At 67.0% G+C, this 57,671-nt stretch carries 52 protein-coding genes (2 of these 52 running past the window's edge); 34 read left to right on the forward strand and 18 right to left on the reverse strand.

All coding sequences use genetic code 11. From position 1 onward, the window contains the following. A protein-coding gene (locus tag JL101_RS11365) for a hypothetical protein (protein WP_203095165.1) crosses the window boundary here: on the reverse strand, positions 1-15 show its 5' portion. 198 nt of this gene lie to the left of the window's left edge; the window shows 15 of its 213 coding nt (coding positions 1-15); the start codon lies at positions 13-15; its stop codon lies off the left edge, out of view. A 204-nt stretch (positions 16-219) separates the two neighbouring features. Here JL101_RS11365 and JL101_RS11370 point away from each other — a divergent pair, with 204 nt between their 5' ends. The 6 genes from JL101_RS11370 (at position 220) to JL101_RS11395 (ending at position 6,785) form a co-directional block, all read left to right on the forward strand. Continuing rightward, complete coding sequence (locus JL101_RS11370) at positions 220-489, forward strand: hypothetical protein (RefSeq protein ID WP_203095166.1); 270 nt, start codon at positions 220-222, stop codon at positions 487-489. A gap of 10 nt (positions 490-499) precedes the next feature. Further along, positions 500-3,751: a PAS domain S-box protein gene (locus JL101_RS11375; RefSeq protein WP_203095167.1), complete on the forward strand. Its 3,252-nt coding sequence runs from the start codon at positions 500-502 to the stop codon at positions 3,749-3,751. 82 nt (positions 3,752-3,833) lie between these two features. Next, entirely contained in the window at positions 3,834-4,280 is a 447-nt protein-coding gene (locus tag JL101_RS11380) for a YybH family protein (RefSeq protein WP_203095168.1), read from the forward strand. A gap of 17 nt (positions 4,281-4,297) precedes the next feature. Further along, positions 4,298-4,708, forward strand: a complete 411-nt coding sequence (locus JL101_RS11385; RefSeq protein WP_203095169.1) for a VOC family protein — start codon at positions 4,298-4,300, stop codon at positions 4,706-4,708. A 183-nt stretch (positions 4,709-4,891) separates the two neighbouring features. Next, the gene (locus tag JL101_RS11390; protein ID WP_228435407.1) at positions 4,892-5,869 is read left to right on the forward strand and encodes a YeiH family protein; all 978 of its coding nucleotides are present in this window, start codon (positions 4,892-4,894) and stop codon (positions 5,867-5,869) included. 10 nt (positions 5,870-5,879) lie between these two features. Continuing rightward, positions 5,880-6,785, forward strand: coding sequence for a LysR family transcriptional regulator (locus JL101_RS11395; protein ID WP_203095171.1), 906 nt, complete (start codon positions 5,880-5,882; stop codon positions 6,783-6,785). An 826-nt stretch (positions 6,786-7,611) separates the two neighbouring features. On the opposite strand, the gene JL101_RS11400 is transcribed toward JL101_RS11395, so the two are convergent. Continuing rightward, positions 7,612-8,292 carry a hypothetical protein gene (locus JL101_RS11400; RefSeq protein WP_228435408.1) on the reverse strand — a complete coding sequence of 227 codons (681 nt, stop codon included), beginning with the start codon at positions 8,290-8,292 and terminating at the stop codon, positions 7,612-7,614. Between the two features lie 1,014 nt (positions 8,293-9,306). Here JL101_RS11400 and JL101_RS11405 point away from each other — a divergent pair. Then, complete coding sequence (locus JL101_RS11405; protein ID WP_203095173.1) at positions 9,307-10,857, forward strand: DegQ family serine endoprotease; 1,551 nt, start codon at positions 9,307-9,309, stop codon at positions 10,855-10,857. Between the two features lie 48 nt (positions 10,858-10,905). On the opposite strand, the gene JL101_RS11410 is transcribed toward JL101_RS11405, so the two are convergent. After that, positions 10,906-11,385 (reverse strand): CsbD family protein, encoded by a 480-nt coding sequence (locus tag JL101_RS11410; RefSeq protein ID WP_203095174.1) that lies wholly within the window; start codon positions 11,383-11,385, stop codon positions 10,906-10,908. Between the two features lie 101 nt (positions 11,386-11,486). Here JL101_RS11410 and JL101_RS11415 point away from each other — a divergent pair, with 101 nt between their 5' ends. Next, positions 11,487-12,539 carry a zinc dependent phospholipase C family protein gene (locus tag JL101_RS11415; RefSeq protein ID WP_203095175.1) on the forward strand — a complete coding sequence of 351 codons (1,053 nt, stop codon included), beginning with the start codon at positions 11,487-11,489 and terminating at the stop codon, positions 12,537-12,539. On the opposite strand, the gene JL101_RS11420 is transcribed toward JL101_RS11415, so the two are convergent. Together JL101_RS11420 and JL101_RS11425 are read right to left on the reverse strand one after the other, a co-directional pair. Further along, a complete protein-coding gene (locus JL101_RS11420) occupies positions 12,523-12,870 on the reverse strand; it encodes a RidA family protein (protein ID WP_201080140.1) in 348 nt (115 codons plus the stop codon). The two genes, JL101_RS11415 and JL101_RS11420, sit on opposite strands and share 17 nt — an antisense overlap. Positions 12,871-13,105: 235 nt before the next feature. After that, the gene (locus JL101_RS11425) at positions 13,106-14,023 is read right to left on the reverse strand and encodes an ROK family protein (RefSeq protein WP_203095176.1); all 918 of its coding nucleotides are present in this window, start codon (positions 14,021-14,023) and stop codon (positions 13,106-13,108) included. 192 nt (positions 14,024-14,215) lie between these two features. On the opposite strand from JL101_RS11425, the gene JL101_RS11430 reads away from it, so the two are divergent. The 9 genes from JL101_RS11430 (at position 14,216) to JL101_RS11470 (ending at position 22,201) form a co-directional block, all read left to right on the forward strand. Next, on the forward strand, positions 14,216-14,932 hold the full coding sequence (locus JL101_RS11430; protein WP_203095177.1) for a hypothetical protein: 717 nt from the start codon (positions 14,216-14,218) through the stop codon (positions 14,930-14,932). Between the two features lie 78 nt (positions 14,933-15,010). Further along, positions 15,011-15,748 carry an AzlC family ABC transporter permease gene (locus JL101_RS11435; RefSeq protein WP_228435409.1) on the forward strand — a complete coding sequence of 246 codons (738 nt, stop codon included), beginning with the start codon at positions 15,011-15,013 and terminating at the stop codon, positions 15,746-15,748. Beyond that, on the forward strand, positions 15,741-16,079 hold the full coding sequence (locus JL101_RS11440; protein ID WP_203095178.1) for an AzlD domain-containing protein: 339 nt from the start codon (positions 15,741-15,743) through the stop codon (positions 16,077-16,079). The genes JL101_RS11435 and JL101_RS11440 overlap by 8 nt, the downstream gene beginning before the upstream one ends. 449 nt (positions 16,080-16,528) lie before the next feature. After that, on the forward strand, positions 16,529-17,446 hold the full coding sequence (locus tag JL101_RS11445; protein ID WP_158045399.1) for an ABC transporter permease subunit: 918 nt from the start codon (positions 16,529-16,531) through the stop codon (positions 17,444-17,446). Between the two features lie 4 nt (positions 17,447-17,450). Continuing rightward, on the forward strand, positions 17,451-18,938 hold the full coding sequence (gene livM, locus JL101_RS11450) for a high-affinity branched-chain amino acid ABC transporter permease LivM (RefSeq protein ID WP_203095179.1): 1,488 nt from the start codon (positions 17,451-17,453) through the stop codon (positions 18,936-18,938). Further along, on the forward strand, positions 18,935-19,822 hold the full coding sequence (locus JL101_RS11455) for an ABC transporter ATP-binding protein (RefSeq protein ID WP_203095180.1): 888 nt from the start codon (positions 18,935-18,937) through the stop codon (positions 19,820-19,822). The genes livM and JL101_RS11455 overlap by 4 nt, the downstream gene beginning before the upstream one ends. An 8-nt stretch (positions 19,823-19,830) precedes the next feature. Then, the gene (locus JL101_RS11460) at positions 19,831-20,541 is read left to right on the forward strand and encodes an ABC transporter ATP-binding protein (protein WP_201081265.1); all 711 of its coding nucleotides are present in this window, start codon (positions 19,831-19,833) and stop codon (positions 20,539-20,541) included. Positions 20,542-20,547: 6 nt separating this feature from the next. After that, complete coding sequence (locus tag JL101_RS11465) at positions 20,548-20,919, forward strand: DUF6867 family protein (RefSeq protein WP_323374724.1); 372 nt, start codon at positions 20,548-20,550, stop codon at positions 20,917-20,919. 163 nt (positions 20,920-21,082) lie between these two features. Beyond that, positions 21,083-22,201 carry a branched-chain amino acid ABC transporter substrate-binding protein gene (locus JL101_RS11470; protein WP_203095181.1) on the forward strand — a complete coding sequence of 373 codons (1,119 nt, stop codon included), beginning with the start codon at positions 21,083-21,085 and terminating at the stop codon, positions 22,199-22,201. A gap of 84 nt (positions 22,202-22,285) precedes the next feature. On the opposite strand, the gene JL101_RS11475 is transcribed toward JL101_RS11470, so the two are convergent. Further along, positions 22,286-22,552: a hypothetical protein gene (locus tag JL101_RS11475; protein ID WP_203095182.1), complete on the reverse strand. Its 267-nt coding sequence runs from the start codon at positions 22,550-22,552 to the stop codon at positions 22,286-22,288. Positions 22,553-22,743: 191 nt separating this feature from the next. Between JL101_RS11475 and JL101_RS11480 the strand changes: the two genes are divergently transcribed. The 4 genes from JL101_RS11480 (at position 22,744) to JL101_RS11495 (ending at position 27,564) form a co-directional block, all read left to right on the forward strand. Further along, positions 22,744-22,959 (forward strand): hypothetical protein, encoded by a 216-nt coding sequence (locus tag JL101_RS11480; protein WP_203095183.1) that lies wholly within the window; start codon positions 22,744-22,746, stop codon positions 22,957-22,959. Positions 22,960-23,416: 457 nt separating this feature from the next. Continuing rightward, positions 23,417-24,796, forward strand: a complete 1,380-nt coding sequence (gene gor / locus JL101_RS11485) for a glutathione-disulfide reductase (protein ID WP_203095184.1) — start codon at positions 23,417-23,419, stop codon at positions 24,794-24,796. A gap of 163 nt (positions 24,797-24,959) precedes the next feature. Next, positions 24,960-26,348, forward strand: coding sequence for a class II 3-deoxy-7-phosphoheptulonate synthase (locus JL101_RS11490; RefSeq protein ID WP_203095185.1), 1,389 nt, complete (start codon positions 24,960-24,962; stop codon positions 26,346-26,348). 61 nt (positions 26,349-26,409) lie between these two features. Continuing rightward, positions 26,410-27,564, forward strand: a complete 1,155-nt coding sequence (locus tag JL101_RS11495) for a nicotinate phosphoribosyltransferase (protein WP_228435410.1) — start codon at positions 26,410-26,412, stop codon at positions 27,562-27,564. Positions 27,565-27,576: 12 nt separating this feature from the next. On the opposite strand, the gene JL101_RS11500 is transcribed toward JL101_RS11495, so the two are convergent. Next, a complete protein-coding gene (locus tag JL101_RS11500) occupies positions 27,577-29,535 on the reverse strand; it encodes a methyl-accepting chemotaxis protein (protein ID WP_203095186.1) in 1,959 nt (652 codons plus the stop codon). Between the two features lie 530 nt (positions 29,536-30,065). Between JL101_RS11500 and JL101_RS11505 the strand changes: the two genes are divergently transcribed. The 13 genes from JL101_RS11505 (at position 30,066) to rpsD (ending at position 46,723) form a co-directional block, all read left to right on the forward strand. Beyond that, a complete protein-coding gene (locus JL101_RS11505; protein ID WP_203095187.1) occupies positions 30,066-31,691 on the forward strand; it encodes a protoglobin domain-containing protein in 1,626 nt (541 codons plus the stop codon). A gap of 83 nt (positions 31,692-31,774) precedes the next feature. Further along, positions 31,775-33,439, forward strand: coding sequence for an NAD+ synthase (locus tag JL101_RS11510; RefSeq protein ID WP_203095188.1), 1,665 nt, complete (start codon positions 31,775-31,777; stop codon positions 33,437-33,439). Between the two features lie 106 nt (positions 33,440-33,545). Then, the gene (locus JL101_RS11515; protein WP_203095189.1) at positions 33,546-34,862 is read left to right on the forward strand and encodes a cytochrome c peroxidase; all 1,317 of its coding nucleotides are present in this window, start codon (positions 33,546-33,548) and stop codon (positions 34,860-34,862) included. A 90-nt stretch (positions 34,863-34,952) separates the two neighbouring features. After that, entirely contained in the window at positions 34,953-36,296 is a 1,344-nt protein-coding gene (gltX, locus tag JL101_RS11520; protein ID WP_203095190.1) for a glutamate--tRNA ligase, read from the forward strand. 25 nt (positions 36,297-36,321) lie between these two features. Then, positions 36,322-37,695, forward strand: a complete 1,374-nt coding sequence (gene cysS / locus JL101_RS11525; protein WP_203095191.1) for a cysteine--tRNA ligase — start codon at positions 36,322-36,324, stop codon at positions 37,693-37,695. After that, the gene (gene cimA, locus JL101_RS11530; RefSeq protein ID WP_203095192.1) at positions 37,692-39,302 is read left to right on the forward strand and encodes a citramalate synthase; all 1,611 of its coding nucleotides are present in this window, start codon (positions 37,692-37,694) and stop codon (positions 39,300-39,302) included. Before cysS ends, cimA begins: the two co-directional genes overlap by 4 nt. 27 nt (positions 39,303-39,329) lie before the next feature. Continuing rightward, positions 39,330-40,103, forward strand: coding sequence for an RNA methyltransferase (locus JL101_RS11535; protein ID WP_203095193.1), 774 nt, complete (start codon positions 39,330-39,332; stop codon positions 40,101-40,103). Positions 40,104-40,184: 81 nt separating this feature from the next. After that, a complete protein-coding gene (locus JL101_RS11540) occupies positions 40,185-40,445 on the forward strand; it encodes a hypothetical protein (RefSeq protein WP_203095194.1) in 261 nt (86 codons plus the stop codon). Positions 40,446-40,579: 134 nt separating this feature from the next. After that, positions 40,580-41,299, forward strand: a complete 720-nt coding sequence (locus tag JL101_RS11545; protein WP_203095195.1) for a response regulator transcription factor — start codon at positions 40,580-40,582, stop codon at positions 41,297-41,299. 224 nt (positions 41,300-41,523) lie between these two features. Beyond that, the gene (locus tag JL101_RS11550) at positions 41,524-42,048 is read left to right on the forward strand and encodes a YfiR/HmsC family protein (protein ID WP_203095196.1); all 525 of its coding nucleotides are present in this window, start codon (positions 41,524-41,526) and stop codon (positions 42,046-42,048) included. Positions 42,049-42,086: 38 nt separating this feature from the next. Then, complete coding sequence (locus tag JL101_RS11555) at positions 42,087-44,159, forward strand: TonB-dependent receptor plug domain-containing protein (protein WP_203095197.1); 2,073 nt, start codon at positions 42,087-42,089, stop codon at positions 44,157-44,159. A 36-nt stretch (positions 44,160-44,195) separates the two neighbouring features. Continuing rightward, on the forward strand, positions 44,196-45,920 hold the full coding sequence (locus JL101_RS11560) for a methyl-accepting chemotaxis protein (RefSeq protein ID WP_203095198.1): 1,725 nt from the start codon (positions 44,196-44,198) through the stop codon (positions 45,918-45,920). Positions 45,921-46,108: 188 nt separating this feature from the next. Then, a complete protein-coding gene (gene rpsD, locus JL101_RS11565; RefSeq protein ID WP_158045417.1) occupies positions 46,109-46,723 on the forward strand; it encodes a 30S ribosomal protein S4 in 615 nt (204 codons plus the stop codon). An 84-nt stretch (positions 46,724-46,807) separates the two neighbouring features. Here the strand turns inward: rpsD and rarD are convergent, their stop codons facing one another. The 11 genes from rarD to JL101_RS11620 all read right to left on the reverse strand — a co-directional run. Next, a complete protein-coding gene (gene rarD / locus JL101_RS11570; RefSeq protein ID WP_203095199.1) occupies positions 46,808-47,752 on the reverse strand; it encodes an EamA family transporter RarD in 945 nt (314 codons plus the stop codon). An 88-nt stretch (positions 47,753-47,840) separates the two neighbouring features. Continuing rightward, complete coding sequence (locus JL101_RS11575) at positions 47,841-49,208, reverse strand: methyl-accepting chemotaxis protein (RefSeq protein ID WP_203095200.1); 1,368 nt, start codon at positions 49,206-49,208, stop codon at positions 47,841-47,843. Between the two features lie 186 nt (positions 49,209-49,394). Continuing rightward, complete coding sequence (gene grxD, locus JL101_RS11580; RefSeq protein WP_201080193.1) at positions 49,395-49,733, reverse strand: Grx4 family monothiol glutaredoxin; 339 nt, start codon at positions 49,731-49,733, stop codon at positions 49,395-49,397. 67 nt (positions 49,734-49,800) lie between these two features. Then, entirely contained in the window at positions 49,801-50,040 is a 240-nt protein-coding gene (locus tag JL101_RS11585; protein WP_201080195.1) for a BolA family protein, read from the reverse strand. Between the two features lie 28 nt (positions 50,041-50,068). Further along, positions 50,069-52,282, reverse strand: a complete 2,214-nt coding sequence (purL, locus tag JL101_RS11590; RefSeq protein ID WP_203095201.1) for a phosphoribosylformylglycinamidine synthase subunit PurL — start codon at positions 52,280-52,282, stop codon at positions 50,069-50,071. Further along, positions 52,279-52,968 carry a phosphoribosylformylglycinamidine synthase subunit PurQ gene (gene purQ, locus JL101_RS11595; protein WP_203095202.1) on the reverse strand — a complete coding sequence of 230 codons (690 nt, stop codon included), beginning with the start codon at positions 52,966-52,968 and terminating at the stop codon, positions 52,279-52,281. Before purQ ends, purL begins: the two co-directional genes overlap by 4 nt. 141 nt (positions 52,969-53,109) lie before the next feature. Continuing rightward, the gene (locus tag JL101_RS11600; protein WP_203095203.1) at positions 53,110-53,289 is read right to left on the reverse strand and encodes a hypothetical protein; all 180 of its coding nucleotides are present in this window, start codon (positions 53,287-53,289) and stop codon (positions 53,110-53,112) included. Between the two features lie 10 nt (positions 53,290-53,299). Beyond that, a complete protein-coding gene (locus tag JL101_RS11605) occupies positions 53,300-54,649 on the reverse strand; it encodes an amidase (RefSeq protein ID WP_203095204.1) in 1,350 nt (449 codons plus the stop codon). Positions 54,650-54,653: 4 nt separating this feature from the next. Continuing rightward, positions 54,654-56,009: a TRAP transporter large permease gene (locus JL101_RS11610; protein WP_203095205.1), complete on the reverse strand. Its 1,356-nt coding sequence runs from the start codon at positions 56,007-56,009 to the stop codon at positions 54,654-54,656. Between the two features lie 3 nt (positions 56,010-56,012). Next, positions 56,013-56,654, reverse strand: a complete 642-nt coding sequence (locus JL101_RS11615) for a TRAP transporter small permease subunit (RefSeq protein WP_203095206.1) — start codon at positions 56,652-56,654, stop codon at positions 56,013-56,015. Between the two features lie 81 nt (positions 56,655-56,735). Further along, positions 56,736-57,671: the 3' portion of a TRAP transporter substrate-binding protein gene (locus tag JL101_RS11620; protein WP_203095207.1), read on the reverse strand. It continues 198 nt past the right edge of the window; the window shows 936 of its 1,134 coding nt (coding positions 199-1,134); the start codon falls outside the window, past its right edge; the stop codon is at positions 56,736-56,738.

The raw sequence follows: 57,671 nt of genomic DNA on the forward strand, positions 1-57,671 counted from the left end.
ATCGTACCGCGCCATCTCCCCACCTGCGTTGCCCAACTTGGTCACAGCTTCAACAATCGGAAACGCATTTTCGCCCTTCCGATCGCGACATTCTGTGATCCATCTCTCACTTCGTCGGCAAGTGCCCGGGAAAAAGGGATTAGCGGGCACCCCGAAAGCGCAGTGGCAAGGAGGCCGGCGGCCGCTGTATTGACCTTCGGAACCATAGAAACCATCGTCATGAAGACATTCTTCCCGATCCGGCACATCGACGTCGCTGCAACCGGAAACGTCAATGGATCGGACGCATACTATCGCGTCGCCTTCGGGATGGAACACCGGGGCGATGGTCACGCCTATGTCTACAAGGTGCTGGTCTGCAACGGCGGAAAGGTCTCCGGCCGACTGAACCCGGCCTTCCTCCATGGCAGCGACGACTTCGCCAGGGTCGCCCGGGCCATGGCCGACCTGTCCGACCAGATCCGCGCGAGCGGCCTGGCCTCCTCCTGAGCAGGCGCCCGTGACACAACCCGCTCCGAGCGAGAACGCACTCGCTTACCGTCTGCGCCAGCAACGCCTGCTCGCCGATTTCGGTTTCCACGCGCTGCGCTGCCGTGACCTCGACGCCCTGCTCCAGCGCGCCACCGAGATGTGTGCCGAGGGCATGGCCACGCGCTTATGCAAGATCCTGGAGTGGCAGCCGGCGGAGGATCGGCTGCTGGTCCGGGCCGGGGTCGGATGGGCCGCGGGGCTGGTCGGCCACGCCATCGTCGGCGCGGACCTGGAGTCCCCCGCCGGTTTCGCGCTGAAAACCGGGACGCCCGTCATCTCCAACCATCTCGCGGGAGAGACCCGGTTCCGGACACCGCGGCTGCTGGCGGAACACGGCGTCCGGCGCGCGATCAACGTCGTCATCCGCGACGGCGTCGCCGAATGCCCGTTCGGCGTGCTGGAGGTGGACAGCCCGGACCCCGGCCATTTCGAGGAGGACGACATAGCCTTCATGCAGGGGTTCGCCAACCTGCTGGGCGTCGCGATCGAACGGCAGAAGGCGGAGGACGGGCGGAACAGATCGCACGAGCACACGTTGGAGATCCTGGAAAGCATCAGCGATGCCTTCTACGCGGTCGACGGCGCGTGGCGGTTCACCTACGTCAACAGCAAGGCGGAAGAGTGGTGGGGGCGCCGGCGCGAGGACCTGATCGGCCGGGTGTACTGGGAGGAGTTCCCCCAGGCGGTCGGCAGCGAAGCCTACGACGCTCATCAGGAGGCCATGCGCCTGCGGCGGAAAGTCCGGTGCGAGACGATCTCGCCGATCCTTCGCCACTGGGTCGACATGGACATCCATCCGACCGCCACCGGTGGCCTGTCGGTGTATTTCCGCGACGTGACGGAGCGCCGCCGGACCCAGGAGGCCCTGCGGGAAAGCGAGGATCGCCTGCGTTTCGAGCGGGAGTTCCTGGATACCCTGATCCGGCGCGCTCCGGTCGGGATCTCCATCGCGAACGCTCCGGCCGGGGAGGTCGTCACGTTGAACGACAAGGCCAAGGAACTGATCGGCCACGACGTGCTCGGCAGCGGCCTGGAACGCTATTCGACTTACGGCGCCCTGCATCCCGACGGCAGGAACTATGAGGTCGAGGATTATCCCACCGTCCGGGCCCTGACGCGGGGCGAGTTCGTCGACCGCGAACCGATGATCTATCTGCTCGGCGGGCGGTCGGGGCACAAGCGCCGGCGTCTGCAGGTGAGCAGCACGCCGGTGCGCGGTGCCGACGGCGCCGTCGCCGCGGCCATCACCGTCCTGGTGGACGTGGAAGACCAGCACCGGCGGGCCGAGCAGCTCCAGGCGCTTGCCGACGCGTGGCTGGCCGTGACCGCGGCTCCCACGCTTGCCGCGACCCTGGCGGAGATCGCGGCGGCGGCCCGGGAGATCGCCGGCGTCGGCCAGGCCACGGTGAGCCTGACCGGGGAGGAGGGCCGGGACGAGGCTGCCGGCGCGCCGGCGCGGGATTCCAGGAGGCCGCTCCGGCTGGCCGGATCGAAGCTGGCCATGCCGCTGGTATCCGGCCGAGGCCGCCGTCTCGGCATGGTCCAGGTGTCCGGCAGGCTGGACGGCGGGGCCTTCGGCGCGGACGACGAGGCGATGCTGGTCCAGCTCGCCCATCTCGCCTCCGCCGCCATCGAGCAGGCCCAGTCCGAGGAGGAACTGCGGCGCTTGAACGAGACGCTGGAGGAGCGCGTCGCCGAGCGGACGCGGGAGCGTGACCGGCTTTGGGAAGTGAGCGAGGATCTGCTCGTCGTGGCCGATTACGGCAGGCGGCTGCTTCGGGTCAGCCCGTCCTGGTCGCGGCTCCTAGGCCATGACGAGGCCGCGCTGTTGGCACGGCCCTACCCGGACATCATCCATCCCGATGACGTCGACGCCGTATCGGCGCACCTGGAGGCCTTGCGCTCCGGTCGCCAGCCCGTGCGGTTCGAGAACAGGATCAAGGCGGCCGACGGGTCCTGGAAATGGATCGCCTGGGTCCTCTCGGCCGATCCCAACGGCGAGTATCTGCACGGCGTCGGCCGCGACGTGACCGCCGAGAAGGCCGCCACGGACGCCCTGCGGGTTGCCGAGGAACAGCTTCGCCAGGCGCAGAAGATGGAGGCGCTGGGTCAGCTCACCGGAGGGGTGGCCCACGACTTCAACAATCTCCTGCAGGGGATCGGCGGCAGCCTGGAGGCGGTGGAGCGGCGGCTGGAGGCCGGGCGGACGGACATCGGGCATTTCTGCCGCGCCGCCCGCCTGTCGGTCGACCGGGCGACGACGCTGACCCGGCGCCTGCTGGCGTTCTCCCGGCGGCAGCCGCTCAACCCCGAGGTCGTGGACCTGAATGCGCTGGTGACCGGCATGCGGGATCTGGTCCGGCGGTCGGTCGGCGAATCCGTGCGGGTCGAGACCGCCCTCGAGGAGCAGATCTGGTACGCCTGGGCCGACGCGAACCAGATCGAGAACGTCCTTCTCAACCTGGCGATCAATGCGCGCGACGCCATGCCGGACGGCGGGCTGCTGACGATCCGGACGGCGAACGCCTTCCTGGACGATGAGTCCTCGCCGGACGGAGCCGGGGTCCAGGCCGGGGACTATGTGATGCTGGCGGTCACGGACACCGGCAAGGGCATGCCGCCGGAAGTCCTGGCGCGCGCCTTCGAGCCATTCTTCACCACGAAACCGGTCGGCCAGGGTACCGGCCTCGGTCTCAGCCAGCTCTACGGCTTCGCCAGGCAATCGGGAGGGCATACCCGGATCGACAGCAGCGAGGGGCGGGGAACGAGCGTGAAGCTCTACCTGCCGCGCCATGGGGGCGTACCGGAGACGGAGGCGGAGCCCGTCGCGGAGCCCGCCTCGAGCCTGGAGACCCAGGGAACCATCCTCGTCGTGGAGGACGAGATGATCGTGTCCATGGTCCTGGTCGAAACCCTGGAGGAGCAGGGCTACACGGTGCTCGAAGCCGCCGAGGGGCAGTCCGCGCTTCGGATCCTGGAAGGTCCCGCTGCGATCGACCTGCTGGTCACCGACGTCGGGCTGCCGGGCATCAACGGACGGCAGCTCGCCGAGATGGCGAGGGTGCTGAGGCCGGCGCTGAAGGTGCTGTTCCTGACGGGCTATGCGCGCCCGGCAACCGATGGCGACGCCTTCTCGGGACCGGACACGGGGCTGATCAGCAAGCCGGTCGCGATGGACTCCTTCCTGGCCAAGGTCCGGTCCATGACGAAACGGGGCTGAGGGAAAATCGTCGCCGGGCATGTCGGCGCCACGCTCTCTCCCGCGTCCTTGGGGCGGTGAACACGGGCAGGGGAGAGCGGAGATGACGGACCAAGGCAAAGATGATGATGATGCGATTCGCGGGGTGTTGCGCGATCGGGCGGGCGCGATCCGCGCCAAGGACGCCGGCGGGGCCCTCGCGGTTTTCGCGGCCGATGCCGTGACATTCGACTTGGCGCCTCCCCTGGCGAAGGCCGGTCCGGATGCGCTGGACTGGTCGGGCCTGGAGGACTGGTTCGCGACCTGGCGCGGTCCGATCGGCTACGACCTCGCGGATTTCTCCGTGGCGGTGGACGGCGACCATGCCTGTTGTCACGGCTTCGTCCGGATCAGCGGTACCAAGGCGGATGGCGAGGAGGTTTCGGTCTGGGCAAGGCAGACCTTGTTCCTGCGGCGATTCACCTCTTCGTGGCTGATCGTCCACGAGCATACATCGGTTCCGTTCCACATGGACGGCAGCTACAGGGCTGCCGTCGACCTGAAGCCCTGATCCGGGAGATTTCGACGATGAGCGAAGCTGTTGCGAACGCACCTGTCCTGGGAGGCGTGGTGCCGTATCTCATGGTCGACGGCGCGATCCGGGCGGCTGGGTTCTACGAACGGGCTTTCGGCGCGGTGGAGATCGCGCGCCAGCCGGCCGACGACCAGGGCCGGACGATGCATGTCCACCTGCATGTGAACGGCGGGTCCGTGATGCTGCACGATCCTTATCCGGAGTACGGCCAACCCCTGAAGGCACCCCAGGCCTTCACGCTGCACATGAAGGTCGACGATGTCGAGGCATGGTGGCGGCGGGCCGTCGATGCCGGGGCGGAAGTGGTGATGCCGCTGCAGGACATGTTCTGGGGGGATCGGTACGGGCAGCTCCGTGACCCGTTCGGCGTGATCTGGTCGCTCGGAGCGCCGATCCCGACCTGAGGGCCGCAAACCGTTCGATTTGATCGAACGGAACAACTCATGCAATGAGTTGGATCGATCGATGCATGCCTGCGATCATGGGGCCGGACCAGAAGGAGCCGTCCCATGAGCGCAGCGACACCGGCAACCTCTGTTCCGACCCTCGGGGGCGGAGCCCGGAGCGGACAAGGGCGGAATCCCGGCGTGTGGCCGGGCCTTTTACTGGCTGCGGCGGTCGCGCTGGCCGCCTTCGCCCTGGGCCGGGTCCCCGGCCTGACCGGGTTGAGCCCCCTGATACTCGCCATCGTGATCGGCATCGTGTTCCGCGCCGTGGCCGGGATGCCGGCCACGGCGCGGCCGGGCGTCGTCCTGTCGATGCGGGGCCTGCTCCGGCTCGCCATCGTCCTGCTCGGCCTTCAGCTGACGGCGGGGCAGGTGGCCGAGGTGGGGGTGGCCGGCATCGCGGTGATCGTGGCGACGGTCGCCTGCACCTTCGGGTTCACGGTCCTGCTGGGAAGACTCCTGGGCGTGGAGCGTGGACTGACCGAGCTGATCGCGGCCGGCACCTCGATCTGCGGGGCTTCCGCGGTGGCCGCCGCCAATACGGTGACGCGCGCGCGGGACGAGGACGTCGCCTACGCGGTCGCCTGCGTGACCCTGTTCGGCTCGGTCGCGATGGTCGTCTATCCCGTGCTGGCCGGACCGGCCGGCCTCGACCCGCATGCCTATGGGATCTGGGCGGGAGCGTCGATCCACGAGGTGGCGCAGGTGGTCGCGGCCGCTTTCCAGGGCGGGAGCGAGGCCGGGGAGATCGGCAGCGTCGCGAAGCTGTCCCGCGTCATGATGCTGGCGCCGGTCGTGGTCGCCTTGAGCCTGCTGGCATCGAGCAGGGTGCGCCGTGGCGGCTATGCCCGTGGCCAGGGCCGCGCGCCGGTGCCGTGGTTCGTGCTGGGGTTCATCGGGATGGTCTGCGTCAACAGCGTCGTCGCGATCCCGGCGGAGGCGAAGGCGGCCGTCGCGGCGGCCACCACTTTCCTGCTGGCGCTGGCGCTGGCCGGCATGGGGCTGGAAACCGATCTGGCCAGGCTGCGTGCCAGGGGCCTCCGGCCACTGGTCCTGGGAGGTGCCGCCTCCCTTTTCATCGCCGGCTTCAGCCTGGGACTGATCAAGGCTTTCCTGTAAAGAAGCCGGCATGACGCTGGAGCAGCTTCGCATCTTCGTCGCGGTCGCCGAACGGGAGCACGTCACCCTGGGCGCGCGCGATCTCAACCTGACGCAGTCGGCGACCAGCGCCGCCATCGCGGCGCTGGAGGCGCGCTACGCGATCAAGCTTTTCGATCGGGTCGGGCGGCGGATCGCGCTGACGGAGACGGGGCGGATCTTCCTTGCCGAAGCGAAGGCGGTGCTGGCCCGTGCCTCGGCCGCGGAGACGGTTCTCGACGACCTTGCAGGGTTGAGGCGGGGTTCGCTCGGGCTCGCCGCGAGCCAGACCGTCGCGAATTACTGGCTGCCGCGCATCATCCACCAGTATCGCCGCCGCTATCCCGGCATAGCCCTGACATTGACGATCGGGAACACCGAGTTCGTGTCGGGCCTGGTCCACGGGGGAGCGGCGGACCTCGGCTTCACCGAGGGTGAGATAGACGACCCCGCCCTGACGATCCGTCCCGTCGCCGAAGACGAACTGGTGCTCGTCGTGGCGCCCGGTCATCCCTGGGCCGACCGGCGTCCGGAGCCGAGGGAGGATTTCCCGAGGGAGCCCTGGGTCTTCCGGGAACGCGGATCGGGAACCAGGTCGATCTTCGAGGCCACCCTGCCGGTCATGGGGGTCGACCCGCGGACGCTTGAGATCCGCCTCGAGCTTCCGTCCAACGAAGCGGTACGCGCAGCGGTGGAGGCGGGCGCCGGTGCGACCGTGATTTCAAGGCTGGTTGCGGAAAGTTCCCTGAAGGCGGGAACGCTGGTCGGAGTCGACCTTGCCCTGCCGAAACGGCGCTTCTTCGCGATGAGGCATCGGGAACGTTATCTCACGCGGGCGGCACAGGAGTTCTGGCGGCTGGTCGCGGAAGAACCCGGACGGGAAGAATCGACCGGGTGATCTTTGTTGCGATCGTTGCGGCGGAACCGGTAGTCCGAACCGAATTACTTGGGAAGCCTGGAAAGCTCGGAATTAACCGCAAACAGACGCCCGGTCGGAACCGAGTTGGACAGATTCGCCGGTCGACCCGCCCGGGTCACGGACGGTAGCTTCCGTGACCCGGGCGGATCGTGCGCTCCGAAGCGTGGGTCGCGTCGACGTTCGTTCAGGCGAGGCCGACCAGCGAAAGAACCGCGATCACGACGACAATCACGCCGATGATGTAGAAGATGTTCCGCCCCACTTTATTCTCCAACATTGGTTTGTCGATGCACCTGAGAACGTCGCCGGGTCGCTGAAAGTTCCAACCTCCTCGCCGCACGATCGGGGAAGTTCCTCCCGGAAAGGGGGCTGAACAGCGCCCGATAGGAACATAGAGCGAACATCAGGCTTGATGTTCCGGAAGTGTTCTCATATCATTCCCTTGTCGCTCAGCCAGCACCTGATGGATCACCTGCAAGGGAGGATACGATGTCGGTTCACAAATTTTTCGCCGAGTTCCTGGGCTTCGCCGGTCTGGTCACTTCATTGTACGGCTGGACGGTGGTCGGGCACGTGTTCGGGTTTTGAATATTTCGGGGCGGACCGGACCGGTTTGCGGCGCGTTTTTCGCGGATCGCGGTGAGGGCGGGTTTAACGCGGGGATTGCGATGGCGAACAACAAAAAGGCCGTTGTCAGGTAATCTCCTGACAACGGCCGATAAAAACGCCCTTCACCTTGTGCGGCAACCTGCCGAGATCTTCGACTCGACATGAGAGGGAAAGTAACCCCCCTCCTTTTCAAACATCAGCGCGGGCGGCGTGCCGCCCGATGCGCCGGGATCGGAATAGGACGGTTCACCTGCTCGTCGCGACGGCTCGCCGACATGTCGATCTCGATGCGTGCCAAGGCCTTGCGCAGTTCATGGACCGCATCGTGAAGGGTCTGGATGCTGCCCTCGCTGGGCGCCTGCTTCCATCCGCGGTAGGCCACCAGGCACGACCGGGCCGTGTCGCGGAGCCGCCCTTCGACGGCATCGACGGGAGGGGCCGGTTCCGGCCTGCCGGACGGGGAAGCGGTACGCGCCGTTTCACCGCCGGCGGCGGGCTGGGGCTGCGGAACGGCCGCCACGGGAGCGGGGCGGGGCTCGGCCGGAGCAGCAGCCGGCGCGGATTCCGCCGGACGGGCAGCCGATTGCGCGGAATTGCGGCCGATATCGGACGCGCGCAGCTGGGTCCGGCCTTCCGGAGTGGCGCTGCGGCGCGGAGCCGGGCGGGGCTCCGCCGGGGGAGCCGGCGGTTCGACCGCGGGCTGCTCTTCCGTCGCGCCGGTTGCCGGGGCGGGTGCCGAATCGTCCACTTGTTGCGCTTCTTCCGGAGCGACATGCTGCTGGGGCTGAGCAGCCGCTTCGGGTTCCTGCGCCGGGGTGGCCTGATCCGTTTCCGCAGGGCTCGCCGTCTCGCTGGCACGGGGGGCCGCAGGTTCCATTCCGGACGCTTCGGCTTTGCGTACAATATAGGAGATGGCGCTTGGAGTGCAGTCGAACTCGCGAGCAATCGCGGACAAAGTCGCGCCCGCCCGGTGCCGCTCCAAGATATGCGGCCATGCCGATTGTGGAATTCGGCCGCGCCGCTTGGGCGCCTCCGGCTCATTGCCGGCTTCAGCGCTCATGATATCGCTCGGTTGCCAGAGTGAAGATTGCGTCATTGGTTCGGTGACTTTGCTCGGAGAAAATTGCGCAAACAGCGCGGCTTCCTCTCAGAGGGCAGCTACGTTTACGCATGACAGCGGTGGTGATGTGGTCTGTTGAGAACAATATTGGGTATTCGCGATCAAATTACCAGCACCGTTTTCACTCGTACAGGAGATTTGTCGGCGGAGGAGCGAATTTTTGCGCTGCCGCATCGCGGAGTTGGAGAAGTACCCGCCATTGAAGGAAGTCAAGATCGCGGTTTGTTAGCCTTTTCAAGCGCGAATCGGGCATTTCGGGGCAGGTGAAGGACCAGCGGAGGGCGTGCCGTACCGGGACGGCGGATGCCCGTCACGGAGCGTCGGGCTGACGATCGACGGCCGGCCGCCGCGCGAATCGGGTTGGCGTCGCGCCGACTACGAAAATTGTCTCTGCTTGTATCCGAAGAAGAGCTTATTCATTTATTGAAAAAGCCTTTTCATTGCAGCCTAAAGTAATAAAATATGGTTAACCGCTCGCGAAACTCTTGTTTCCGCAGATTTCCCGGAGCATGGCCCGGAGCATGGAAGGAGCCGGACCATGGAGACTGCGCAAAAATGTCCCGGTTCCGATACGGTCATGTCGTGGCGTTTATGCTTCCTTCGATACAATGACGCAACGAGCATCGGTGTTGCAGTGTTGAGTGACCGCATGGCACCGCGATGCTGCGCCCGGTTCCGGTGATGGTCGATGACTCCGTCGTTCCGGGCATTTCGCAGGCCGAGTTTCCGTCGCCGGGCTTCTATCGCCAAGTATCTTTCGGAGGACCGTTCATGATCCCGTCTCACCATCGCCCGCATCGCGCCGGAGCCGGTCGGCGACTGCTGGCTTTGCCGCTTGCCGCGTTCATCGGCGCAGCCGGGTTTGGCCTGCCCGTACCGGCTTCGGCACAGAGCGGGCCGCCCGGTTTCGCGGATCTCGCGGAAGAACAGATCAAGACCGTCGTGAACATCTCGACGACCCAGACCCGGGGGGCGGGCGGTCCGGGGCTCCCCGGGCGGCCTCCGGGGCAGGGTCCGGGCGGTCCCGGCGGTCCAGGGGGGCCCGGCGGTCCCGATATTCCGGAGTTTCCCCCGGGGTCGCCGTTCGAGGAGTTCTTCCGCCAGTTCCGCGAGCAGCAGCCGACGCCGAGGCCGGTCACGGCGCTGGGGTCCGGCTTCATCATCGATCCCGGCGGGCTGGTGGTGACGAACAACCACGTGGTCGCCGACGCCGACGAGATCCAGGTCACGCTCTACGACGACACCGTGCTCGACGCGGAGCTGGTGGGCAACGATCCCCTGACCGATCTGGCGCTGCTGCGGATCAAGAGCGACAAGCCTCTTCCCTCGGCGCGCTGGGGCGACTCCAGCCGCCTGAGGATCGGCGACTGGCTGATGGCGATCGGCAATCCGTTCGGCCTGGGCGGAACCGTCACCACGGGTATCCTGTCGGCGCGGGCGCGCGACATCAACCAGGGTCCCTACGACGAATTCCTGCAGACCGACGCGTCGATCAACCGCGGGAACTCGGGCGGGCCGCTTTTCAACATGGCCGGCGAGGTGATCGGCATCAACACCGCCATCTTCTCCCCGACCGGCGGCAGCATCGGCATCGGTTTCGCCGTGCCGTCGTCGCTGGCAAGGCCGGTGCTGGAGCAGATCCGCGACCATGGCAAGCCGCGCCGGGGCTGGCTCGGCGTGCAGATCCAGGCCGTCACCCCGGAGATCGCGGAAAGCCTGCAGCTGGCCGAGCCGCGCGGGGCGCTGGTGACGACGGTGACCGGCGGCGGCCCGGCCGAGAGGGCGGGCATTCGCCAGGGCGACGTGATCCTGCGGTTCAACGGCCAGGACGTGGACGCCATGCGCCAGCTGCCCCGCCTCGTGGCCGACACGCCGATCGGCCAGCAGGCCGACGTGGTCGTCCAGCGCGGGGGCGAGAACCGGACGATCAAGGTCACTGTCGGGGATCTCGACGAGGCGCAGCAGTCCGCCGGGCTGGGGGCCGAGCAGACTCCGCCGGGCGGCGAGACCGCGAGCCCGCCGACGACGGAAACGCTCGGCATGACGCTTTCGACCCTCGATCCGGCGACACGCGACGCGTTCAGCATCCCGGATACTGTCGAAGGCGTCGTGGTGACCGAAGCCGCGCAGGACAGCCCGGCGGCAGGGCAGGGGATCGCTCCGGGCGACGTGATCGTGGAGGTCGGCCAGGAGCCGGTCGAAAGCCCCGAGGACGTCACGTCGAGGATCGACCAGGCGCGCCAGGCGGGCCGCAAGAACGTGCTGATGCTGCTGAGTCGGGGCGGCGAACTGCGCTTCGTGCCGCTGCCGCTGGAGGGCTGAGGCCAGGGCTGGGTGGCCAGGGCTGGGCGGGATCGTCCGGGCCGCCCGTCAGCGGCGCCTCCCGACGAGCCCGCCCAGCAGCATCCCGATGCCGAACGCGATCAGCAGCGCGGCGCCGGGCTGGGAGCGGACCCGCAGCCGGGCGCGACCTACGGCCCTTTGTCCCCCGTGCTCGGCAACGGCGCGCAGGTCGGCCAGCCGCCGCTGTCCGGCGGCGGTCCGGGCCGCGGCCTGATCGGAGGTCTGGGCGGCCAGCCTGCGGATCGCGGCAGCCGCTTCCGCCCGCGCCCGGGCCGCGCGGTCGGCCTGCGCCCCGACCCTCTCCCTCAGGTCGGCGGCCCAGTCGCTCAACTCCCGCAGCGCCTGCTCGCGCGTGACTTCGTAGCTTTCCGAGATGGCGTCGACCAGCCGCTCGCGGCTTCCCTGGAGATCGTCGATGATCTCCTGCGGGATCCTCCGCCACTTTTCCCGAACCAGTTCCTTATACTTGCCCCAGTTCAGTTCGATGCTGTTCCAGTCCAAGTCCATGGGAACTCCCGATCCGTATTTGAAAGGTAGCCCGGGTTGAACAAACTTTCGCGGCTCCCGGTTCCTGTCGGGGCGCATCCTGGAAGACGGGAAAGGCGACGATGCCGAAGGAATTGACGCATATCCTGTTTGCGGACGCCGTGGCGGCCGACCTGGAAGGCGGCGGCCGGACCGGCCTGGCGAGCCTGCTGAGCCGCGAACGCGCAACGCTCCATTTCGGTTCGATCGCCACCGACACGCTCTTCTACGGGTTCACGCTGCCGGTGCTGGACCGGGACTTCCATCCCTGGGGCGACATCATCCACGGGGAGGAGGGCGAGGATACCGGCACGCCGGTCCGCGAAATGCTGGAGCGGTTGCGCGGCGGCACGACGGAAAGGGCCGGGAGCGCTTCCGACGACGCCAAGTTCGCCTTCGTCTGCGGTTTCCTGACCCATATGGCGCTGGATATCGTCTTCCATCCCTGGGTCTACTCGGTGACCGGGCAGTATTACGATGCCGATCCGGTGCGGCGGACCGACTCGCAGATGCGCCACCGGCTTGCGGAATCCTGGCTGGACCTGCTGATGCTCGGCCGGCAGGGAACCGACCTCGCCCATTTCGGCGCCATGGAGGCGGTGCGGAGGAACGGGGCCTCGAACCTCGCCTGCCTTGGCTTCTTCGCGGACTGTTTCCGGTCGGCCTGGCGGATCGACGGCGACGTCGGACGCTACGCGCGGCGCTTCTACCGGGTCCAGATGCTCCTGACGCGGCTGTTCGCGTCCCCTGCCGCGATGAGGGCGGTCGCGCGGGCGAACAGGATGACGGACGGACGCCTGCGCGCTTTCCTGGCCCTGTTCTATCCCGCCGATCCGGGCCGGATGCCGACGGATCTGTTCGCCTTCCAGGGATACCGCCACCCGGTCACGGGGGAACGGGTGGCGGCGACGCTGGAGTCGATGTGGAATGACGCCCGGCGACTGGCGGTCGATCTGGTGACCGCCGCCGACGACACCAGGAAGGGCGCATCGTCGGACGCTCTCGACACGGCGCTGGGCGGCCGCAGCCTCGATGTCGGCCTACCCCGCTGTCCGGCCAGCAGGGCCGTCCATTTCGACATCTTCCCGGCAGCCCGGATGTGGGGCTATCCCGGTCCGGTCACTTCGCCGCGATGACCGCGATCTCGACCTGATACTTGGGAGCCGCCAGCTTCGCCTCGACGGTGGCGCGGACCGGCGGGTTCGAGGCATCCACCCAGGCTTCCCATACGGCGTTCAGCGCGCCGAAATGGGCCATTTCGCTGAGATAGACGGTGGCCGACAGCAACTTGCTCTTGTCGGTGCCGACGAGGGCGAGGAGTTCGTCGATCTGGCGCAGGATCTGCTCGGTCTGGCCCTTCGCGTCGGCGGTGGTGTCCTCGGCGACCTGGCCGGCGAGGTAGACGGTGTCGTTGTGGACGACCACCTGGCTCATGCGCGGGCCGATCTTGAAACGCTGGATGGACATCGGTTTTTTCCCCTGGTGATTTTTTCGGGCAAGGGTTCGTGGGAGCGCAGTGTTCGCATCCCGGGCGGCGCGGCGCAACCGGTTATGGCGAAAACGCCGTGGCCGGCCGTTCGCGGAGGGCTCGCCCCCGGTCCCGCGGGAAACCGCCGGCCGTCGCCTTTCCGGTCCGGGGCTTTTCGGCACCGTTACTTGCCGGTTCTTGGACAAATCCATGTATAGGGCCGTCATTGCGCCCTTACGGGGCCGCGCCCTCGGCGGCGCTCCACAGCCAGGCGGCCCCGCGGACGCCGCTGGAATCGCCATGGCGGGCGGGAAGGATGGGCGTGTCCACCGTATCGGAGATGCACCAGCGGCTCAGCAGCGGCGGCAGCATCGGATAGAGGCGGGCGACGTTGGACATTCCGCCCCCCAGCACGATCACGTCGGGGTCGAGCACGTCGACCACCATGGCCAGGCTGCGCGCCAGCCGGTCGGCGTAGCGCTCGAGGCTCGCGGAGGCGCCGGGATCGCCGGCGTCCGCCAGAGCCGCGATCTCCTGCGCCGAAAGCCGCTCTCCCGTGATCCGCGCGTGGTCGGCGGCGAACGCCGGCCCGGAAATCCAGGTCTCGATGCAGCCGGGCCGGCCGCAATAGCAGGCCGGGCCGGGATGCTCCCCCTCGCCCGGCCAGGGCAGGGAAGTGTGCCCCCACTCGCCGGCTATCCCGTTGCGGCCGGCCAGCACCCTGCCCCCGGCCACGATGCCGGCACCGGTTCCCGTACCGACGATCGCGCCGAACACCGTGTCGAAACCCGCGCCGGCGCCGTCCGCCGCTTCCGATACCGCGAAACAGTTGGCGTCGTTCTGCACGCGTACCGGGCGGCCGGCCAGAGCGCCGAGATCGTCGCCCAGGGAGTGGCCGATCAGCCAGGTGGAATTGGCCTTCCTGACCAAGCCGCCGGGCGGCAGCACGACGCCCGGTATGCCGATGCCCACGGTGCCGGAACCGCCGGCCTGCTCCTCCAGCCAGGATACGAGTCCCGCCAGCGCCTCCAGGGTTGCTGCATAATTGCCACGCGGTGTGCCGATTCTGCGGCGGGAGAGTTCCCGACCGTTGCGGTCTATGGCGATTCCCTCGATTTTGGTGCCACCAAGATCGATGCCGATGCGGATCATTGAGGAAAACCAGCGGATTGAGCGATTGACGAATAGGAGGCCGGAGCTTAGCCGATGGACCGCCAGTCCTCACCGCCAAAAATTGCGGCAGGCAGACGTTGTATCTGACGGCATATTCAGGCAATCTGCGCTCAAAGAAGTAATTCTTTCGCGCAATCCCACCCATCCGGAATCTCGACAGGGCCGTTTTCCATGAGCAGTGCCATCGAACCCCATCGCGAGAAGCCGGCGCGCCGCAGCGCGCGCCGGATCGTCACCGCCGTCACGGCCGCCTGCGTGCTGGCGGCTTCCTCCTCCGCCTGGGCCAAGTCGGCGTGCTATTCCCCGGCGGAATACGACGCCGAGCAGGCGATGCGTCTGCACACGGAGCTGATGGTCATCGGCCTGACCTGCAACTCGGTCCAGCAGGAACGCAACCTGTTCGCCAAGTACCAGAGCTTCACCACCAAGCATCGCGTCCAGCTGATGACCTGGGAGAAGGTGCTGATCGGCCATTTCCGCGAGACCGACAAGTCCAACCCGACCCGCAGGTTCGACGATTTCCGGACCGTCCTGGCCAACGAGATCGCGCAGCGCGCGGCGTTGCTGACTCCGCCCGTGTTCTGCCAGTCCCACAGCGACCGGGTCGACCAGGCGATGGCCATGACCGAGGGGGACCTGAAGAAGTACCTGGCGACCGAGGACGCGGGACAGATCGCGGCGGCGCCGCCGTGCGGCGTCAAGGTCGCGGAGCTGCTGGGCGACGAGGGCGTCCCGCAGGTGGCCCAGGCCTCCAGCAAGCCGCAGGTCCAGGGTTCCAAGGCTTCGAAGACCGCCTCGAAGGCCAAGCCGGCCAAGGTGGCGAGCACCGGCAAGTCGGCGCCCGCCAAGCCGAACAAGACGGTCGTGACCGCCGCCAAAGTTGACTGAGGGCGGTGACGGAGTAATTCTCGCTTCCGGCGGCGGCCGATCACCATTCCGGAATTCCGGCCGCCGCGCAGGACATTCATGACAGGCACCGCAACGCCGGCCGGCTCGAAGGCCCGGCGCACCATGTTCCTCGTTGCCGCCCGTGAAGCCGTCGGAATGCCGTCCATCGTTCTGGGCGCCAGCTACGTCGGGTTCGGATCCCTGGTACGCGAAAGCGGGATGGGCCTGTGGCTCGGGCTCTTCTCGACCCTGTCCGCCTGGGCTCTTCCGGGACAGGTGGCGCTGGTCGAACTCTACGGCGTCGGCGCCTCGCTGCTGGTGATCGCCTTGGCGGTGGCCCTGACCAACGCCCGCCTGATGCCGATGACCATCACCCTGATGCCGCTGATCCACGACCCGGCGGTTCCGCGCTGGCGATACTACCTCTATTCCCACCTGGTCGCGGTCACCGCCTGGGCCTTCTCGATGCGCCGGTGCCCGGAGATGCCGCGGGACGTCCGGCTGCCCTATTTCGTCGGTTTCGCCACGGTCCTGTGGCTGGCAAGCCTGATCGGGACCGCCGTCGGCTTCGCCCTGGCGGACGCGGTGCCGCAGTCGGTCACGCTGGGGCTGGTCTTCCTCAACCCGATCTACTTCATGCTGATCTTCGCGACCGACCTGCGCCACCGGGCGCGGGTGATTGCGCTGGGCCTGGGGGCGGTGATGGGGCCGACGCTCCACACCTTTTCCCATGACTGGGGATTGATGCTGACCGGCCTGATCGCCGGGAGCGCCGCGTTCGGGGCCGACAGGCTGGTCGCGAGGCGTCGTGGCTGACGGTTGGATCATCGTCGTCCTGCTGGTGGGGGCGGCCGCGACCTATGTCTGGCGGGCGCTCGGCGTGGCATTGTCGGGCCGGATCAATCCCGGGGGACCCGTGTTCGAATGGGTCGGGTGCGTCGCCTACGCGCTGCTCGCCGGCTTGATCGCCCGCATGATCATCCTGCCGGTCGGCCCGCTGCAGGAAACCGATCTCGGTTCCCGCCTGCTGTCCGCCGCGATCGCGCTCGCCGTGTTCTTCATCATGCGGAAAAGCATCTTCTTCGGCGTCACCGCCGGAACGCTGGCGCTGATCGGGTTTACGGTCGGCGGCGTCCGGATGTTCTGACCGCCGCGAATACCCGATCGACTCCACCGATAATTGCGCGATTGAAAAGAATGTCCGGGCTCTTGCTCCCGCGGCGAAGTGACGGGGCCCTGTTTCATTTCGGGCAGTGTGCGGGTTTCTTGTGCTGCAATTGCACAACGTCCATCCAAGTCCGTTCGCGTCTCCGGAGAGCCGATTTTCCCCGCTTGCCCGGCCGTTGAGGGTAATATAACGTCGCGTCAAGAATAAGGCCGGCGGGCCGAACCGCCGTGCCGAAGGTTCGAATCGGGAGACTTCCGACTGTTTGCAATTCCGTCGGCGCCGCAGAGGTTCGCCACGCCGGCCTTTGGAGCTGTTCGCAAGGGTCTGGACCCCTGGTCCGCCCCTCTTGCCAGCCGGGCGTGTCCCGTGCCTGGACGGGAAGGCGCGTGCCGACTCTCTGACGCAAACGACGTCTGGGTAGCGAGGACATGGAATACTTCCTTCAACAATTGATCAACGGGCTGACGCTCGGGGCCATCTACGGCCTGATCGCGATCGGCTACACGATGGTGTACGGCATCATCGGCATGATCAATTTCGCCCATGGCGAGATTTACATGATCGGCGCCTTCATCGCCGTGATCAGCTTCATCGTGCTCGGAGCGGCGGGGATCACCTGGGTGCCGGTGATGCTGATGCTTGTGCTGATCATCTCCATGGTGTTCACCAGCATCTACGGCTGGACGATCGAGCGGCTGGCCTACCGGCCACTCCGCGGGTCGTTCCGGCTGGCGCCGCTGATCTCCGCGATCGGCATGTCGATCTTCCTGCAGAACTACGTGCAGCTGGTCCAGGGCGCCCGGGTCAAGCCGATGCCGCCGGTCATCCAGGGCGGCTTCGTGATCATGGAGCGCGCGGACGGGTTCGTGGTCAGCCTCAGCTACCTGCAGATCCTGATCATCCTGCTGACCACCGCGCTGATGGTGGGCTTCACCCTGCTGATCACCCGGACGGACCTGGGCCGGGCCCAGCGGGCGTGCGAGCAGGACAAGACCATGGCCGGGCTGCTGGGCGTGAACGTCGACCGGACGATCTCGCTGACCTTCGTGATGGGAGCCGCCCTGGCGGCGGTCGCGGGCGTGATGGTCACGCTTTATTACGGCGTGATCGACTTCTTCATAGGATTCCTGGCGGGGGTGAAGGCCTTCACCGCGGCGGTGCTGGGCGGCATCGGCTCGCTGCCCGGGGCCATGCTGGGCGGGCTGCTGATCGGCCTGATCGAGGCGTTCTGGTCGGCCTATTTCTCGATCGAGTACAAGGATGTGGCGACCTTCGCCATCCTGGTCCTGGTGCTGATCTTCCGCCCCACGGGTCTGCTCGGCAAACCCGAAATCGAGAAGGTCTGATCCGATGACCGCAATCGTTTCCCAAACCCCCGACCGGCAGCGCCTCGACGTGGGCGCCATGCTGAAGGAGGCCGGTCTCACGGCGCTCGTGGCGCTGGCCCTCACCTTGCCGCTGGTCGGGCTCCGGACGGTGGACGTCGGCTCCCGGCTGACCGTCGTGACCCGTTTCGACGAGGTGCTGATCAGCGTCCTCCTGGTCTTCATCGGCCGGATCGGCCTGATCCTGACCCGCGAGGGGCATGCCGTCGCGGTGCTGGGCGTCAGCCTCGCCATCGCCCTGGTCTCCTGGTTCGTCCCGTTCCCGAGCGAGGTCCTCAAGGTCATCACCATCACGGGCGCGGCGGTGCTGGCGATCCGCGCGGCGATCACGGTGCGGCGCGACCGCAGCACGCTGAGCCAGCAGGAGCGCGACCGCGCCATGGACCGGCTGGGCGCCAGGGTCCAGGACGCCGCCGTCTGGATCGGCCCGATCGCCATTGTCTTCGCCATCGTCCTGCCGTTCCTGCCGTTCGCCAGCCGGTCGGTCGTGGATATCGGCATCCTGATCCTGACCTACATCATGCTGGGCTGGGGCCTGAACATCGTGGTCGGCCTCGCCGGCCTGCTGGACCTCGGCTATGTCGCCTTCTACGCGGTCGGGGCCTATTCCTACGCGCTGCTGGCCGAGTATTTCGGCTTCAGCTTCTGGCTCTGCCTGCCGCTGGCCGGTATCCTGGCGGCCTTTTCCGGACTGGTCCTCGGTTTTCCGGTGCTGCGCCTGCGCGGCGACTATTTCGCGATCGTGACCCTGGGCTTCGGCGAGATCATCCGCGTGGTCCTGCTGAACTGGGCCGTCTTCACGGGCGGCCCGAACGGCATTTCCGGGATCCCGCGTCCCAGCTTCTTCGGGATCGCCGACTTCGACCGGCGCCCGGCGGAAGGCGAGGTGGCGTTCCACCAGCTCTTCGGGATCGAGTTCGACCCCATGCACCGGATCATCTTCCTCTATTACCTGATCCTGGTGCTGGCGCTGCTGGTCAACGTCTTCACCATGCGGATCCGGAAGCTGCCGCTGGGCCGCGCCTGGGAGGCGCTGCGCGAGGACGACATCGCCTGCACGTCGCTGGGCATCAACCGGACCAACATCAAGCTGGCCGCCTTCACCATCGCCGCCATGTTCGGCGGCTTCGCCGGCTCCTTCTTCGCGACGCGCCAGGGCTTCATCAGCCCGGAGAGCTTCACCTTCATCGAATCGGCGATCATCCTGGCCATCGTCGTGCTGGGCGGCATGGGCAGCCAGATCGGCGTGGTCGTCGCGGCCGTGATCGTGATCGGCCTGCCCGAGGCGTTCCGTGAACTGGCCGAGTACCGCATGCTGACCTTCGGCATGGGAATGGTCCTGATCATGGTCTGGCGGCCGAGGGGCCTGCTGGCGCATCGCGATCCCACCATCCTGCTGCACCCAAAGCGCAGCGCCAGGCAGCAGCAAGCCGATTCGGAGGCGGGGGCATGACAGCCGTACCCGATACCCCAATACCCGGAACCCCGTTGCTCGAGGTCGAGCACCTGACCATGCGGTTCGGCGGCCTGGTCGCCGTCAATGACGTGTCGTTCACCGCGATGGAGCGGCAGATCACCGCGATCATCGGCCCGAACGGCGCCGGCAAGACCACCATGTTCAACTGCCTGACCGGCTTCTATTCGCCGACGGTCGGCCGGCTGGCCCTGCACCGCCCGGACGGCGTCTTCCTGCTGGAGCGGCTGGAGGCGTTCCGGATCTCCCAGCAGGCCGGAGTCGCGCGGACCTTCCAGAACATCCGCCTGTTCGCCCGCATGAGCGTGCTGGAGAACCTCGTTGTGGCCCAGCACAACAAGCTGATGAAGGCGTCCGCCTTCACCGTGGCCGGGCTGCTGGGATTGCCGAGCTACCGCAAGGCGGAGAAGCAGGCCGTCGAACTGGCGCGGTACTGGCTGGACAAGGTCAAGCTGACCAAGTTCGCCGACTGGGAGGCGGGGAACCTGCCTTACGGCGCCCAGCGGCGGTTGGAAATCGCCCGCGCCATGTGCACCGAGCCGGTGCTGCTGTGCCTCGACGAGCCGGCGGCGGGCCTGAACCCCCGCGAGTCGGCGGACCTCAGCGAACTGCTGATCCATATCCGCGACGAGGAGAAGATCGGCGTGCTGCTGATCGAGCACGACATGAGCGTGGTCATGAAGATTTCGGACCATGTCGTGGTGCTGGACTATGGCCGGAAGATCTCCGACGGGACGCCGGAATTCGTCAAGGGCGACCCCACGGTGATCCGCGCCTACCTGGGCGAGGAGGAGGACGAGGAGCTGCCGGAAGAGGTAAAGCAGGACCTGCCCGAGGTCGCGGAGCGGGAGGAGCGGCCATGAGCGAGCCCATGTTGAAGATTCAGGGCGTCCACACCTTCTACGGTTCGATCGAGGCCCTGAAGGGCGTGGACATGGAAGTGTCCGCCGGCGAGATCGTGACGCTGATCGGCGCCAACGGCGCCGGCAAGTCGACCCTGCTGATGACCATCTGCGGCAACCCGCAGGCCAAGTTCGGCAGGATCATCTTCGAGGGCGAGGACATCACCCGGGTTCCCACCTTCGAGATCGTGCGGCGAGGCATCGCCCAATCGCCCGAGGGCCGGCGGATCTTCGGCCGCATGACGGTGCTGGAAAACCTCCAGATGGGATCGGTGACGGCCCAGCCCGGCAGCTTCGACCGCGAGCTGGAGCGGGTCTATACCCTGTTTCCCCGCCTGAAGGAGCGCCAGTCCCAGCGCGGCGGCACGCTGTCGGGCGGCGAGCAGCAGATGCTGGCGATCGGCCGCGCGCTGATGAGCCAGCCGCGGCTGCTGCTGCTGGACGAGCCGTCGCTGGGCCTGGCGCCGCTGATCGTGAAGCAGATCTTCAAGGTGATCGAGGACATCAACCGCGAGCAGCGGATGACGGTCTTCCTGGTGGAGCAGAACGCCTTCCACGCGCTCAAGCTGGCCCACCGCGGCTATGTCATGGTCAACGGCAATATCACCCTCCAGGGCACCGGCCGCGAGCTTCTCGCCAACGAGGAGGTCCGCACGGCATACCTGGAAGGCGGGCACTAGGAGGCTATGATGGAACAGCTTCTCGGCACCTCGATCCCTGTGTTCATCGGCCTGACGGTCGTCCTGTTCGGCGGCGCCGCCTTCATGACCGGGCAGGGCATGGCGTCGAAATGGCGGCCGATGCGGACCGCCTTCCTCTACACGGCGCTGCTGGGACTGGGCGACCGATTCCTGCTCTACGCGCTGTTCGGGGGGGAACTGCTCAGCGTGACCGGGTACGTCATCCACACCGCGGTGCTGACCGTGATCTGCATCGCGGCGTACCGGATGACACAGGCCCGCAAGATGGTGAAGCAGTATCCCTGGCTCTACGAGCGGAGCGGCCTGTTCGGCTGGCGCGAGAAGAACTCCGCGGGCGGCCACGCAGCGGTATCGTAAGTCATGGGATGACGGATTCTGTCGCACTGCGCGACAGGTCAGATATAATGAAAATACAACAGGGAGTGCCGCCCGCCGATCGCCCCGCGATACGGGCGGCAACCGGTTCGGCCTTCCCGCAAGGCATGTAACGGCCAGCTCATGAACAGGGAGCAACATGGTTATGAAGTTGAGAAAAGCGCTTCTTGCGGCGACCGCCGCTTTCACTCTCGCCACCGCAGCCGCTTCGGCCGCCTATGCGGACGTGGTGATCGCCGTGGCCGGCCCGATGACCGGCCAGTACGCGGCGTTCGGTGAGCAGATGAACAAGGGCGCGCAGATGGCCGTGGCGGACCTGAACGCCGCCGGCGGCATCCTGGGCGAGAAGATCAAGCTGGAAGTCGGCGACGACGCCTGCGATCCGAAGCAGGCGGTGGCCGTCGCCAACCAGCTCGCCGGCGCGGGCGCCATCTTCGTCGCCGGGCATTTCTGCTCCAGCTCCTCCATCCCGGCCAGCCAGGTCTATACGGAGGAGGGCATCCTGCAGATCTCTCCCGCCTCGACCAACCCGAAGCTGACCGACGAGGCCAAGGGCAACAACGTCTTCCGCGTCTGCGGCCGCGACGACCAGCAGGGCAAGGTCGCCGGCGAGTACATCGCGACCATGTACAAGGGCAAGAACGTCGCGATCATCCACGACAAGAGCGCCTACGGCAAGGGGCTGGCCGACGAGACGCAGAAGTCGCTGAACGCGGCCGGCCTCAAGGAGAAGCTGTACGAGGCGTACACAGCCGGCGAGCGTGACTATTCGGCCCTTGTCAGCAAGCTGAAGCAGTCGGCCATCGACGTCCTGTATGTCGGCGGTTACCACACGGAAGCCGGCCTGATCGCGCGCCAGCTGAAGGACCAGGGCATGAGCGTCCAGATCATCTCGGGCGACGCGCTGGTCACCGAGGAGTACTGGACGATTACCGGTCCGGCCGGCCAGGGCACCCTGATGACCTTCGGCCCCGACCCGCGCAACAAGCCGGCCGCCAAGGCGGTGGTCGAGAAGTTCCGTGCCCAGGGCTATGAGCCGGAAGGCTACACGCTGTACACCTACGCGGCGATGCAGATCTTCAAGCAGGCCGCGGAGAAGGCCGGCTCGAGCGATCTGGACAAGGTGGCCGCGGTCCTGCGGAGCACCGAATTCGACACGGTGATCGGCAAGATCGCCTTCGACCAGAAGGGCGACGTCACGACCCCGGCCTATGTGTTCTACAAGTGGAACGACGGCAAGTATGCGGAAGTAACGACCAACTAAGACCTGGGACTCGACACGACGAAAAGCCCGGCGCATCGCGCCGGGCTTTTTTCGGGTCTGGCCGCCGCGCCGTCGGGCGAGGCGTCAGTGGGCCGCGAGCTTGGCCTGGTCGGACGCCGGGGGGCGGGGCTGCAGGACATCGGCCGGCTTGATGCCGGCCTGTTCCTCGCAAACACGCAGGACGTCACGCCAGAAGGCGGCGGCACGCAGATTGTTCGCGGCGATGAGTTCGACCAGCTTGACCTTGGCCAAGCGCACGGCGTCATCGCCCAGTTCTTCGACCAGACGAGTCGCTACCAAAAGAATGTCGAGATCGGTTTTCATGTCCATGTAACGGTCAAGATGAGGCATCTGTTCCTTTTGGGGCTGAGCTTCTTCCGGCATACGACATTCGATAAATGACGAATCGCTGTTGCGTTTCCGTCACAAAACTCAAACCGGCGATGTGGGGGGTGCGGAAACTCTCGCAAGGGTACCGCCGCTGGTTTAATCATCTCCCATGCCGGCTTGGTTGGAAAAGTCACAGGTTCTGGAGAATGCCAATGCGGCGAAGGAAACGAGAGATAGCGGAAGGCCAGCGCTACCGGAGGCTGGGCCCCGGCGGCAGCGTATGGGAAATCGTCGCCGTGCGGAAAGACGTCATGGGGGCGACCCATGCGCAGATGAAGCGGGCCGACGATCCCAAGACGCTGAAGACCCTGGCGATCGCCGCCCTGCTGGACCCGGAGCAGTTCGAGCGGGTCGGCGAAGAGGCCTGAGGGGAGCGGGGCCGAGGCCGGACTTCCAGCGTCGGGCGACCCTTGCCGGGGCACCGCGGCAAGGGTGCTCCCACGGTCGGCCCTGCCCCTGCTGAGGATATTCCCTGGGGGCACGGTGGCGACGGGGCTCGCATTCCAAGAGCAATCCTGATTTCGGCACCACGGCCGAGAGCGCCGCCACTTGCGATGTTTTCATGACTGTTCCTGGTTTGCCGCAGGACGCTGCCGAAGGATCCCGGGCAGCAGTGCGGTTGGCTGTCGCGCGCGGACCGCGGCAATCCTGGGCGCCCGGCGATCGGGGCAGGAGCGCACAGCCCCGGGGGCGGAATGCCCGCAATGCACCTGGAAAGGCGTGCGGCGGGGTTCCGGTTCGAGCCTTCAGGGGCCATTTGCGTTAGGCTATGCATTGCCGGAGCCGGTACCGGCAGTGCTGTGTCCGCATCAGAGGAATGAGACGATGGCGTCCTACGACTATGACCTGTTCACCATCGGCGCCGGATCGGGCGGCGTCGCCGCCAGCCGTCGAGCCGCTTCCCACGGCGCGCGCGTCGCGATCTGCGAGGGCAGCAAGGTCGGCGGAACCTGCGTCATCCGCGGTTGCGTGCCCAAGAAGCTGCTGATGTACGGCGGGCAGTTCCGCGACGCCTTCGAGGACGCCGTCGGATACGGATGGGACGCCACCGTCCCGGATTTCGACTGGCCGAAGCTGCTGGCCGCCAAGGACCGGGAGATCGACCGGCTGAACCAGATCTATATCGGTATGCTGGAAAAAGCGGGCGTGACCCTGATCGAAGGCTTCGGCCGGCTGATCGACCGGCATACCGTCGAGGTCGCCGGGCGGCGCTATACCGCGCGCACCATCCTGATCGCGACCGGCGGGCATCCGGTCGGGCCGAGCCTGCCCGGTTTCGAGCATGCCATCAGCTCGAACGAGGCGTTGGACCTGAAGCGGCTGCCGTCGCGCATGGTGATCATCGGCGGCGGCTACATCGCCGTCGAGTTCGCCTGCATCTTCAACGCGCTGGGCGTCGACATCACGATGATGATCCGTAGCGGCGACCTGCTGAACGGGTTCGACGACGATATCCGCCAGGCGCTGGCGGTGGAGATGCGCAAACGCGGCATCACGATCCAGACCGGCATCAAGCTGGACCGGCTGGAGAAGCTCGACGACGGCTATCGCGTCGTCACGCGCGACGGCGAGCGGCTCGAGACGGAGCTTGTGTTCGCCGCGACCGGCCGGGTCCCCAACATCCGCAACCTGGGCCTTGAAGAGGTCGGGGTCGAACAGGACGAGAAGGGCGGGGTGAAGGTCGATTCCTGGTCGCGCACCAACATCGACAACATCTACGCGGTCGGCGACGTGACCAACCGGGTGGCGCTGACGCCGGTCGCCATCGCCGAGGGACGAGCCTTCGTAGAGACCATGTACAACGACAATCCGATCGAAGTCGATTACGCCAACATTCCGACCGCCGTCTTCAGCAGCCCGCCGATCGGCACGGTCGGCCTGTCGGAAGCGCAGGCCCGCCAGGTCTGCGGCGAGATCGACGTCTACAAGAGCGCCTTCAGGCCGATGAAGAACACGCTGAGCGGTCGTGACGAACGGACGCTGATGAAGCTGGTGGTGGATCGCCGGAGCGATCGCGTGATGGGTGCCCACATGCTCGGGCCCGACGCGCCGGAGATCGTCCAGGGGCTCGCGATCGCCATGAATTGCGGCGCCACCAAACGGCAGTTCGACCGCACGATCGGCCTGCACCCGTCCGCCGCCGAGGAGTTCGTCACCATGCGCGACAAGGTGCCCGACCCGGTCCGCAGCGAGGCGGCGGAGTAGGGGGCGGGGATCGCCGCGGCCGGTTGGTCGGCCCCTCCGAATCGCGGCGGATTCTTTAGCTCTGGAAATGAAACGCTGAAGGAAGTATAGCCAGATCTCTTGGATTGTCGAAAAAGCGACCGGAGCGATGAGGATTGCGCCGGTCAATGTGGAGGATGGTGCCATGGCCGAACGCTGGACCCCGAACACCTGGCGCTCGAAGCCCGTCAAGCAGATGCCCGTTTACGCCGACCAGGACAAATTGGCCGCGGCCGAGCAGCGTCTGTCGAATTATCCGCCGCTGGTCTTCGCGGGCGAGGCGCGGCGGCTCAAGGCGGCCCTGGCGGACGTGGCCCACGGCAACGGTTTTCTGCTCCAGGGCGGCGACTGTGCCGAGAGCTTCGCCGAGTTCCATCCCAACAACATCCGCGACACCTTCCGCGTCCTGCTCCAGATGGCGGTGGTGCTGACCTTCGGCGGCTCCACGCCGGTGGTGAAGGTCGGCCGCATGGCGGGGCAGTTCGCCAAGCCCCGCTCGACCGACACCGAGACCATCGACGGCACCGAGCTGCCGAGCTACCGCGGCGACATCATCAATGGGTTCGATTTCGACGCGGCCTCGCGCGAGCCCGATCCCGACCGCATGGTGCAGGCCTACAACCAGGCCGCCGCCACGCTCAACCTGCTGCGCGCCTTCGCCCAGGGCGGCTATGCCGACCTGCACAAGGTCCACCAGTGGAACCTGGGCTTCGTCGAGCGCAGCCCGGCCGGCGAGCGCTACCGCGACCTGGCCGACCGGCTGGACGAGACGCTGAACTTCATGGCGGCCTGCGGCATCACCGCGGAGACGACGCCCCAGCTGCGCGAGACCGACTTCTTCACCAGCCACGAGGCGCTGCTGCTCCCCTACGAGGAGGCGCTGACCCGCGTCGACAGCACCACGGGCGACTGGTACGACGTGTCGGCCCACATGCTGTGGATCGGCGACCGCACCCGCCAGCCCGACCATGCCCATGTCGAGTTCCTGCGCGGCGTCAAGAATCCCATCGGCCTGAAGTGCGGCCCGACCAGCGACCCGGACGAGCTGATCCGCCTGATCGACATCCTGAACCCGGCGAACGAGCCGGGACGCCTGACGCTGATCGCGCGCATGGGCCACGAGAAGGTCCAGGACAAGCTGCCGGCCCTGATCCGCAAGGTCCAGCGCGAGGGGCGGGTGGTCGTGTGGGCGTGCGATCCCATGCACGGCAACACGATCAAGTCGTCCACCGGCTACAAGACGCGGCCGTTCGACCGCATCCTGTCGGAGGTCAAGGACTTCTTCGCCGTCCATCAGGCGGAGGGCACCCATCCGGGCGGCGTCCATTTCGAACTGACCGGCCAGGACGTGACCGAATGCACCGGCGGCGCCCAGGCGATCACCGACCACGCCCTCGCCAAGCGCTACCATACCCATTGCGATCCGCGCCTGAATGCCAGCCAAGCCCTTGAACTGGCGTTCCTTATCGCCGAAGGTCTGAAGCGGAGCCGCCAGCAGCAGGACCGGGAGCGCCGGATCGCCGCGGCGGAGTGACGCGAAAACAAATCCCGGAGCGGACCCCCGCCGCTCCGGGACCAGCCAGAGCAAAAGAATCTTGGACAGTCGAGACAACGACCGCAACCTGCAAGCCCCCTGGCCGTCGGTATCCGACATCGCCCGGTGGACCGACACCTATTTCCTGCGCACCAAGGACACGGTCGGCCGGTTCGGCGACAAGCGGGTCACCTACGCGATCTTCATGCGGCGGCCGGTCGTCTCGGCGCCCCGGCTGGCGGTGGATTGGCTCCAGGGGGTCGCCCGCGAACGCGGGTTCGAGGTCGAGGTGGACCTGCTGCACACCGAAGGCCGCTGGATCGGCGCCGGCGAGCCGATCCTGTACATCACCGGCCCGCTCTATCATCTGGTCGACCTGGAAACCCTGCTGCTGATGAAGCTGGGCCCCGCCTGCGTCGCCGCCTACAACGCCTTCACCATGTGCGCCGACCTTCCCAAGGTGGCGTTCCTCGCCATGGACGCGCGGCACTGCGCCGGCACCGAGATGGCAGAGATCATGGCCTACGCGGCCAGCGTCGGCTCGGCCCGCGCCAAGCGGAAGGTCGACGCCGTCGGCTTCGTCGGCAACGCCACCGACGCGACGGCCCATTATTTCGGCCGTTCCGCCGGCATGGGGACCATGCCCCACGCCCTGATCGGCTATGCCGGATCGACCGTGCGGGCGGCCGAGATGTTCCACGAGACCTTCCCCGACCAGAACCTGACGGTCCTGGTGGATTACTTCGGCCGGGAGGTCACCGACAGCCTGGAGGTCTGCCGGCGGTTGCCGCATCTGGCCGAAGAGGGCCGGTTGAGCATGCGCATCGACACGCCGGGCGGCCGCTTCATCGAGGGCTTGGACCCGCCGGGCTCCTACGCGGTGCTGGAGCGACACGTCCCGGCCGCGATCCGGGGCTACCGGGACGAGACCCAACTCCGCTACCTGATCGGCACCGGCGTGTCGGCCGCCGCCATCTTCCACTTGCGGGACGCGCTGGACGCCGCCGGCTTCGACAAGGTCAAGATCGTGGCCAGCAGCGGCTTCAGCCCGGCCAAGTGCCGCATCATGGCGGAAGCCCAGGCGCCGATCGACGTGATCGGGACCGGCAGCTACCTGCCCGAGCGCTGGACCGAGACCTACGCGACCGCCGACATCATCGAGTATGACGGCGAGAAGCGGGTCAAGGTGGGCCGCGAGTTCCTGTTCCGGAAATAGCGGCCCCGGCTCTCAGCCCGCCCTGACGCGGTCCAGGAACGCGCCCACCTCGCGCCGCATCCGGTCGGTGTCGCGCGCCAGCCCGCGCGCCGCGTCGAGCAGCTGGCCCGATGCCGATCCCGCTTCCGTGGCGGCCGTCATCATGCCGGCCACGTTGCGCGAGACTTCCTGCGTGCCGACCGCGGCCTGCTGGACGTTGCCGGCGATCTCGCTGGTCGCGGCGCTCTGCTCCTCCACGGCCGAAGCGACCGTCGTGGAAATTTCGTTGATCCGGACCACTGTGGCACCGATGCCCCGGATGCCCGAGACCGCGGAGCCCGCGGACCCCTGGACTTCCGAAACCTTGGCCTGGATCTCCTCGGTTGCCCTGGCTGTCTGGGCGGCGAGGTTCTTGACCTCGGACGCGACAATGGCGAAACCCTTGCCGGCTTCTCCGGCGCGTGCCGCCTCGATCGTGGCGTTCAGGGCCAGGAGGTTGGTCTGGCTGGCGATATCGTTGATCAGCTGGACCACGTCGCCGATCGACTGTACCGAGTTAGACAGTCCCTCCACCGTGCGGTTGGCGTCGTCGGCTTCCCTCACGGCCGCCGCGGTGATTTCGCCGGACAGGGCGACCTGCCGGCCGATCTCCTGGATGGAGGAGCTGAGTTCCTCGGACGCGCCGGCGATCATGTTGACGTTCCGCGATGCCTCCTCGGAGGCGCCGGAGATCGCGGTGGATTGCTGCCGCGTCTGCTCTGACGAGGACGCGACGGTCTGCGCCGCCGATTCCACCTGCATCGCGGCGGCAGCCACAGCTTCGACGATCCCCTTGACCTGGCTTTCGAACCCGTCGGCCACCTGAAGCAGCGCTGCCCGGCGCTCTTCCGCGGCCCTGGCCTCCGCCTGCCGCCGCTCCGCTGCCAGGCGGCGCATCTCCAGGCCGTTGGCGCGGAACACCTCGACGCTTCGAGCCATCTCGCCCACCTCGTCGCGGCGATCCATGCCGGGAACGGGCGTGTCCAGGTCGCCCTTCGCCTGCCTTTGCATGACGTCTCCGAGCGCGAGCAGGGGAGCCGTGACCCCGCGCGAGATCATGAGGCTCAGCACCAGCATGGCCGTGACGATGCCCGCCAGCGCGATCCAGCCCAGCCGCTCCGCGTCGCGGCCGACCTCCTCGCTTCCGGCCAGCGCCTCCGCCCTCGCCCTCTCCTGGATGTCGGAGGCCTCGGTGAGGATCGGTTCCATGCGGGCGTAGGCCTCGGACAGCTCCTTCAACTGGTCGCCCAGGCCGAGCGTGGCTTCTGCCAGGGCGAGGAAGTCGCGCTGATAGGCGGCCATCTTTTCCGTGATCTCCGCCGCGACGTCGCCGGGCAGGGTCGAGGTGGCCAATTCAGCCGCGAACTCGGCCTGCCGCTTCTTCATCTCCTCGACGTACTTGGAGTCGACACGGGCCAGGAAGTCCTTCTCGTGCCGGCGCATCATCAGCATGGCGATCGTGAGCCGCGGCTGGTCCCTGTCCTTAAGCGTGTTCTCCACCGCCCTGACCGAGGACCGCAGGGAACCCAGGAGACCGTCGGTCTCCTTCAGGCCGATGCGGATACGCGTCGCCGCGACCGTCGAGAAGCTGTTGCCGTACGAGGACAGTTCGGCCCTGATCCGGTCGAGGCGCCCTGCGATCTCACCCGACGCGGGATGCGCGATGGAATCGGCTATCAGGCTGTTCGCCCGCGCGACCGTGGCCGCGTTGCGCGTCGCATACTTCTCTTCGCTGCGCAGCAGGAAGTCCTTCTCGGCCCGCCGGGCATCGAGAAGCGCCAGTTGAAGCGCCACTATCCTGTCATTCAGGGTGGATGCCGACTGTGCCTTGGACGCAAAGCTGTTCTCGCGCGCCCGCTCGTAAGTCTGGAAGCCGGCCAGCAGCACCAGGGCCGCGGCCCCGACCGCCCCGATAAGACCGATCTGTATCTTCAGGCTGAAACGTGAGAGCATTCTGTTCACGTTACCCTCTCGGAATGAGAAAATGCACGGCGGCCGTACCGGCGCCTATTAGGACCAAGCGTGTCTCGGAAATATGAATTTTAAGTTAAAATACTAATTCCGGGATGCCAAGACTTGAAACTTGTGCTAGTAATAAACTGTTTCGAGCGAGTATATTTTCGTTCTTTTCCTGAAGTCATACGTTTCTTATTTACTAGCCTCATGTACTTTGTCTTATGAGGCAATATAACGATTTTTATATAAAGGCGATGTTGATTCTTTGAAATCTATGACCGCTCGCTCCCTCGGCAGCATTCGTAGCAAAACCGTCTATCCGTCGATGGCCTTCAGGCCGGTATTTCGCTATGGGCCGGCTTTCACCTTGCCGCGGCCGGCCTGACGCCCCGTCCGTCGCGGTATGCCCCACCGGCCTCCAGACCTGCAATCCGGATGATCGTTTGGAAACAGGTGGAAGGGTTTGGTAAGCCTTTGGTCATAATACTGGGCGTTCTATGGTGGCGTGCTGGAACCCCGGAGGCAGGATGTCGAACGATCTGGATCGCGAAGCAAGGCTTGGATTCCTTGGAATCAATGACGAAACGCGATCGGCCTTGCGGAACTTCGCTCCGACCCTCGATGCGACCCTGCCGAAGACCTTGGACAGGTTCTATGAGCATCTCGCCACCGACGCCGAGATGCGGGTCATGCTGACCGGCGTTTCGATCGACCGTCTCAAGGAGGCGCAGCGCCGTCACTGGACGAGTCTGTTCGCAGGGACCTTCGACGACGCCCAACTGGAGCGGACGGTCCAGATCGGTACCACGCACCAGCGTATCGGCCTCGAGCCGCGCTGGTACATCGGCGGCTATTCCCTGGCGATGGGCGACCTGATGGACGCGGCGGTCAGTCGCTACCGCTGGCAGCCGGCCCAGCTGAGGCGGGTGCTCCGGGCGATCGTCCAGACGGTCTTCCTGGACATGGACCTGGCGATCTCCTGCTATATCGAGAGCGGCGACCAGAACCGGCAGAAGGAGCTGTGGCACCTTGCCGACACGCTGGAGCGGGAAGTCCATTCGGTCGTGTCCCAGGTCGCCGAGCGCGGCGGCCATGTTTCCGACATCGCGACGCAGACATCGGCCGCGATCGACCGCGTGGCCGGCAACGCGACCGCCGTGGCGTCTGCGGCCGAGCAGGCCACCGCCAGCTTCGAGACCGTGGCCGCCGCGGGCGAGCAGCTCTCCGCCTCGGTATCGGAGATCAGCCGGCAGGTCAGCGTTTCGCGCACCGTCACCCGGCAGGCGGTCGATCAGGCGGGATCCGCGAACCTCTCGGTGCAGGGGCTGGCGACCGCCGCGGGGGAGATCGGGCAGATAGTCCGGGTGATCAACGAGATCGCCGGCCAGACCAACCTCCTGGCCCTCAACGCCACGATCGAGGCGGCACGCGCAGGCGAGGCCGGGAAGGGATTCGCGGTGGTCGCCAACGAGGTGAAGGCGCTGGCATCGCAGACCGCGCGCGCGACCGAGCAGATCTCCGCCCAGATCGCGCGCATCCAGGCCGAGACCGAGAAGGCGGTGTCGGGTATCCAGAGCATCGTCGGCGTGATCCACGAGGTGGAGGCGATCTCCGCCGGCATCGCAGCCGCGATCGAGCAGCAGACCGCCTCGACCGGAGAGATCAGCCGCAGCGTCTTGGAAGCCGCCGCCGGGACGCGGCAGGTCGCCGCCAGCATCACCGAAGTGGCCCACGATACCGGCGAGGCGTCGGAGCTGATGCACGAGGTGCGGTCCGAAACCGGCACCATGACCCAGCATGTCGGCCACCTCCAGAACGAGATCGATCGGCTGATGAGCACGATGAGGACTCACGAGGTGTTCGACCGCCGGAGACACCGGCGACACCCCGTCGGTTTCTCGGCGACGGTATCCGTCGGCGGTACCGGGAGGCAGGTCGGGCTGGTCGACCTGTCGGCGGGCGGCGTCGGGCTCGTCGGGACCGTCACGGGTTCGGCCGGCGGGATGGTCGAGCTTGTCCTTCCCGGACTTGAGGCCGCGATCAGGGGGCAGATCCTCTCGACGGAGCGCGACATCACCCACCTGAAGTTCGAGCGGACGCTGACGCCGGTCGAACTGGCGGGCCTGCTGCGATCGGGCCAGATGGCGGCATGAACGACGGTCCCGCCTTGCCGCTTTGAGCGGGCGGACCGTCTTGGTAGATTGCGCGATCGATCCTTCCTGATGCCGGCATCGCCATGACCGACCTCCTCGCCATCGCCCTGGCCCAGCTGAACCCGACCACGGGCGCCATCGACCAGAACATCGACCGTATCCGCGCGGCGCGGGCGGAGGCGTCCGCGCGCGGGGCGGACCTGATGGTCTGCGCCGCCATGGGCGTCTCGGGCCAGCCGGTCGAGCAGCTCGTCCTCAAGCCGTTCTTCCTGGACGCGGTCGAGCAGGCGGTCCGGGAATTCGCCGGGGAAACGAAGGATGGCGGGCCCGGTGTGCTGGTCGGCGCCCCCTGGCGGGTGGATGGGCAGGTCTGCAACGCCGTCCTGATGCTGGACGGCGGCCGGGTGGCCACCATCCGGACCAAGCATGTGCTGGCGAACGGGATCCCGTTCGACGAGCGGCACCTGTTCGCGTCCGGTCCGGTCCCTGGTCCGGTCAATTTCCGGGGTGTCCGCCTGGGCGTCATGATCGCCGACGACATGGCGACGGCCGACGTCGCCGAGGCGCTCGGCGAGTGCGGAGCCGAAATCCTGGTGGTCGCCGGGGGCGACGCGGTCGACCTGGACACCCAGGACCGCCGGATCAACCTCGCCGTGGCCCGGGTCCCCGAGACCGGGCTGCCGCTGCTGTATGTCAATCAGGTCGGCGGGCATGACGAACTGGTGTTCGACGGGTCGAGCTTCGTCCTGGGCGCGGATCGCGCGCTGCGGATCCACGCGCCCGCTTTCCGGGAAAGCCTGACGGTGGCCCGGTGGGAACGCGGCGGTGACGATGCCTGGATCTGCCACGAGGGGGAACTGTCGGCCCCGCCGTCCGGGCTGGCCGCGGCATATCAGGCGCTCATGCTGGGGCTGCGCGACCATATCGGGAAGAGCAAACGGAATGGCGTGCTGGTCGGCCTGACCGACGGCGTCGACAGCGCGTTGACGGCGGCGTTGGCCGTCGATGCGCTGGGTCCGGACCGGGTCCACTGCATCCTGTTGCCGTCTCCCGACACCGGCCGGGAGTTCCTGGAGGACGGCGCTGAGGTCGCGGAACTGCTCGGCTGCAAGATCGACGAGATCGCGATCGCGCCGGCCTTGCGGGCGGCCGATGCCATGCTCGCCCCGGCCTTCGCCGGCCGCGATCCCGACAGGGCGGATGACGACCTTCGAGGAAGCCTGCGCGGTGCCGTCCTGCTGGCCCTGGCGGAGAAGTTCGATGCGATCGCCCTGTCGTCGGCCACGCGGACCGACGTGGCAGTCGGACGGTCGATGCTCCATGGGGACCTGTGGGGCGGCTTCGCCGTGCTGAAGGACGTCTACCGGACCACCGTCGTGGCGCTGGCCAACTGGCGCAACCGCAACCTTCCCGACGATTCCAAGGGGCCGGCGGGCCGCGTGGTGCCCGAGCGGGTCATCACCGATACGGCCGTGATAGGGCGGCGGACCGGTCGGGACACGGGATGGGCGCTGCCCCCGGGCGACCTGCTCGACGACATCCTGCGCTGCCTCCTGGACCGGGAGATGAGCGTGGCCGAGATCCTGGACCGCGACCACGACCCGGTGGCCGTGGAACAGGTCTGGCGCCTGGTGGCCTGGGCGGAGCACCAGCGCCGCCAGCTTCCGCCGGGGGTCAGGATCAGCGGCCAAGGCTTCGGCACCGGCCACAGGCTGCCGGTCGTCAATGGGTTCACGTCGATCCTGTGACGCGCTGCGCCGTTGGCAGGGGTGCATTCCGTCGCATCGCTAATGCGAGTGACTTGCAGTAGTGTAGTAGCCACGGTGATTTGCCCGTTCCGAGGCCTCGAGTGGTATGCGCTTTTCCGCGATCGATCCTTTCCACGTCCTGATCGGCAGCCTGGTTTGCACCCTGCTGGGCGGCATGCCCGCCCTGGCGGAACGGAAATTCGATCCGGCGGTGGCATCGGTGCTGGCCGACTATGTCAGGCCCGGATCGGTTCCCTTTCCGGACGACAACCCCTTCACCGAGGCGAAGGCCGAACTGGGCCGCAAGCTGTTCTTCGACGCCAGCCTGTCCGGAGCGGGAGACCGGTCGTGCGCCACCTGCCACGCGCCTGTTTCCGGCTGGCAGGACGGGGTGCCGGCCCACCAGGGACTGGACGGAACGCCCTTGGGGCGCCGGACGCCCTCGGTCCAGGACGCGGCCTGGGGCGAGCTGTTCTTCTGGGACGGCCGCGCCGGCAGCCTGGAGGAACAGGCCCTAGGCCCGGTCCAGAACCCGCGCGAGATGAACCAGACCCTGGAAGGCATGGTTCGGACCCTGGAGGTCGACCCGGAGTATCCGCCCCTGTTCGCCCGGGCCTTCCCGGAGGACCCGAGGATCACGCCGGTCACCGTCGCCAAGGCGCTTGCCACGTTCCAGCGAACCCTGGTGTCCGGCGTGACGCCCTTCGACCGCTGGGTCGGCGGTGACGGCGGGGCCATCAGCGAGGAGGCGAAGCGGGGCTTCCAGGTTTTCACCGGACCCGCCGGCTGCTCCTCCTGCCATTCCGGCTGGCAGTTCACCGACCACGCCTTCCACGACATCGGCCTGCCCGGCGAGGACCTCGGCCGCGGCGCGATCCTGGGCTTGCCGGAGTTGAACCACGCCTTCAAGACGCCGCCGTTGCGGAACGTCGCCGACCGCGCCCCCTACATGCATGACGGCTCGATCGGGACGCTGGAAGGGGTGGTCGAGCATTACCGTAGCGGGATCGTCCGGCGGGACACTCTGTCGCCCGACCTGCCGAGGATCGACGCGCTGTCCGAGCGGGAGAAGGCCGACCTGGTGGCTTTCCTCCACAGTCTCAGCCCCGATCCCGCGACCGCGGCGGACAGTCTTGCCGTCACCTCGGCGCCGGAGTCCGAAACCTCCGATACGCTGACGATCGTGCAGAAGGACAAGCGGTTCAGCCACCGCCATGTCCATATCAGGGTGGGCGAGACCCTGACGATCCAGAACCAGGACACGCGGGCTCACAATATCCGCGTGTTCGAGGACAGCATGGACTTCAACAGCGGGTACCAGGAACCGGGCGAACATGTCAGCCTGCCCTTCACCGAACCCGGCACCTATCACGTGTTCTGCGGCATCCATCCCAAGATGAAGCTCAAGGTGGACGTGGAGTAGGCGGGGGAGGGACCGGGTTTCCGCCGTTTCGCACGGGGCCGCGGTGTGCTATCCGTGCCGCCCCCGTGTTCCGGAAGCCCGAAGGGATCCATGAGCGTCGCCGTCCGTTTCGCGCCGAGCCCGACCGGCCAGCTCCATGTCGGAAACATCCGCCTGGCGCTGGTCAACTGGCTGTTCGCCCGCAGCCAGGGAGGCAGTTTCCTGCTGCGTCTCGACGATACCGACCTGGAGCGGTCGACGGCCGACTACGCCGCCGGGATCGAGCGCGACCTGCGCTGGCTGGGCCTTGAATGGGACCGCTTCGCCCGGCAGTCCGACCGGCTGGACCGCTACGCGGCGGCGGTCGAGCGGCTGAAGGGGGCGGGGCGCCTCTATCCCTGCTACGAGACCGCCGAGGAACTGTCGCTCAAGCGCAAGAGCCTGCTGGGCCGTGGCCTGCCGCCGATCTACGACCGTGCCGCGCTGCGGCTGGCCGATGCCGACCGGGCGCGCCTGGAAGCCGAGGGTCGAACGCCGCACTGGCGCTTCCTGCTGGAGCACGAGCCGGTGGAATGGGACGACCTGGTGCGCGGCCCGCAGCATTTCCACGGACGGGACCTCAGCGACCCGGTGCTGATCCGCGAGGACGGGCGGACGCTCTACACGCTGTCCTCGGTCGTCGATGACATCGAGCTGGACATCACCCACGTCATCCGGGGGGAGGACCACGTCGCCAACACGGCGGTGCAGGTCCAGCTCTGGCAGGCGCTGGGCGGACCGGTGCCGGGCTTTGCCCACCTGCCGCTGCTGACCGACGCGACCGGGGCGGGCCTGTCGAAGCGGCTGGGCAGCATCAGCGTCGCCAGCCTGCGCGACGACCAGGGCGTCGAGCCGATGGCGATCAACAGCCTGCTCGCCAAGCTGGGCACGTCGGACGCGATCGAGGCCCGCATGAGCCTGGCCGAGCTGGCGGCCGAATTCGACATGGCCAAGGTCGCCCGTGGCGCCCCCAAGTTCGATCCGGAGGAACTTGCCCGGCTGAACGCCCGCGTGCTCCACGCGACGCCTTTCGAGGCGGTCGCCGGCCGGCTGCAAGCCCTGGGCTTCGGCGGGATCGACGCCACCTTCTGGAAAGCGGTGCGGCCGAACCTGTCGCGGCTGGCCGACGTCGCGGAGTGGTGGCATGTCGCCCGCGAGCCGATCGAGCCGGTGGTCGAGGACGCGGAGTTCGCCTCGGCCGCCGCGGCCCTGCTGCCGGCGGATCCTTGGGACGATACGACCTGGAGCACCTGGACCGGCGCCGTCAAGTCGGCGACCGGGCGCAAGGGCAAGGGCCTGTTCATGCCGCTGCGCCTGGCGCTCACCGGCCGCGACCATGGACCGGAGCTGAAGAATTTGTTACCTCTGATCGGTCGCGAGCGGGCGGAAGCGCGGCTCGCCGGCCGGGTTGCCTGAAGTGGCTCTGTTTAAGGAAAGACCGGTGGCGCTGGATCTCTTCAATACGCTGACACGCCAGAAGGAACGGTTCGAGCCGCTGGTGCCGGGCAAGGTGGGCCTCTATGTCTGCGGCCCGACGGTCTATGACTACGCCCATATCGGGAATGCGCGCCCCGTCGTCGTGTTCGACGTGCTGTACCGGCTGCTGCGGCGGCTGTACGGCCAAGTCCGCTATGTCCGGAACATCACCGACGTCGACGACAAGATCATCGACCGCGCGCGGGAGAGCGGGGAGGAGATCGACAGCGTCACCTCGCGCACGACCGAGGCGTACCACCACGACATGGCCGCGCTGAACGCCCTGCCGCCGGATGTCGAGCCTCGGGCGACCGCCCATGTCGCCCAGATGATCCGGATGATCGGGCGCTTGATCGCCACCGGCAACGCCTACGAGGCCGAAGGACACGTGATGTTTAGCGTGCCGTCGATGGCGGACTATGGCCGGCTGTCGCGCCGGTCCCGGGACGAGCTGATCGCCGGCGCCCGGGTCGAGGTCGCGCCCTATAAGCGCGACCCGGCCGACTTCGTGCTGTGGAAGCCCTCCGCTCCCGAGGTGCCGGGCTGGGACAGCCCCTGGGGGCGGGGACGGCCGGGCTGGCATATCGAGTGCTCCGCCATGGCGGAGGAGCACCTGGGGGAGACGTTCGACATCCATGGCGGCGGGCTCGACCTGATCTTTCCGCACCATGAGAACGAGATCGCCCAGTCGGCCTGCGCCCATGGCGGCGCCCCGCTGGCGCGGTACTGGGTCCATAACGGCTTCCTGACGGTCGAAGGCGAGAAGATGTCCAAGAGCCTGGGCAACTTCTTCACCGTCCGCGACCTGCTGGCCGAATTCCCCGGGGAGGCGATCCGGCTGACCCTGCTGGGCGCCCATTACCGCCAGCCGCTCGACTTCACCCGGGACGGGCTGAAGCAGTCCAAGGCGACCCTGGACCGGTGGTACACGGCGTTGCGCTCGGTCGAGGACGTGCCCGCGTCCCGCGACCAGGTGCCGGCCGAGGTGATGGCGGCGCTGGAGGACGACCTGAACACGCCGCTGGCGATCAGCCACGTCCACGGCATCGTGACGGCCCTGAACAAGGCGACGGAACCGGCGGAGCGCGCGGCGCTGAAGGCCGCCTTGCTGGGTGCCGGCGGCGTGCTGGGCCTGCTCGGGCAGGGTCCGACCGAATGGTTCCGCGGCGGCGATGCCGGCGGGCCGGACGCCGCGGCCATCGAGGACCTGATCGAGCAGCGCAAGCAGGCCCGCAAGTCCAAGGACTTCGCGGCGGCCGACCGGATCCGGAAGGAGCTGGCCGACCAGGGCATCGTGCTGGAGGACGGTCCCGGCGGGACCACCTGGAAGCGGGCATGACCATGGGCGAGCGCATATATCTCTACGACACCACCCTGAGGGACGGCGCGCAGACCCAGGGCGTCGATTTCTCCGTGGCCGACAAGACGGCCATCGCCCGGGACCTGGACCTGCTGGGGATCGATTACGTGGAGGGCGGCTGGCCGGGCGCCAACCCGACCGACGACGCCTTCTTCGCCGACCCGCCGCAGCTGCGGAACGCCACCTTCACCGCCTTCGGCATGACCCGCCGGCCCGGCCGGAGCGCCGCCAACGACCCCGGCCTGGCCGGCCTGGTGGGTGCGAAATGCGCCGCGGTCTGCATGGTCGGCAAGACCTGGGACTTCCATGTGGACGTGGCGCTGAACATCCCGCGTTCGGAGAACCTGGAGCTGATCTCCGACAGCATCAGGCTGATCCGGGAGCGCAAGGGCGAGGCGCTGTTCGACGCGGAGCATTTCTTCGACGGCTACAAGGCCAACCCGGACTACGCGGTTGACTGCCTGATGGCGGCCTTCGAGGCCGGAGCCCGCTGGATCGTGCTGTGCGACACCAACGGCGGCTCCCTCCCGGACGAGGTCGAACGGATCGTCCGCGCCGTGGCGGAGCGCATTCCCGGAACCAACCTGGGCATCCACACCCACAACGACACGGAGAACGCCGTCGCGAACTCCCTGGCGGCCGTGCGTGCCGGCGCCAGGATGATCCAGGGGACGCTGAACGGGCTGGGCGAACGCTGCGGCAACGCCAACCTGGTCTCGCTGATCCCGACGCTGATGCTGAAGATGGGCTTCGAGACCGGGATCACCGCCGAGGGCCTGCGCCGCCTGACCCAGGTCTCGCGCGGGCTGGACGAGCGGCTGAACCGCGCGCCCGACCGGCACGCTCCCTATGTCGGGGAGAGCGCGTTCGCCCACAAGGGCGGCCTGCATGTCTCGGCGGTGGAGAAGGACCCGACGAGCTACGAGCATGTGGACCCGGCCAGCGTCGGCAACCGCCGGTGCATCGTCGTCTCGGACCAAGCCGGCCGGTCGAACCTGCTTGCCCGGTTCCGCGAGATCGGCATCGAAATCGATGCCCGCGACGAGCGCGTCGCCGATCTGGTCGACCTCGTCAAGCGGCGGGAATATGACGGGTACGCCTATGACGGCGCCGAAGCGAGCTTCGAGCTGCTGGCCCGCCGCGCCCTGGGCGAGGTGCCGGATTTCTTCCGCCTGCAGAGCTTCCGGGTCATCGACGAGCGGCGCTGGAACGCCCGGGACGAGTTGATCACCCTGTCGGAAGCGACGATCAAGCTGGATGTCGGCAGCCAGTCGCTGATGACCGTCGCCGAGGGCAACGGCCCCGTCAATGCGCTGGACATAGCGCTCCGCAAGGCGCTCGTGCCCGCCTATCCGGACCTGGAGGGGCTCCGGCTGGTCGACTACAAGGTCCGCATCCTGACGCCGAACGACGGAACCAAGGCGGTGACACGGGTCATGATCGAGAGCACCGACGGCTGCGGCGACCGCTGGACGACGGTCGGCGTCTCGGCCAACGTGATCGACGCGTCCTACAACGCGCTGCACGACAGCATCACCTACCGGCTGTACCGCGCCAGCATCGCCGCGGCGCGGGACGGCCGTTGATATAGAGACAGTCAGACATATAGAGATATGGCAGGAACCAACCCCCAGCGGGACGCCGTGCTCGGCGGACCGGCGATCATCCTGATCGAGCCCCAGCTCGGCGAGAATATCGGCACCTGCGCCCGCGCGATGCTGAACTGCGGTCTGACCGACCTGCGGCTGGTCCGTCCGCGCGACGGCTGGCCGAGCGGCAGCGCCAAGGCCTCCGCGTCCGGCGCGGACCTGGTGCTCGACAACGCGCGCCTGTTCGACCGGACGGAGGACGCGATCGCCGACCTGTCCCACGTCTTCGCGACCACCGCGCGCAATCGCGGCATGATCAAGCGGATCATGACCCCGCGCGAGGCGGCGTCGGAGATGCGGGCCCAATCTTCCGCCGGCCTTGCGACGGGCGTGCTGTTCGGGCCGGAGCGGACGGGGCTGTTCAACGACGACCTGGCGCTGGCCGATACCAGCCTGACGGTTCCGCTGAACCCCGCGTTCAGCTCGCTCAACCTTGCCCAGGCCGTCCTGATCATCGGGTACGAATGGTACCAGACCGGCGAGGTGGCGCCGGGACGCTATCTGCACACTGGAGCGACCCGGCCCGCCAACAAGGAAGAACTGGTGAACCTGTTCTCCCATCTGGAAGAGGAGCTGGAAAACTCGCGGTTCTTTTCATCGCCTGAGAAGAAGCCGTCGATGATTCGATCTATAAGAAACTGCTTCCAGCGCATGGATATGACTGAACAGGAAGTCAGGACTTTCCATGGCATCATTTCGGCATTGACCGGACGTAAGAGGTCCGCGCCTAAAGAATAGCCATTGAACGTTCAGGATAGACTTCCGTGGGCTGGCACGATGGTTGCTGAGATTCCCCTATCCAACAGATAGGAGAGGGCAATGAGCATCCAGAAGTTCGGCCGGAGCCTGCGTCGTGCGCTTCGGCATTTGCAATTTGCGGTTCAAGGTGCGAACACGCGGGTCAGATTGACCGAGGCGGGAATTCTGCTGAGCGATGCGGCGGACGAGATCGACCTCGCCCTGATGGAGCTGGAAATCGCGAACAGCAACGACTTGGAGTGCGCCGACCTGCGCGAGGCAACCGCCCAGATCCACGAGGCGATCCACCTGATCAGCGGGGTCCGCCGCAGGATAGTATAGGCGGGAGACCGGACCCATTTGCTCGCCTCCGAGGAGAGCCGGACCGACGGCATGTCGCTTGTCCGGCGATGGAACCCGGATTATCAATACCGGAAACCGAGCACCCGCGCCGGGGCCGACCGGAGACGAGCGACATGGATCGGGGCATTGAAACCGGCGCGTCCAGCCGGCATGCCATACTGCTGGTGGAAGGGGATGCATCCGAGCGCGCCGCGACGGCCGCGGTCCTGAGGCAGGAGGGCCACCATATCGTCGAAGCGGCGAGCCTGAGGGAGATGGACCGGACCTTGTCGGAACGGCGTTTCGATCTGCTGCTCACCGACCTGGCGCTGCCCGACGGAATTGCCTTCACCAGGCTCGGGCAACTCCGCCGCGACGAATGCCTCGGCATCATCGTCGTCACCGCCCGGACGGAGGAAGTCGACCGCATTCTCAGCCTGGAACTGGGCGCCGACGACTATCTGGTGAAGCCTCTCAACCTGCGGGAACTGGCGCTGCGCGTCAGGAACCTGCTGCGCCGTCTGCGGGCGGGGCGATCGGGCGCCGGGGCCAGCTGCCGTTTCGACGGGTGGACGCTGGACCTTGCGCGGCGCCATCTGCAGGACCCGGCCGGACGCAATGTCCGGCTGACCCGCAGCGAGTTCGACCTGCTGGTCACGCTTGCGTCCAATCCCGGAAGCATCCTCGACCGTGACCGCCTGACCGCCGCCGTCAGCAGGCGGCCGGGATCGCCGGACGACCGCACGATCGACGTGCTGATCGGGCGGCTGCGGCGCAAGATCGAAATCGATCCGCAAGATCCGAGGCTGATCCTGACGATCCACGGTCAGGGATACTGCTTCGCGGCGGTTTGACGGCCGGAATCGGGACTCCTGACAAGGGCAAATGAATGCTTCAGTATTAATTCGATTTATAACAATATACGTGCCCAAGCTGCAGCATTTCATTTTTGAAACAGCCTGTTCAACTTCATTCACGATATTCGTTTAAGTTTTACTAGAGACATGCAAAGGCAAACTATAGCTTTCGAACCGAGAGGCATTCCGAAAACTACCCGCCAAACAGCGAGGACACGCTTATGAAGTGGAAGGCGCTTGTCCTGACGGTTCTGCTTTGCCTGCCCGCAGCCATGGCTCGCGCCGATGTGGCGCTGGACGATGTGCAGGTCATCGCCAAGTCGTTGGGCTTCCTGGCTGCCAAGCCGGCTACTCCCGCCAAGATGGCGATAGTTTTCGCGCCGGACATCGCTGCCTCCAAGGCCGAGGCCGACCGGCTCGCCACCATGCTCGGCGGCGGCTTCAAGGAGGGCTCGCTGACGCTCGAGCCGCTGCTGGTGCCGGTCACCGAGCTCGAGAAGCTCGACGGGGCCGGCGTCGTCTTCGTGACCACGGGGCTGGCGGCGCACCAGGGCGCCATCTTCGAGTCGGCCAGGGCGAAGCGTCTCCTCACCGTTTCGACCGATTCGAGCTGCGTGCGCACGGGGCACTGCGTCATGTCGGTCGCCAGCCAGCCGGCCGTCGAGATCCTGGTGAACAAGCAGGCGGCCGATCAATCCCAGGTCGCATTCAGGGCGGCCTTCCGCATGCTCATCATCGAAATCTGATGCCGTCCCCGCCTAGCGTGACGCTCCGAGGATCCGCCATGAAGACCCTGTTTCCGCTCGCATCCATCGGCATCGCGCTCGCCCTGACCGCGACCGGACCGGCGAATGCCCAGACCATCAACTACGGAGACCTGGAGGCGCTGTTCAAGGAACCGGTGACCACCAGCGCCATCGGCAAACCGCAGCGGCAGACCGAAGTTCCGGTCACGATGGACATCATCAGCGCGGAGGACATCCGCCGGTCGGGCGCCAACGACATTCCCGAAATCCTGCGGAACGTCGCCGGGGTCGATGTCTGGCGGTGGAGCAACGGCGCCACCGATGTCGGCGTGCGCGGATACAACCAGGCGGCCTCGCCCCGGCTGCTGGTGCTGGTGAACGGCCGACAGGTCTATCTCGACCATTACGGCGTCACGACCTGGAACGCGATCCCCGTCGAGCTGTCGGAAATCCGCCAGATCGAGGTGGTGAAGGGACCGAACTCGGCGCTGTTCGGATTCAACGCCGTCGCCGGCGTGATCAACATCATCACCTTTTCGCCTCTCTACGACGACGTGAACACGGCGACCCTGCGCGGCGGGACGCAGAAATACCGGCAGGTCTCGCTTGTCAATACCCTGAAGGCCGGCGACAGGGCGGGTTTGAAGATATCGGCCGGCGCCTCCGACGCCGATGAGTTCGACACCGAGGCGAGCGCGCTGGTCGACAGCCTGCGCCGGGGGCCGGAGCGGCGGTCGCTCAGCCTTGACGGCCTGGTCCAGGTGACGGACGACATGCAGTGGGGCGTCGAGCTGACGCGCAGTCACCTGGAATATACCGACACGCTGTCGATCTACACGCCGTCGCGGGCGACGACGGATACCTATTCCGCCCGCACGTCGCTGACGGGCGAGAGCGGCTGGGGCCTGTGGGAAGCCTCCATCTACCGCAACTGGCTGGAGGCCGACCTGGACAGCGGCGGCGTCTCGTCCGACCTGCCGGTCACCAACAGCGTCACCGTCGCGAAGCTCCAGGACCTGTTCAAGGTCGGCACCGATCACAGCTTCCGGATCTCCGGCGAGTACCGGCACAACACGATGGAAGTCGTGCCGCACAAGGAGGCCACCGTCTCCTACGACGTCTACTCCGCCGGCGGCATGTGGGACTGGTCGGTGACGAAGTCGGTTTCGCTGACCAACGCGGTCCGGGTGGACCACCTGCGGCTGGACCGCAGCGGGCCGGTGACCCTGGCCAACTTCCCCAGCGCCACCGGGCCGTTCATCAACGACGACTACGACAAGAACCTGACGGAGTACAGCTTCAACAGCAGTCTCGCGTGGCGGCCGACCAAGCTCGACACGGTGCGCGTGATGGCGTCGCGGGGCGTGCAGCTCCCGTCGATGCTGGCCTTCGGCTATCACGACGGATTTCCGCCGAGTCCCGGCAGTCCGCTGCCGATCTATTCCCGGATATCGGGCAACCCCGATATCGATCCGATGGCGGTGATGAACTATGAGCTGGGATACGATCGGCAGATCCCGCAGATCGACGCGCTGGCCCGATTCAGCCTTTACCGGCAGACCTCGAAGAACCTGATCGGAGACGTCGATCCGACCCGGATCAGCTCGATCGATTTCACCACCTTCCCGATCCCGGTCGATTTCCTGTTCGGCAATGTCGGCAGTTCCGCCGCGACGGGGTTGGAGGTCGGCGTGGACGGCCGAATCGGCACCGCCTGGCGCTGGGGGCTGAACTACGCGTTCGAGATCGTCGACGACGACCTGATCGCAGCCTACAACGACGGCAATCCGACGGCCGTCGCCTTCGAGGACTCGACGCCGCGGAACAAGGTGAACGGCCGGATCGGCTATACGCGCGGCGGGTTCGAGGCCGACCTCTTCGCCAACTACGTCTCCGGCTACCGGGTGCCGCAGTACCGGCCCGGGGCCGGCATGTGGGGGCTGGCCGACGTCGATGACCGGATTACGCTGAGCGGACGCATTGGCTATCACCTGAACGACATCATCACCGTCGCGGTGGAGGGATTGTCGTTCAACCAGACGACCCACCGGGAGACCTCGCTGCCCGAGGTCGAACGGAGGGTCTATTTCTCGGTGCGGGCCGACTACTGAGGTCCCGCGTCGGAAACCCTGTCCGGAGAAGCCATCATGGCGAAGCGCCCGACGCTGTCCAACCTGCCGTTCTTCTTCAAGTTCGCCCTCGCGCCGGGTCTGGCGGTCTGCCTGATGATGATCGTCGCCACGGTGGGCTACACGGGGCTGGGCAGGCTGGTCGGCGACCTCAGGACGATGGTCGAGGCGAACCTGCGGGGCGGCATCGACCTGGCCACGGTCAGCGGGCGGATCGACAGGGTGAACGGCCATCTCTACCAGACCGTGGTCGCCAAGGCCGCCCAGGGCAGCGACGCACGCGTGCCGGAGCGGCTGACGGCGATCCGGGGAGAACTGGATTCGATCATCCGGGATCTCGGCATCTGGCGCGACCGGTACGCCCAGCCGCAGGAGCGCGGCAGGCTGGACGAGGCGATCGAGGGGCTGGGCACCTACCGGGAGATGATCGACGTCGTCGAGTCGATGCTGGAATTCGATTTCCGGGGGGTGGTCAAGCTGATCGGGCCGCTGGAGGAAAACTACAGGAAGCTCAATGCCCTGATCGCGGGCATCATCGATTCCGGGGTCGAGAACGCCCGGGGGCAGGCGGACCGGTCCGCGACCGCGGCCGACCTGATGAGGCTGGTGTTCCTGGGGTCGACCCTGCTGGCCGCCGTGGCGGTCGCCGGATTTTCCTGGCGCATCGGCCGGTCGACCACCGGCTCCATCGAACGGATCGCCGCGGTTACCCGGAAGCTCGCCGACGGAAAGCGTGACGTGGATATCGCCGCGCTGTCCCGGAGCGACGAGTTGGGAGCCATCGTGGAGTCGCTGGCGGTGTTCAGGGACAACGGCATCAAGCTGGACCAGTCCTGGGAAGCGCAGAAGCACGAGCACGATCAGCGCGAGCGGCGCGCCCAGGCGATGGAACAGCTCGTCCTGTCGCTGGACGGGGAGATTTCCCGGACTCTGAACCAGGTATCGACCGCGACCGTCACGCTCGAAAGGGCCGCGGAGTCGCTCTCGGCGGTCGCGCAGCAGACGGAGCAGCAGGCCGACTCGGTCGCCGGCGCCGCGGCCCAGGCTTCCGCCAACGTCGATACCGTGGCGGCCACGGCGGAGCGCCTGTCGCTGGCCATCGTCGAGATCGACCGGCAGGTGGGCGAGTCGACGCGGGTGTCCGGCCAGGCCGTCACGTCGGCCCAGCGGGCCAACGATCTGGTCACCGGCATGGACGATACGACCCGGAAGATCGGCGAGGTCGTCAAGCTGATCACCAGCATCGCGGCCAAGACGAACCTGCTGGCCCTGAACGCGACGATCGAGGCGGCGAGGGCGGGGGAGGCCGGGCGGGGCTTCGCGGTGGTCGCCCACGAGGTCAAGGATCTGGCGAACCAGACGGCCCACGCTACGGGCGAGATCACGGCCCAGATCGCCGCCGTGCAGGATGCCACGCGCCTGGGAGCCGAGGCGATCCGGGAGATCACGTCGATCATCGGCCGGATGAACGAGATCGGCGGCATCATCGCCGGCGCGGTCCGGGACCAGAGCGGCGCCACCCACGAGATCGTCGACAGCGCCTTGCAGGCGGCCGACGGGACCCGCACGGTGTCGCGCAGCATCGAGGGCGTCCGGGACGGCGCCGGCGAGACCGGCAAGGCCGCGGAGGACGTCAACGGCGCGGTCGGCACGCTGTCCAGCCAGGCGAGCGACCTGCGCACCATGATCGACCGGTTCCTGGCGGACATCCGGTCGGTCAACGCCTCGCGGGGCAGGGGTTGACGCCGGAAGCTGGCTTTCCGGGTGACATCCGTTTGACTTTCCGCTCCCGGTCCGTATAGTGCGGCGCTTCCTCCCAAGAAGGCGGGCGTGCATGTGGTAACGCCCCGTCCGCGGCCGATCAAGTCCTTCGGGACCATCCGACCGGCAGGACCTATTGGGACAACAAACAGCGTCGAAAGCGATAGCGTATGAGCAAGCGTCAAGAGTCCAAGTACAAGATCGACCGCCGTCTGGGCGTCAACCTCTGGGGTCGTCCGAAGAGCCCGATCAACCGCCGTGAATACGGCCCCGGCCAGCACGGCCAGCGCCGCAAGAAGCCGTCCGACTTCGGCCTGCAGCTGATGGCCAAGCAGAAGCTGAAGGGCTATTACGCCAACATCGGCGAGAAGCAGTTCCGCCGCCTCTATGCCGAGGCCGTCCGCCGCCGCGGCGACACCGGCGAGAACCTGATCCAGCTGCTGGAGCGCCGGCTCGACGCCGTCGTCTACCGCATGAAGTTCGTGCCGACCCCGTTCGCCGCGCGCCAGTTCGTGAACCACGGCCATGTCCGCGTCAACGGCAAGCGCGTCAACATCCCGTCCTACCAGGTCAAGGACGGCGACGTGATCGAGGTCAAGCAGAAGTCGAAGCAGATGGCGCTGGTCATGGAAGCGATCGCTTCCGGTGAGCGCGACATCCCCGACTATCTGGACGTCGACACCTCGGCCCTGAAGGGCACCTTCGTGCGCGCCCCGGCCTTCGCCGACGTGCCGTACCCGGTCCAGATGGAACCGAACCTGGTGGTCGAGTACTACAGCCGCTGATTCTCGCGGCTTGAACGACGAAAGGGGCGCCGGCTCGGACCGGCGCCCCTTTTTTATTCGTGCCCGTCCCGCCCGGGCGAGGCCTTACCGCCGCGCCCGGTGCATCAGGAAGGCGTCGGTGCTGTATATCGCCAGGGCCAGCCAGATCAGCCCGAAAGCGATGGCGTGGGCGGGAGTGAAGTCCTCGCCGAACAGAAGCACGCCGATCGCCAGCTGGAGCGTCGGCGAGATGTACTGCATCAGCCCCATGGTCGACAGTTTAAGGCGTTGGGCGCCGAAGTTGAAGAAGATCAGCGGAAGCGCCGTGACCACGCCGGATACGGCCAGCAGCGCCGCCAGCCCGGGATCGTCCAGGGTGAAGACACCCGTGCCCGCAGCGCCGATCCAGATCAGGTAGATCGCCGCGAAGGGCGTCAGCATCGCCGTCTCGATCAGCAGCCCGACGAGCGGATCGATGCCCGCCTTCTTGCGGATCAGGGCATAGAAACCGAAGGTGGTCGCCAGGGTCAGCGACACCCAGGGCAGTTCGCCCAGGCTGACCACGAGGCTGGTGACGCCGATCGCCGCCAGGGCGACCGAAAGCGTCTGCTTGGCATTGAGCCGCTCGCCAAGGAACAGCACCCCGAGCACCACGTTGACCAGCGGATTGATGTAATAGCCCAGGCTGGTCTGGACGATATGGTCGCTGTTGACCGCCCAGATGAACAGCAGCCAGTTCGTCGTGACGAGGCAGGTGGTCAGGGCGAAGATGCCGACGCGCCGGGCGGTGGACAGGGCGGTCACGACATCGCGCGGGTCGCGCATCACCAGCACCAGGACGATCATCAGCAGCAGCGACCAGAGCACCCGGTGCGACAGGATCTCTACCGGAGTGGCCGGCTGAAGCGCCTTGAAGAAGATCGGGGCGACGCCCCAGACCAGGAAGGCTCCGAGCGCGTACAGGACGCCGGAAACGGCGGGATCGACGGGAGCGCGCGCGTCACGGGCCACGCGAGGGCCGCCGGAGTTGGCAAGGGGCGATTCGGACATGATCGCTGCTTAACACGGCAGCAGATCAACCGGTGCATCGGGCGCCCTGCACCGTGGGCATAACTGACCTGCGACGCGCCTGGACAGGTCAGGCGCTGCGCAGTTTCTGCAGAAAGCTGTCCACGGTCGCGCGCAGATCCCTGGCCTTGTCGTTCACCGAGCGGGCCGAGGACATCACCTGATCGGCTGTCCGGCCCGAATTCTCGGTGGCCGAAGCGACCCGCTCGATGTCGCTGTAGACCCGCCGCGTCCCGTCGGAGGCGGTATCCACATTGTGGGCGATCGTTCGGGCCGCGGTGCTCTGGCGCTCGACGGCCGACGCGATGTCGGTGACGATGCCGCCGATCTGCTCGATGGTCTGGGCGACGTTGGTCATGGTCGCGACCGCCCTGCCGGTGACCTCCTGGATCTGGTGAATCTTCTGCGTCACCTCCTCGGTCGCGCGCCCGGCCTGTCCGGCAAGGTTCTTCACCTCGCTCGCCACGACGGCGAACCCCTTGCCCGCCATGCCGGCCCGGGCGGATTCGATCGTCGCGTTGAGCGCCAGCAGGTTGGTCTGGGCCGCGATCTCGCCGATCATGCCGACCACCTGGCCGATCTCCCGGACGGTGTCGTTCAGCCCGGCCACCACGTCGTTCGTGGCGGCGACCTGGTCCATTCCGATGCGGGCGATGGTGGTCGCGTTTCCGGTCTGGCGCTCGATGTCGGCGATGCTGTCCGACAGGGCGTTCGCGGCCGAGGCCAGGCTTTCGACGCTGGCGGACGAGGTCCGCGAGGTCGAGGCGATGGCCGAGGAGCGCTCGCGGGCGTCGTCGCAGGAACTCAGCATCAGCTGGGCGTTGGATTGAAGCGCGGTGGCCGCCCCGGACAGGGTCTCCACGACCTGGCCGATGCTCTCGTCCAGGCGGCCCGCCAGATCGCCGAGCACGCGCCGGCGCTCCGCCTCGGACTGCCGCTTGAGGGCGGCCTGCTCGGCCTCCAGGCGGAGCTTCTCGACCGTGTTCTGCTTGAGCACGAGGACGGCCCGCGCCATGACGCCGATTTCGTCCTGCTGGGCGGCGTAGGGGATCGCGACGGTGGGCTGGCCTCCGGCAAGCTGGTCGATGGCCCCGGTCAGCCGCATCAGCGGGTTGACGACCCGGCTCCGCGTGAACCACAGGAAGAACAGGCCGACCGATATCAGCGTGCAGATGGTCGCGACGCTTCCCCAGGTCACCAGGAAGGACATCAGGGAGACGGTGGACGTCAGGCTCTCGGCACCGGGAAGGCGGGCTTCGGCGACAAGCGCCGTCCAGTCCTGCGTGAAGCGGCGAAGCCCCAGGAGGACGAGGACCGACATGGAGGCGCCGACGACCCCGATGCCGAGCAAGGCATAGGCGACGGCCGATCCCAGGAACCGCAGCGTCAGACCCCGAACGAAACCACCGGTAAGCGCCGTAGCCGAACCGCGTGCCATGACCAAGTCCTTTTCCCTTTTACTTTTTTCGGTCAGGACTTTCGCGTGCCAAGCATTACCGCCGGCTTAACGAAGATATATGTCAAAAGGCGGTTCCGGGCTTTTCCGGGGACTTGGATGCGGGCATGAAAAAGGGCTCCGCCTGCGGAGCCCTTTCCCTGAAGTCTCTGCAAGGACGGAGAGAGGTCAGGCCTTGACCTGGACGTCCACGCCCTTGGAGCTCAGCATCTCCATCAGCTCGCCGGTCTGGTACATCTCGCGGACGATGTCGCAGCCGCCGACGAACTCGCCCTTCACGTAGAGCTGCGGGATGGTCGGCCAGCTGCTGAAGGTCTTGATGCCTTCCCGTAGGCTCGGGTCGACCAGCACGTCGATCCCCTTGAACTTGACGCCCAGGTGGGTCAGCACCTGGACCACGGCGGACGAGAAACCGCACTGCGGGAAAACCGGGGTGCCCTTCATGTAGAGGACGACGTCGTTGCTCTCGATGTCGCTCTTGATCCGCTCTGCTACGGAGTTGTCCATCTCTCGATATCCTCGTGAATTCGACCGTTCGGGGCGACCGGCGGTGGAAACCGGCGTTGGTGGTCAGTCAGGCGTCCTTGGGAACGCTGGTCTGCAGGGCCAGGGCGTGGAGTTCCCCGCCCATGCGGCCCTGCAGGGCGTCGTAAACCATCTTGTGCTGCTGAACGCGCGTCTTGCCTTTGAAAGCGGCGGATTCGACGTACGCGGCGTAATGATCGCCATCGCCCCGCAGATCCTCGATGCGAACCTCGGCATCGGGGATGCCTTCCCTGATCAAGCTCTCGATGAGAGCCGCGTCCATCGCCATTTTCAGCCTTCCCGCTCAGCTTATGGGGTTAATCCGCACCGCCTGCCATGATCGACGGCAGCCAGGCTTCATGTGCCGTTCTAAGGCCATCAACCGATATGGCGTCACCCGCACCGAGTGTCAACGTGGTGCCGCCGGTCACGCCGAGACGCCGCACCGGCACGCCGGCCGCGTTCGCTCGACCGATCACGGCGTCGGCGTCGGACGAGGTGACGACATAACGGCCCTGGTCCTCGCCGAACAGGAAACCGGCTGCGCCGACACCGTCCGGCAGGTCGATCGCGGCGCCGATCCGGCCGGCCATCGCCATCTCCGCCAGCGCCACCAGCAGGCCGCCGTCCGAGACGTCGTGGCAGGCCGTGACGGCGCGGTCGCGGATCAGGTCGCGGACCAGATCGCCGTTGCGGCGTTCGGCCGCAAGGTCGACCGGCGGCGGCGAGCCTTCCTCGCGGCCGTGGATCTCCCTCAGATAAAGCGACTGCCCGACATGGCCCCGCGTCTCGCCGACCAGCAGGATCGCCTGGTCCGGTGCCTTGAACGCGAGGGAGACGGCCAGCGACGCGTCGGGCAGGATGCCGACGCCGCCGATCGCCGGGGTGGGCAGGATCGCCTCGCCGTTGGTCTCGTTGTAGAGGCTGACATTCCCCGACACGACCGGGAAATCCAGCACGGTGCAGGCGTCCGCCATGCCCTGGATGCACCCGGCGAACTGGCCCATGATCCGCGGCTTCTGCGGATTGCCGAAGTTCATGTTGTCGGTGATCGCCAGCGGCTTGGCGCCGACCGCGGTCAGGTTGCGCCACGCCTCGGCCACCGCCTGGGCGCCGCCGCGGACCGGATCGGCGAAGCAGTAGCGGGGCGTGCAGTCGGTCGTGATGGCCAGCGCCTTGTTCGTCCCGTGGACGCGCACCACCGCGGCATCGCCGCCCGACGCCGCGACCGTGTCGGCGCCGACTTGGCTGTCGTACTGCTCCCAGATCCAGCGGCGCGACGCCAGGTCCGGGCTGCCGATCAGGCGGTGCAGGATCTCGGTGGCGGGGGCGGGCAGGGGAACCTCGGCGGCATCGATGTCGGCCTGCGCCGGCGTGGGCTCCCACGGGCGTTCGTAGACGGGCGCGCGATCGACCAGCGGAGCCACTTCCAGGTCGCAATAGGTCTCGCCATGCATCCTCAGGACGAGGCGACCGCTGTCGGTGACCCGGCCGATCACGGCGAAGTCCAACTCCCACTTGTCGAAGATCGCCTTCGCCAGATCCTCGCGGCCCGGCTTGAGGACGATCAGCATGCGTTCCTGGCTCTCGGACAGCATGATCTCGTACGGGGTCATGCCGGTCTCGCGCTGCGGCACCGTGTCCAGGTCCAGCTCGATGCCGAGGCCGCCCTTGTCGGCCATCTCCACCGAGGAGGAGGTCAGGCCGGCGGCACCCATGTCCTGGATCGCCACGATGGCGTCGGTCGCCATCAGTTCCAGGCAGGCCTCGATCAGCAGCTTCTCGGTGAAGGGGTCGCCGACCTGCACGGTCGGACGCTTCTCCTCGCTGTCCTCGGTGAATTCGGCCGAGGCCATGGTGGCGCCGTGGATTCCGTCGCGGCCGGTCTTGGACCCGACATAGACCACCGGATTGCCGACGCCGGCGGCGGCCGAGTAGAAGATCCGGTCGGTCTCGGCCAACCCCACGGTCATCGCGTTGACCAGGATGTTGCCGTTGTAGGACGGGTGGAAATTGGTCTCGCCGCCGACCGTCGGCACGCCGACGCAATTGCCGTAGCCGCCGATGCCGGCGACCACGCCCGAGATCAGGTGGCGGGTCTTCGGGTGGTCGGGGCTGCCGAAGCGCAGCGCGTTCATGTTGGCGATGGGCCGCGCGCCCATGGTGAAGACGTCGCGCAGGATGCCACCGACGCCGGTGGCCGCCCCCTGGTAGGGCTCGATGAAGGACGGGTGGTTATGGCTCTCCATCTTGAAGATGGCGGCCTGCCCGTCGCCGATGTCGATCACCCCGGCATTCTCGCCCGGCCCGCAGATGACGTGCGGCGCCTTGGTCGGGAGCTTCTTCAGCCAGACCCGCGACGACTTGTACGAGCAGTGCTCCGACCACATGACGGAGAAGATGCCCAGCTCCGTGAAGGACGGCGTCCGGCCGACGATCTCCAGCATCCGCTGGTATTCGTCGGGGGAAAGCCCGTGCTCCGCGGCCAGTTCGGCGGTGACTTCGGGTTCCTTGCGGGCGTTCGTGGTCACGACAGGGCCTCCACCAGTCCGTCGAACAGGGGCTTCCCGTCGGTGTTGCCGTGCAGCGGCTCGCAGGCCCGCTCGGGGTGCGGCATCATGCCCAGCACGGTGCGGGTCTCGTTGAACAGTCCGGCTATGGCGTTGGCCGAGCCGTTCGGGTTGCCCGACGCGTCGATCACGCCGCCGGGTGCCACGTAGCGGAAGGCCACCATGCCGGCGTCCTCGATCTGGGCGAGCGTATCGGCGTCGGCGAAATAGTTGCCGTCGTGGTGGGCGACCGGGAAGCGGACGACCTGCCCCTCCGAAAAGGCCGAGGTGAAGGCGCTCTCCGCGTTCTCGACCCGCAGGTCGACCGTCCGGCAGATGAACTTCAGCCCGGCGTTGCGCATCAGCGCGCCGGGAAGCAGGCCCGCCTCCGTCAGGATCTGGAAGCCGTTGCAGATCCCAAGCACGCGGACGCCGGCCCTGGCCCGGGCCACGACCTCGCGCATCACCGGGGATTTGGCGGCCATCGCGCCGCTGCGCAGATAGTCGCCGTAGGAGAATCCGCCCGGAACGACGATCAGATCGACCGGGGGAAGGTCGCTGTCGCGGTGCCAGACCATGGCGGGCTTGGCGCCCGTGGCGTGCTCCAAAGCGACGCTGACGTCGCGGTCGCAGTTGGAGCCGGGGAATACAATGACGGCGGCCTTCATGAGGCGCTTCAGCAACTTCCTTGGAGATGATGCCCCAGCGGCAATTGCGGCAGACACTAAAGAGCCGGCCCCGCTATTGCAAGCCCGCGGACGCGGGGCAGCCCTGCCGAAGGGTGCCGCCGTCCGCCGCCTGCCCCGAGGTTACCCGCGGCCGTACCGCTTCCTCATGATCTCCTGGGCGAAGTCGAAGGCCGCCATGGCCACGCAGGCGACGAAGATGACGATCAGCACCGGCTCCGGCACATAGACCGCGATGATGGCGAGGAACCCGGCGAAGCCGGCCAGTCCCAGGATTGCGAGAACGCTATCGATGATCCTCATGTCCCGATCCTCAAATGGGTGTAGCCATGCCGAAGCGGCGCATCAGCCAGCTTGCGGTCCGAAGGAGCCGGGCGTCCCCGCCGCGCCGGCCGACCAGCTGGACGCCGACCGGCAAACCGTTCTCCCCCTGGAGGAGGGGCAGGGTGATCGCCGGGACGCCGCAATAGGTCCAGATGGTGCAGAAGACCGGGTCTCCGGTGGTGGTCAGGCCCGCCGGGGCCTCGCCGGTGGTGGCCGGCGTGACGATCGCGTCGTACCGGTCGAAGATGCGGTCGAGCGCGCTGTTCAGGACTTCCGTCCAGTCCAGGGCGAGCGAGTAGTCGACGGCCAGAAGGGTGCGCCCCTCGTCGATCATGCCTTGGAGCAGCGGGCTGAGCTGGTCCCGGCCCCGCTCGGCGTAGCGGGAGAAGTTGCGGGCGATGTCGGCCAGCATGATCGTCCGGTGCAGTCCGTGCGCCCGGTCGAACGGTTCCGGCAGGTCGACCTGGTCGATCCCGTCGCCCAGCTCGTCGCGGAGTTCGCCGAAGGCCTCCCGGGTCGCCGGTTCCGCTCGGTCCCAGACGGGCGACGGCACGAAGGCCAGCACGGGCGCCAGCGGCGGCGTCGCCGCAGCGCCTTCCATGAGCTGCGGCCGGGCGGTCGGCCGCATGGCCGGGTCGCGCTCGTCGTAGACGGCCAGCACGTCGCCCAGCAGGGCCGCGTCTTCGACGCTCCGGGCGAAGACGCCGACGCTGTCCAGCGCCGGCGACTGGACCAGCACGCCGCGCCGCGAGATCGTGCCCCGGCTCGGCTTGTAGCCCACGACGCCGCAGAACGACGCCGGGCGGATCACGGATCCGTTGGTCTGCGTTCCGACGGCAAGCGGCACCATCGACGCCGCGACCGCCGCCGCCGACCCGGAGGAAGAGCCGCCGGGCGTCCGCCCGGGATCGTGCGGATTGCGGGTGTCGCAGGGATTCATGACGGCCAGTTCGGTCGTGGCCGTCTTGCCCATGACGATGGCGCCGGCTTCCCGGAGCCGCGAGACGATGAAGGCGTCGTCCTGCGGCCTTCTGCCGGCATCCAGCGGCGTGCCGTTGCAGGTCGGCATGTCGCGGGTGTCGATGATGTCCTTCACGCCGACCGGGATGCCGTGGAGCGGTCCGGTCGGCCGTCCGGAGGAGCGGAGGCTGTCGAGCATCCGCGCCTGGAGCATGACGTGGTCGGGATCGAGGAAGGTCCACGCCCGGACCTCCTCCTCCCGCGCGGCGATGGCTTCCAGGTGGGCTTCCGCGACTTCGACGGCCCGGACCTCGCCCCGGTCGATCCGGTGGCGTAGGTCGCTGGCGGAGAAGCGCGTCAGTTCCAGGTTCGCAGTCATTCGGTTACTGACCATAGACCAGGTTGGGCAGGAAATAGGCGATCTGCGGGAACATGTAGAGGATGATCATCGACAGGAACACCAGGAAGAGGAACGGCATGCATCCCTTGAAGATCTGGACGAGCTGGACATGGGGCGGTGCTATCCCCTTCAGGTAATAGGCCGACATCGCCATGGGCGGGGTCAGGAACGAGGTCTGGAGGTTGAGCGCGATCAGGATGCCGAAGAACAGCGGGTCGATCCCGAAATGCGGCAGCAGCGGCAGGAAGATCGGCACGAAGATGATGATGATCTCGGACCACTCCAGCGGCCAGCCGAGCAGGAAGATGATCAGCTGCGCCAGCAGCAGGAACTGTAGCGGCGTCAGGTCCAGGCCGGTGACGAATTCGGTGATGACCCCTTCGCCGCCCAGATAGGAGAAAACGGAGGAGAAGGTCCAGGACCCGACGAACAGCCAGCACACCATCGCCGAGGTGCGGACGGTCAGGTAGACGGACTGCCTCAACCGGTCCCAGGTCAGCGATCCGTAGGCCGCCGCCAGGACGAGGCCGCCCAGCGCGCCGATGGCGGCCGCTTCGGACGGAGTCGCCAGCCCGAACAGGATGGCTCCCAGCACCGACAGGATCAGCACCGCCAGGGGAAGGAACGACGTCGCCAGCATGACCAGCAGCTTGCCGATCGGAACGTCGCCGATGTCCTCGTCCCGCGGCTTGGGAGCGACGGACGGTTGAAGCACGGCGCGGATGACGACATAGACGAGGTAAAGCCCCGCCAGCATCAGGCCGGGCAGCAGCGCGCCCGCGTACAGCCGGACGATCGAGACGCCCGACGTCGCGGCGTAGACGATCAGCATGATCGACGGCGGGATCAGGATGCCGAGCGTTCCGCCTGCGCAGATCACGCCGGAGGCGAAGCTGGTGTCGTAGCGCGCCTTGAGCATGGCCGGGAACGCCAGCAGGCCCATCAGCGTCACCACCGCGCCGACGATGCCGGTGGCCGTCGCGAACAGGGCGCAGGTGATCAGTGCCGCCACGGCCATGGAGCCCGGAACCCGGCGCGCCGCGATGTAGATCGTCTGGAAGAGCCGGTCGACGATGTTCGCCCGTTCGACCACATATCCCATGAACAGGAACAGCGGCACCGCGGTCAGCACGTCGTTCGCCATGACCGAATAGGTCTGGTTGACGAACAGGTCGAAGATGCGGTTGTCGAAGATCGTCCGCATCCGCTCGGCGTCATAATAGGCATAGTAGCCGAACCCGACGCCCATCGCCATCAGGGTGAAGGCGATCGGAAAGCCGAGGAGGATCACGAAAAGGAACGAGCCCAGCATCAGCAGGGCTACTTGTGGGTCGGACATGGATCAGCCCCGCCTGTCGCCGTTGGTCTTATTATGCATGGGCGTGACGATATCCACCGCCTCGGATCCATGGGGAAGGCTGCCGGTGGCGAGAGACTTCGCCAGCGCCGTTTCGGTTTCCTCGATCTCGTCGCGGACCCGCATCCATTCGCCGGTCCGGATGCAGAGGATGCAGCGGAAAACCTGGGCGATCCCCTGGATCAGGAGAAGGACGCCGGCGGCGACGATGATCGACTTGAATTGGAAGATCGGGATGCCGGCCGGGCTCATCACGCTGACCTCGGCATAGCGCCAGGACCGCGAGGCGTATTTCCAGCCCGCCAGGACCAGCGCGATGATCCCGGGAAAGAAGAACAGGAAGTAAAGCACCAGCTCGACGGTCGCCTGCGTCCGGGGACGCCACAGCCGGTAGACGAAGTCGCCGCGCACGTGCCCGTCGCGGGACAAGGTGTAGGCCCCACCCATCATGAACAGGGCGCCGTACATCATGTAGGTGATGTCGAACGCCCAGGTCGTGGGATTGTCGAGGAAGTAGCGGACGAAAACCTCGTAGCTGACGCCGAACGTCATGACGACGATCGCCCAGGCGAACGCCTTGCCGATCCATGCGGACAGGCGATCGGCAAACTCGATGTACCGGATCATGGATTTCTCCCAAGCATCACGCTCAGCCGAGCGCCGGCGCGGCCAGGGACCGCGCCGGCGTCAAAGTCAAAGTCCTGCCGGTCAGAGGGCGATCTTGCTCGGGAAGTAGTGGTTGAAGGCCAGCTTGTAGTCGGGATCGTTCATCAGCTGGTAGAACACGGTGCGTTCGGTCCAGGCGCGCTGGCTGTCCATCACGCGCTTCATGAACGCGTCGCCCTCGAGCTGCGGGATGAGCTTGTCCCAGGCTTCGAGCTGCTTGGCGAGCACGTCGGCCGGGGTGCGGACCACCTTGACGCCCGACTCCTTCTGCAGCTTCTGCAGGTCGGCCGAGTACTGGTCGAGGGCCAGGGCGGTGTTCGCCGTGCTCGCCGATTCGACGGCGTAGCGAAGGATCGCCTGGAGATCCTTGTCGAGCCGCTCGAACCGATCCTTGTTGAAGATGAACTCGAACGACTCGCTGGCCTGGTGGTACGAGGACAGCATGTAGTTCTTGGCCACGTCCTGGGCGCCGAAGCGCATGTCGGAGGTCGGGTTGTTGAACTCGAACGCGTCGATGACGCCGCGCTCCATCGCCGGGACGATTTCACCGCCGGGGAGCTGGGTGACCCGCATGCCCATGGCCTGCATCAGGTCGGCGGCCAAGCCGACCGTCCGGTACTTCAGGCCGCTGACGTCGCCGGCCCCGGCGATTTCCTTCTTGAACCAGCCGAGCGGCTGGGCCGGCATCGGGAAGCCGAAGAAGCCGACGACGTTGAGCCCCAGGATGTCCTGGGTCAGTTCGCGGTAGAATTCCTGCCCGCCGCCCTTGTGGATCCAGGCCAGCAGGTTGGTGGCGCTGCCGCCCCAGACCGGGCCGGTGCCGAACAGGGAGGCCGCCTTGTGCTTGCCGTACCAGTAGACGGGGACGGTGTGGGCGGCGTCGATGATGCCGTCGTGGCAGGCGTCCTGGACCTGGAAGGCGCCGACCACGGCGCCTGCGGGCAGCAGGTCGATCCTGAGTCGCCCGCCGGACATGGC

It is taken from the genome of Skermanella rosea (assembly GCF_016806835.2).
In the GTDB taxonomy this organism is placed as follows: Bacteria; Pseudomonadota; Alphaproteobacteria; order Azospirillales; family Azospirillaceae; genus Skermanella; species Skermanella rosea.

Bases quoted from the DNA above. Each gene is read 5' to 3' on its own strand.
- JL101_RS11415 (WP_203095175.1), top strand. From the start codon at position 11,487: ATGCCGAAGGAATTGACGCATATCCTGTTTGCGGACGCCGTGGCGGCC.
- JL101_RS11400 (WP_228435408.1), bottom strand. From the start codon at position 8,292: ATGGAACCTGCGGCCCCCCGTGCCAGCGAGACGGCGAGCCCTGCGGAA.
- JL101_RS11470 (WP_203095181.1), top strand. From the start codon at position 21,083: ATGAAGTTGAGAAAAGCGCTTCTTGCGGCGACCGCCGCTTTCACTCTC.
- JL101_RS11505 (WP_203095187.1), top strand. From the start codon at position 30,066: ATGTCGAACGATCTGGATCGCGAAGCAAGGCTTGGATTCCTTGGAATC.
- JL101_RS11370 (WP_203095166.1), top strand. From the start codon at position 220: ATGAAGACATTCTTCCCGATCCGGCACATCGACGTCGCTGCAACCGGA.
- rarD (WP_203095199.1), bottom strand. From the start codon at position 47,752: ATGTCCGAATCGCCCCTTGCCAACTCCGGCGGCCCTCGCGTGGCCCGT.
- JL101_RS11455 (WP_203095180.1), top strand. From the start codon at position 18,935: ATGACAGCCGTACCCGATACCCCAATACCCGGAACCCCGTTGCTCGAG.
- JL101_RS11430 (WP_203095177.1), top strand. From the start codon at position 14,216: ATGAGCAGTGCCATCGAACCCCATCGCGAGAAGCCGGCGCGCCGCAGC.
- purQ (WP_203095202.1), bottom strand. From the start codon at position 52,968: ATGAAGGCCGCCGTCATTGTATTCCCCGGCTCCAACTGCGACCGCGAC.
- JL101_RS11550 (WP_203095196.1), top strand. From the start codon at position 41,524: ATGAAGTGGAAGGCGCTTGTCCTGACGGTTCTGCTTTGCCTGCCCGCA.
- JL101_RS11460 (WP_201081265.1), top strand. From the start codon at position 19,831: ATGTTGAAGATTCAGGGCGTCCACACCTTCTACGGTTCGATCGAGGCC.
- gor (WP_203095184.1), top strand. From the start codon at position 23,417: ATGGCGTCCTACGACTATGACCTGTTCACCATCGGCGCCGGATCGGGC.
- JL101_RS11465 (WP_323374724.1), top strand. From the start codon at position 20,548: ATGATGGAACAGCTTCTCGGCACCTCGATCCCTGTGTTCATCGGCCTG.
- JL101_RS11615 (WP_203095206.1), bottom strand. From the start codon at position 56,654: ATGATCCGGTACATCGAGTTTGCCGATCGCCTGTCCGCATGGATCGGC.
- JL101_RS11380 (WP_203095168.1), top strand. From the start codon at position 3,834: ATGACGGACCAAGGCAAAGATGATGATGATGCGATTCGCGGGGTGTTG.
- JL101_RS11475 (WP_203095182.1), bottom strand. From the start codon at position 22,552: ATGCCTCATCTTGACCGTTACATGGACATGAAAACCGATCTCGACATT.
- JL101_RS11610 (WP_203095205.1), bottom strand. From the start codon at position 56,009: ATGTCCGACCCACAAGTAGCCCTGCTGATGCTGGGCTCGTTCCTTTTC.
- JL101_RS11405 (WP_203095173.1), top strand. From the start codon at position 9,307: ATGATCCCGTCTCACCATCGCCCGCATCGCGCCGGAGCCGGTCGGCGA.
- JL101_RS11420 (WP_201080140.1), bottom strand. From the start codon at position 12,870: ATGTCCATCCAGCGTTTCAAGATCGGCCCGCGCATGAGCCAGGTGGTC.
- JL101_RS11535 (WP_203095193.1), top strand. From the start codon at position 39,330: ATGGCAGGAACCAACCCCCAGCGGGACGCCGTGCTCGGCGGACCGGCG.
- rpsD (WP_158045417.1), top strand. From the start codon at position 46,109: ATGAGCAAGCGTCAAGAGTCCAAGTACAAGATCGACCGCCGTCTGGGC.
- JL101_RS11425 (WP_203095176.1), bottom strand. From the start codon at position 14,023: ATGATCCGCATCGGCATCGATCTTGGTGGCACCAAAATCGAGGGAATC.
- JL101_RS11510 (WP_203095188.1), top strand. From the start codon at position 31,775: ATGACCGACCTCCTCGCCATCGCCCTGGCCCAGCTGAACCCGACCACG.
- JL101_RS11605 (WP_203095204.1), bottom strand. From the start codon at position 54,649: ATGACTGCGAACCTGGAACTGACGCGCTTCTCCGCCAGCGACCTACGC.
- JL101_RS11575 (WP_203095200.1), bottom strand. From the start codon at position 49,208: ATGGCACGCGGTTCGGCTACGGCGCTTACCGGTGGTTTCGTTCGGGGT.
- JL101_RS11480 (WP_203095183.1), top strand. From the start codon at position 22,744: ATGCGGCGAAGGAAACGAGAGATAGCGGAAGGCCAGCGCTACCGGAGG.
- JL101_RS11540 (WP_203095194.1), top strand. From the start codon at position 40,185: ATGAGCATCCAGAAGTTCGGCCGGAGCCTGCGTCGTGCGCTTCGGCAT.
- JL101_RS11410 (WP_203095174.1), bottom strand. From the start codon at position 11,385: ATGGACTTGGACTGGAACAGCATCGAACTGAACTGGGGCAAGTATAAG.
- JL101_RS11490 (WP_203095185.1), top strand. From the start codon at position 24,960: ATGGCCGAACGCTGGACCCCGAACACCTGGCGCTCGAAGCCCGTCAAG.
- JL101_RS11435 (WP_228435409.1), top strand. From the start codon at position 15,011: ATGACAGGCACCGCAACGCCGGCCGGCTCGAAGGCCCGGCGCACCATG.
- JL101_RS11500 (WP_203095186.1), bottom strand. From the start codon at position 29,535: ATGCTCTCACGTTTCAGCCTGAAGATACAGATCGGTCTTATCGGGGCG.
- JL101_RS11385 (WP_203095169.1), top strand. From the start codon at position 4,298: ATGAGCGAAGCTGTTGCGAACGCACCTGTCCTGGGAGGCGTGGTGCCG.
- JL101_RS11395 (WP_203095171.1), top strand. From the start codon at position 5,880: ATGACGCTGGAGCAGCTTCGCATCTTCGTCGCGGTCGCCGAACGGGAG.
- JL101_RS11600 (WP_203095203.1), bottom strand. From the start codon at position 53,289: ATGAGGATCATCGATAGCGTTCTCGCAATCCTGGGACTGGCCGGCTTC.
- gltX (WP_203095190.1), top strand. From the start codon at position 34,953: ATGAGCGTCGCCGTCCGTTTCGCGCCGAGCCCGACCGGCCAGCTCCAT.
- JL101_RS11445 (WP_158045399.1), top strand. From the start codon at position 16,529: ATGGAATACTTCCTTCAACAATTGATCAACGGGCTGACGCTCGGGGCC.
- JL101_RS11555 (WP_203095197.1), top strand. From the start codon at position 42,087: ATGAAGACCCTGTTTCCGCTCGCATCCATCGGCATCGCGCTCGCCCTG.
- JL101_RS11585 (WP_201080195.1), bottom strand. From the start codon at position 50,040: ATGGCGATGGACGCGGCTCTCATCGAGAGCTTGATCAGGGAAGGCATC.
- JL101_RS11560 (WP_203095198.1), top strand. From the start codon at position 44,196: ATGGCGAAGCGCCCGACGCTGTCCAACCTGCCGTTCTTCTTCAAGTTC.
- JL101_RS11545 (WP_203095195.1), top strand. From the start codon at position 40,580: ATGGATCGGGGCATTGAAACCGGCGCGTCCAGCCGGCATGCCATACTG.
- cimA (WP_203095192.1), top strand. From the start codon at position 37,692: ATGACCATGGGCGAGCGCATATATCTCTACGACACCACCCTGAGGGAC.
- JL101_RS11515 (WP_203095189.1), top strand. From the start codon at position 33,546: ATGCGCTTTTCCGCGATCGATCCTTTCCACGTCCTGATCGGCAGCCTG.
- livM (WP_203095179.1), top strand. From the start codon at position 17,451: ATGACCGCAATCGTTTCCCAAACCCCCGACCGGCAGCGCCTCGACGTG.
- grxD (WP_201080193.1), bottom strand. From the start codon at position 49,733: ATGGACAACTCCGTAGCAGAGCGGATCAAGAGCGACATCGAGAGCAAC.